Genomic DNA, 55,734 nt, shown 5'->3' with positions numbered 1-55,734 from the left:
CGGCGTGGACGAGGTGTGGCGCGTCGGCGGCGCGCAGGCGATCGCGGCTTTGGCCTATGGCACGGATCGGATCGCGCCGGTCGACGTGGTGGTCGGCCCCGGCAATGCCTGGGTCGCGGAGGCAAAGCGCCAGCTTTACGGCGTGGTCGGCATCGACATGGTCGCCGGCCCGTCGGAGATCGTGGTGGTCGCGGACGGCGCCAACGATCCCGAATGGATCGCCGCCGACCTGTTGAGCCAGGCGGAGCATGATCCCACCAGCCAGTCGATCCTGTTCACGGACGATGCCGCCTTCGCCGACGCGGTCGATGCGGCGGTCGAGCGGCAGCTAGGGCGTCTCGCGACACAGGCGACGGCCCGCACCGCATGGACGGACAATGGCGCAATCGTGGTGGTGCCGACGCTGGAAGCTGCTATGCCGCTGGTCGATCGCCTCGCGCCCGAACATCTGGAGCTGGCGGTCGATACACCCGAACCTCTGTTCGCCCGGGTCCGCCATGCCGGATCCGTCTTCTTGGGCCGCTACACGCCCGAAGCGGTGGGCGATTATGTGGCGGGGCCCAACCACGTTCTCCCCACCGGGCGCCGCGCGCGCTTCGCGTCGGGCCTATCGGTACTGGATTTCATGAAGCGTACCAGTTTCATCGCATGTGACGCGGACAGCCTCCGCCGGATCGGCCCGGCGGCCGTGGCGTTGGCCCAGGCGGAAGGGCTGCCCGCCCACGCCGCATCCGTGGCGGTGCGGCTGTGAGCCGGCGGGGCGGAACCCGCGCACGCTCGGCCGCGCGGCTCGCGGCGGTGCAGGCGCTGTACCAACAGGAAATGGAGGGCACCCCCCTGCCCCGCCTGCTGGACGAGTTCCACCAGCACCGGCTGGGCGCGACCATCGAGGACGTCGATTATGCCGATGCGGAGATCGACTTCTTCGACGATCTGGTGCGCGGCGTGGATGCCCGGCGCGAGGAGATCGACGCGCGGGTGACGGCGCGGCTCGGCAAGGGCTGGAACCTGCCAAGGCTGGACCGGCCGATGCGCGCAATCCTGCGGGCGGGCGCCTATGAGCTGCTGGCCCGGCCTGACGTGCCCACCGCGACCGTGATCAGCGAATATGTCGACGTGGCGGATGCCTTTTACGACCGGCGGGAGACCGGCTTCGTCAACGGCCTGCTGGACTCGGTCGCCAAGGACGTGCGCGGCTAGAACGGTTTTCGATCGATCTGACCCGTGCTCCTGCGAACGCAGGAGCCCAGTGTGCGCGCAATTCCCCCAGGATCCTGGGCTCCTGCCTTCGCAGGAGCACGGGGATAGTGATGCATCGAGCCGCAAACCGCTTCAGGGCGCCCCTCCGGAGCGGGAACTCTAAGCGGCCAAAGGCGCGCGCGGCTCCGTCCGCTCGGCGCTGACCACCGCATCCGCCGCGCGCAAAGCGGCCAGGATCCGCATGAGGTGGGCGACATCGTCCACTTCGATCACGACCTGAAAGGTGTGGAAGCTCGCGTCGCGCTCCGCCAGCGTCAGGTTGACGATATTGGCGCCCTGCGTGCCGAAGATGCCTGCCATCACGCCTAGCGAGCCGGGCTGGTTGCGCACGATCACGTTCAGCCGCGCGGTGCCGCCCTCGCTGCCGTCGCCCCAGGCCAGGTCCACCCAATCCTCCTCGGGCGCGGCCTGCAAGGCGGGGCATTCGATCACATGGACTTCGACCGGTGCGTCCGACCGCCGTACGCCGACGATCCGGTCGCCGGGCACGGGGGTGCAGCAGGGCGCAAGGGTGAAGGCGACACCTGGCGTCAGGCCCTTCACCGACACCGCCCGGCGGGCATCGGCCAACACCGCCGGTATCTCCGCCGACGATCCCGGCATCACCGCTTCCATAACGGCCTGGTCGCTCAACTCGCCACGCGCGATGGCCTCCATCATCGCCTCCACGCCCGGCAGTTTCAGTCGCTTGACGGCAAGGTCCAGCGCGTCGGGCGCAAGCAGGGTCGGCAAGCGCGCCACGATCGCGTCGTAGAAACGGCGGCCCAACGCCACCAATTCGCTCTGCTCCTTGTTGCGGACGAAGCGGCGGATCGCCGCGCGCGCCTTGCCGGTGGAGATGAAGTTGAGCCACGCCACCTGGGGTTCCTGCGCCTTGGAGCGCAGAATCTGCACCTGGTCGCCATTCTGGATCACGGTGCGCAGCGGCACCACCCGGCCGTTGATCTTGGCGCCGACCGTCTGGTCCCCCAGATCGGTATGCACCTGGTAGGCGAAGTCGACCGGGGTCGATCCCTTGGGCAGCTGGATCAGCTCGCCCGCGGGGGTGAAGGCGAAAATGCGATCCTGGTACATCGCCATCCGCGTATGCTCCAGCAGCTCCTCCGGGCTGGCGGCATGTTCCAGGATCTCGACCAGTTCGCGGATCCAGCGTGATTTCGCATCGGGCTGGACCGACCCGCCGGTCTTGTAGGCCCAGTGCGCGGCGACGCCGAACTCGGCCTCGGCGTGCATCTTCTCCGTGCGGATCTGCACCTCGATGCGCACCCGCTCGCTGTGCATCACGCCCGTATGGAGCGAGCGGTAGCCGTTGCGCTTGGGCGTGGAGATATAGTCCTTGAAGCGGCCGGGGATCATCGGCCAGCGTTGGTGCAGCAGGCCAAGCGCGCGGTAGCATTGCTCCACATCGTCGACGATCACGCGGAACGCCATGACGTCCGACAATTGTTCGAAGCTGATGTGGCGCTCGCTCATCTTGCGCCAGATCGAGTAGGGATGCTTCTCGCGGCCCTCCACCTCGGCCTTGATCCCTTTCTGCGCCAGCATCAGGCGGATGCCGGACGCGATCCGGGCGACCTGGTCGCCGCCGCCCTTGCGCAGCTGCTCCAGCCTTTTGTTGATGGACTCGTTCGCCTCCGGCTCCAGTTCCTGAAAGGCGAGCGTCTGCATCTCCTTCATGAACTCGTACATGCCGATGCGCTCGGCGAGCGGCGCGTAGATATCCATCGTCTCGCGCGCGATGCGGCGGCGCTTCTCCGGATTGGGGATGAAGTGCAGCGTCCGCATGTTGTGGAGCCGGTCGGCCAGCTTCACCAGCAGCACGCGGATGTCGTCGGACATGGCGAGCAGGAACTTGCGGAGGTTCTCCGCCGCGCGCTCGTTGGCGCTCTTCGCCTCGATCTTGCTGAGCTTGGTGACGCCGTCCACCAGCCGCGCCACCGCCGGGCCGAAACTCTTCTCGATCTGCTCCGGCGTGGCAAGCGTGTCTTCCACCGTGTCGTGCAGGATCGCGGTGGCGATCGTCTCGTCGTCCAGGTGCAGATCGGTCAGGATCCCCGCCACCTCGATCGGGTGGCTGAAATAGGGATCGCCATTGGCCCGCTTCTGTGAGCCATGGGCGGCCATGGAGAAGACATAGGCGCGATTGAGCAGCGCCTCATCCGCCTCCGGGTCGTAGCCGAGGACGCGATCAACAAGCTCATACTGGCGCAACATGGAAATCAACATGGCGGGGGGGTGTGGATAAATGCAAGCCTTCCCGAACCTTGCACGACATTGAATGGCGTTTTCTCCTGCGAGACACTCGCAACAAGGTTGACGGTGCGAACGACTCTCATTAGCAGTGCCCAAAAGAACGATCATAACGTTCAAAGAACAAAGGGCACATACCATGATCGAACGGAAGACACCGGGCTTCCTGGCGCTGTCGTGCGTCGGTTTCATCGCGAGCAGCCTGGCCTCCCCTGCAATCGCGCGGGACAAGCCGACCGAGCTGGAAGGCGCCAGCGTGGTCGACAGCGCAATGGCCGAGGACGTCAAAGTCGAACGGCTGGAATCACCCAAGTATAACCAGCCGCTGCTCGACATTCCGCAGACGATCACGGTGATAAGCAGCCTGACCCTGCAGCAGCAGAATCTGATCAGCTTGCGTGACGCGCTGACGACCATTCCCGGCATCACCTTCGGCGCGGGCGAGGGCGGCGGCGGCGTTGGTGACTCCTTCAACCTGCGCGGGTTCAGCGCGCTGACCGATGTTACCATCGACGGCGTGCGCGACAGTGCGCAATATAACCGGTCCGACACGTTCAACCTGGAACAGGTCGAGGTGATCAACGGCGCCAATTCGGTGTTCGGCGGATCGGGATCGATCGGCGGGACGATCAACCTGGTGACCAAGCGTCCCAAGGCGACCGACCAGGTCATCGTCCAGGGCGGCATCGGCACCGACGATTATTGGCGCGGGACAGCGGACGCCAATGTCCGCACCGGCAACGTCGCCTTGCGCCTGAACGTGATGGGCCACAAGAACGACATTCCGGGGCGCGATTTCGAGCATAACAAGCGTTGGGGCGTGGCGCCGTCCGTCACCTTCGGGATCGAAGGCCCGACCCGCCTGACCGCCCTGTATCTGCACCAGAAGGACCGCAACATCCCGGTCTATGGCGTGCCTTATTATGCCAGCCTGGGCGGTCTGCTGCCGGGCGCGGATTATGGCGGCTATTACGGCTATGAGAATATCGATCGCCAACGCCAGACGGTGAACCAGGCGACGGTGATCCTGGAGCATGATTTCAGCGACCGCCTGTCGCTGCGCAATCTCACCCGGTTCCAGCGCGTGGACTACGACACCTATGTCGACCCGCCGCAGGGCGCCTTCTGCCTCGCCACCGGCCTGCTGACGAACGGAGACCGATGCGCGGCCGGGCAGACGCCGGGCACCTTCTACCCCTCGGGTCCGCGCGGCACGGCACGGCTGACCGACACGTCGATCTGGTACAATCAGCTGGACCTGCGCGCCAATTTCCAGATCGCCGGCATGGAGAACACGCTGACGGTCGGCGGCTCGATCAGCCAGGAAGATTACCATATCCGCAACGGCAACGTGCTGCGCAACCCGAACGGCGCCACGCCCAATCCGGTGCTCGACCCGATCAGCATTTCCGATCCGCACCCGATCTACACGGGGCCGGTCAACTTCATCCAAAGCAATGTCGCGGATGGCGATACGTTCAACAAAGCGGTCTACCTGTTCGACACGCTGAACATCACGCCGCAGATCGAGCTGAACGGAGCGGTGCGGTATGAAGGCCAGCGCACCGTGTATCGCACCGACACGCTCGGCACGACGCCCGCCACCATCGGCCAATATACGCGCGGCCCCGATCAGGTGTCGGACGACAGCCTGTTCTCCTACCGGGTGGGCCTAGTCTACAAGCCGGTGCCGAATGCCAGCCTGTATGCCGCCTACGGCAATTCCCGTACCCCGGTATCAAGCGGTGTGCGCAGCGGTTGCGGCACGCCGGGTACGCAGACGATCAACACCGACCCCTGCTCGGCCCAGCCGCAAGAGGCGGTCAATTACGAGGTCGGCGGCAAGCTGGACCTGTTCGACGCCAGGCTTCAGCTGACGGCGGCCCTGTTCCGCAACGATCGGACCAATTACCCGGTGGCGGCGAACGACCCGTCGATCGGCACGGTCCAGATCAATGACGGGCGGAGCCGGGTAGACGGCATCGCGCTGGGGGCGACCGGACGGATCACGCCGGCCTGGACGATCTTCGCCAACTACACCTACCTCGACAGCAAGGTGAAGCAGAGCATCTCCAACTACTGCCTTGCCAATCCGGGTGGCAGCTTCACGCCGGTCGGCGGCACGCCGGTTTCCTGCCCCGCAAGCGATACGCAGAGGGGCAATCCGCTCACCCAGGTGCCGAAACATGCCGGCAGCCTGTTCACCACCTATACCCTGCCGTTCGGGCTGCAACTGGGCTACGGCGTGACCTATACCGGCAGCTTCCTGCTCAATAATACCGCGCAGCCGCATTATAAGTCGGATGACTGGCTGATCCACCGCGCCATGCTGTCTTACCCGTTCACCGATCAGCTGTCGGGCCAGATCAACGTCCAGAACATCACCGACAAGAAATATTATACGGGCATCCGCAACAATGGCTGGGCGACCCCGGGCGAAGGCCGCTCTGCCGTCTTCTCGCTGATCTACGCCTTCTGATCGGGGGGCTACCGCCATTAATATGCGATTGCGTCGCATTATTGATAGCGGTAGGAACGACACGGGGTGGTTCCGGGCGATGTACATGTCCTCCTTTGCCGATGGTCGCGTGTTTGTGTCTGCTCCGGTCCGTGAGGTGGCCGCGGCGGTGATCGAGCCATGTACGTTCCATGACGGACGCCCCTGCAATTGGGCGGCGATCGCCGGCATCGCGGCGGCGCATGTCGCACTTCTGGCAGGGTTGGTCCTGTTCGATGTGCTGCCGATCCCGACCCACGCCAAGCCGCTCAGGATCGAGCTTGTGCCGGTGGAGATCGCCCCTCCTCCGCCGCCTCCCGCCTCCTCGCCCCAACCGCAACGCGTGGCGGCGACGCCCATCGTGGCGCCACCCGCCATCGTGCAGGTGCCCACGCCGCCATCGCCGGTGGAGGTGTCCCCTGCCCCGCTGCCGGTAGCGCCGACGGTGGTACATGCGGCAGCGCCCGGTCCCGAAACTGCGCCATCGCCGACCCCGCCACCGATGGAGATCGGCACGCTGTCGGCGATGCCCGGCAATCCCCCGCTGAAATATCCGGCGGCGGCACGGATGCGGCGGCAGGAAGGCGTCGTGCGCCTGCGCCTCCTGGTCGGCACGGACGGCCGTGTCGCGGACATCTCGCTGGCGCAGTCGAGCGGGTCCGACCTGCTCGACAAGGCCGCGATGGAGGTGGTGCGCCGCTGGCGCTTCCATCCCCCGACGCGCGACGGCGCGGCGGTGGAAGGCGTCGGCATCTTTCCCGCGACATTCAAGCTTTCGGCCTGACGGAGGGCCGCCCATGATGATGCAGATTCCCGGCGTGCTGACGCCGGATGAGACCGCCGCGATACGGGATGCCATGCTGGCGGCGGACTGGGTCGACGGCAATGTCACGTCGGGCCGTCAATCCGCCCTTGCGAAGCGCAACCGCCAGTTGCCGGAGGATTCGGCCGTCGTCCGCGACATGGGTGGGCATATTCTCGACGCGCTGGGGCGGACGCCGCTGTTCGTGGCGGCGGCGCTGCCGGTGAAGGTCTTTCCTCCGCTGTTCAACCGCTATGGCGTGGGCGAAGGCTTTGGCGACCATATCGACAATGCGATCCGCTTTCGCGCCGGCAGCGATTTCCGGCTGCGCAGCGACCTGTCCGCGACCTTGTTCCTGAACGATCCGGACGATTATGACGGCGGCGAGCTGGTCGCCGAGGGTATGCCGCCGGTCAAGCTGCCGGCCGGGCACCTGGTCCTCTATCCCGCCACCACCGTCCACCGCGTCACGCCGGTGACCCGGGGCGAGCGCATCGCCAGCTTCTTCTGGATCCAGAGCATGGTGCGCGATGGCGCGGCGCGCGCACTGCTGCTCGACCTCGACCGTTCGATCCAGGATCTGGGCGCGCGCACTGGGCAGGACGATCCCGCGATCGTGCGCCTGACCGGGGTCTACCACAATCTGCTGCGCCGCTGGGCGGAACTGTAGATGCGGTTGACCCTGTCGCACGAGGAGGCGCCGGCGCTGGGAAGCATGGAGGCTGCTCGCCCGACCGCGCCGCAGCGGCGCAAGCCCAAGTCGAAGCTGCGGGCCGTCTACCTCAAGCAATTGCACAGCTGGCACTGGATCAGCGCCGCAATCTCCCTGATCGGGATGCTGCTATTCGCGATCACCGGGTTCACCCTCAATCACGCCGCCACGATCGGTGCCACGCCGCATGTCAGCAGCCGGAATGCCGCCCTGTCCGCCGCGCTGCTGCCTTTGCTGAAGGCAACTCCCGACCACAGCGATGCGCCCCTGCCGCGCGCCGTAGCCGACCGCGTCCGGCAGGCCGTGGCCCTGGATGCCCATGGTCGCCCGGCGGAATGGTCGGACGGAGAAATCTATGTGTCGCTGCCGCGTCCGGGCGGCGACGCCTGGGTCAGCATCGATCGCGCCACGGGTGCCATCCGCGCGGAGGTGACCGATCGCGGCTGGATCTCCTACCTCAACGATCTGCACAAGGGCCGCAATGCCGGCGCGGTCTGGTTCTGGTTCATCGACGTCTTTGCCGCCGCCTGCGTGATCTTCACCCTCACCGGCCTGCTGCTGCTGCAGCTCCATGCGCGGCATCGCCGCTCCACCTGGCCGCTGGTCGGCCTGGGCCTGGCCGCGCCGGTCCTAACCGCACTCCTGTTCATCCATTGAGGTCGTCTGAATGCACAAAGCCCCCCTGCTGATCGCCGGCCTGATCGCCGCACCGGCCAGCGCCGCCGGAACGCTGACCGTCACCATCCCCCGCCTCGCGGTGGCCGAATATCATCGCCCCTATGTGGCGGGATGGATCGAGCCGGCCGGCGGTGGTGCGGCGCAGACATTGTTCGTCTGGTACGATGTCAAGAAGACCGGCGGCGAGCCCGGCACCAAGTGGTTGGCCGATCTCCGCACCTGGTGGCGCAAAGGCGGGCGCGGCATGCACCTGCCGGCGGACGGCGTCAGCGGCGCGACCCGCCCGGCCGGCGTGCACAAGCTGACCCTGCCCGACGGGATCAAGCCCGGCCAGTACACCCTCTATGTCGAGGCCGCGCGTGAGACCGGCGGGCGGGAGATCGTCTCGACCCCGCTGTCCGTGCCGCTCAAGCCCGCCTCGGCAGCCGGCAAGGCCGAACTCGGCGCCATCACCCTCTCCCCTCGCTGACCTCCCTTCGCTTACAAGGAACCACCATGACCAAGGCGTTGACCCCCTGGCTGTACGGCCTCGCGCTCACCATGGCGGTGACCCCGGCCGCGGCGCATCGCCAGTGGCTGCTGCCATCGGCGACCATCTTTTCCGGCACGAACGATACGGTGACGGTGGATGCCGCCGCGTCGAACGACCTGTTCTTTCCCGACCATCGTCCGGCCAATCTGGCGAGCATCAAGGTGTGGGCGCCGGACGGCAGCAGCGGACAGATCGAGAATGGCGCAACGGGGCGCGTCCGCTCCACGTTCGACGTACGTCTCGACAAACCGGGTACCTGGAAGATCGGCACCGAAATGGCGGCCGTGATGGGCAGCTACCGGCTGAACGGGGAAGAGGTGCGCGTGGGTGGTCGCCCCGGTGGCCCGCCTCCGGCCACGGCACCGGGCAGTGCCACGCCGGCGCGCCTGCGTGTGACCTCCGCCAGCGACATTCCCGCTGGCGCCAGCGACGTGAAGCTGACCCAGATCTCGTCGCATAACGAGATCTTCGTCACGGCGGGGGTGCCCACCGCAACCGTGTTCCAGCCCACCAACAAGGGGCTGGAGATGGTGCCGATCACCCACCCGGCCGAACTGGTCGCCGGTGAGCCCGCGCGGTTCCGTTTCCTGGTGGACGGCAAGCGGGCGGCCGGGCTGAAGCTGTCGGTCCTGCCCGGTGGCAAAAGGTATCGCGACGGCGATGGCCTGATGTCGATAACCACCGCCCAGGACGGCATTGCCACCGTGATCTGGCCGGCGGCCGGCATGTACTGGCTGAACGCCAGCCTGGCCGACGATGCCGGCGACCCCGTCCGGCGGATCAGCGGCCGACGGATGAGCTACAGCACCACGCTGGAGGTGATGGCGCCCTGACCGTCCGGATCGCCATCCCGCCCCTGCACCCGGCCATACTCGCGCGGCACGATCCGACCGCGCGGGTCCTGGTCCTGTCCGGCCTGACGATGGGAACCAGCTGGCAGGTGCGGGTAGCGACCGATGGTGCGTGCGATGCAAAGGCGCTAGGTGCGGCAATCCAGACCAAGCTCGACTTCCTTACCCAGGAAATGAGCCACTGGGATCCGAACTCGCTGCTGGGCCGGTTCAATCGATCGCCGGCTGGATCGTGGCACGCCTTGCCGCCCGATTTCACGGCCGTGATCGATCTTGCGCTGACCGTTGCGACACGATCGGTGGGCGCGTTCGATCCGACTTTGGGCGCGCTGGTGGACCTGTGGGGCCATGGTCCATCCGGTCCCCAGCCTCAACCAAGCGCCCACGCCATCGCGCACCTGCTCCCTTGGTCCGGGTGGCAGAGGCTGACATGGGACCGCGCCGCGCGCCGCCTGCGTCAACCGGGCCATGCCAGCCTCGATCTGTCCGGCATCGCCAAGGGACATGCGGTGGACGCCGTGGCCACATTGCTGGCGGAACGCGGCTTTGCGCATATGCTGGTGGAGATTGGCGGGGAGCTGGCCGGTCGGGGCATGCGGCCCGATGGCGAACCCTGGTGGGTGGATCTGGAGGCCGTGACCCCTGCCCTGCCCGCGTTTCGGATCGCGTTGCATGACATGGCGGTGGCCACCTCCGGCACCTATGTCCGGGGTGGGCACACGATCGATCCGGCATCCGGCCGTCCATGCAACAATGACGTGATCGCCGTCAGCATCCTCCACCCATCGGCGGCACTGGCTGATGCGTGGGCAAGTGCCCTGTTCGTACTGGGTTCCGAACGGGCGCTGGCTGTGGCCGAGGATCAGGGCCTGGCGATGCGCATGGTGACCCAAATGCTCACCGGCTACCGCGAAACGATCAGCCCCGCTCTGGCGGCAATGCTGGCCTAGATCCGCTCACCGCTCAGCCGCTGGCAGACCATGTCGAGCTGGTCGAGCGAGGCATAGCTGATCGTCACCGCGCCGCCCGTTGGGGAATGATCGATCTTGACCTTCAAACCCAATTGATCCGCCAATTGCCGTTCGAGCATCTCGATATCGGCATTGCTGCCCTTATACTCGATCTTGCCGGTGCGTTTGCGCGGTGCCTTTTCGCCTCGGGCGAGCGTTTCCGTGTCGCGGACCGACAGCCCGCGCCGGATCACCTCGTCCGCCAATGTCGCCGCGTCCGGCGCCGCGACCAGCGCGCGGGCATGGCCCATGCTGAGCCGGCCATCCGCCACCGCATCGCGCACCGACCCTGGAAGATCGAGCAGGCGCAGCAGATTGGCGACATGGCTGCGCGACTTGCCGACGATCTTCGCCAGCGCCTCCTGCGTATGACCGAATTCGGCGCCGAGCCTGTGATAAGCTGCAGCCTCTTCGATCGCGTTCAGATCCTGGCGCTGGACATTCTCGATGATCGCCAATTCCATGGTCTCGGCCTCGCCGAGTTCGCGGACGATCGCCGGCACCTCATGCAAGCGTGCGCGCTGGGCGGCTCGCCAGCGGCGTTCACCCGCCACGATCTCAAAGGAACCGCCACGCGGCCGAACCACGATCGGCTGGATCAAACCCTTTTCGGCCAGCGAGGCGGCCAGCTCGCTTAATGCCGCTTCGTCGAAATGGCGTCGGGGCTGGTTGGGATTGGGCGCGATCGATGCGACCGAGATCATCTGCACGCCGGACAGCCGCGCCGCGTCGCGGGCCATCGGCTGCTCGATCTGAACCTCGCCCAGTAACGCCGAAAGGCCGCGACCGAGACCCCGTTTCACCTCGCTCATGCCGCCACGGCCGGTGCCGGCAGGCGCGCGATCAGTTCGCGGGCAAGTGCGATATAGGCCTCGGAGCCGGGGCAGCGATGGTCGTAGATCAAGGCCGGCATGCCATGGCTCGGCGCCTCGGAAAGACGCACGTTGCGAGGGATGGCGGTGTCGAACACCAAATTGCCAACGACGTCGCGCACGTCCGCCGCCACCTGTTCGGACAGGCGATTGCGGCGATCATACATGGTGAGCGCGATACCGAGGATGGACAAGGACGGGTTGAACCGCTGGCGCACGAGTTCGACAGTATTGAGCAGCTGGCTCATACCCTCCAAAGCGAAGAACTCGCACTGCAGCGGCACGATCAGGTAGCGCGCCGCCACCAGTGCGTTGAGGGTCAACAGCCCCAGGGATGGTGGGCAATCGATCAGGCAAATGTCCCATCGTCCTTCCGCGCTGTCCAACGCCTGCGACAGACGGCGCGAGCGATCGGCTTCCGCCGCCAACTCGACCTCGGCAGCGGAAAGATCCTGGGTAGCGGTGACTATATCCAGCTTGGGAACGTTGGTGGCGATCGCCGCGTCCGCCAGCGCCACGTCGCCGCTCAGCACCTGATAGATGGACCGTCCGCGCGCTCCACGTGCAACACCCAGCCCGGTCGAGGCGTTGCCCTGCGGATCGAAGTCGATCAGCAGCACGCGAAAGCCCGTCGCGGCAAGCGCCGTTGCCAGGTTGATGGCGGTGGTGGTCTTGCCCACTCCACCCTTCTGGTTCGCGATGGCAATGCGGATCATGGGCGCGTTCTCCGGCTGACCTCGCGCGCGATGACGATCGACGAACTGACGTCAGTCACGCTGGGCACGAGCGTGAACCTACCTTGCCACGCCTTCTCCGCCTCCACCAGTTCCGATGCGGCATTTCGGCCCTTCGGCAGCAGCCAGCATGTGCTTTCGTCGGCAAACCGACTGCCAATTTGCAACAGGCGGGGCAGCGGAGCGAAAGCGCGCGCGGAGATCACGCCGTGTCGCTGCGCGGTAACCCGCTCGGCATCACCACCCACGACCGTGACGCGATTCTCCGCGCCAATCACCTGGGCCGCATCTCGGAGGAACTGAATTCGCTTGGTCCGGCTTTCCACTAGGGTCACGGGACGACGCGTCAGAGCGGCGATCACAAGACCAGGAAAGCCAGCGCCCGAGCCGAGGTCCAGCCACGGGCTGTCGTCGGCCGAAACGTGATCCAGCAACTGAGCGGAGTCGACGACGTGCCGCGTCCACAAATGGGCATGGGTCGAGGCGGAAATAAGATTCTGGCTCTCTCCCGCCTTCAGCAGGAAGGCAAGGAATTGCTCCAGCAAATCCAATGTTTCACGTGGAACATTGCGGCCTAGGAGCCAGGCGCGAGCTTCCTCTTCGGTCATGCCGCCTTCCGCTTGGCCACGACCAAGATCGCGGTGAGCGCCGCAGGAGTAATGCCACGTACCCGACCTGCTTCCGACAATGTGGCAGGACGGGCAGCGTTCAACTTCTCGATCATCTCGTTCGACAGCCCCGCAACGGTCGCATAATCGTGGATGGCCGAAAGCGGGACCAAGTTATCGGCAGAGAGCCGTCCGATCTCTGCCCTCTGCCGCTCGATGTAAGGCGCATAACGGAGATCGTCGATCAACTCGGCCAAGGCGGCATCCGCTATGTCCAGCCCCAACTCCAGCATGGTTGCAAGCTCGGCAGTGCCGAGCCCCCGCTGCAAAGCAATGTGCGCCACCGATGCGGCTCCGCCTTCACGTCGCTCTGCCGGAAGAGGCTCCGCCGCCGCCTTGTGAAGGTGATCGTAGCAGTCGAGATGCAACCGGAGTTCGTGCGCATGGACGGACGACACCGCCCCACTCGCCAGGGCGTCTTCCCCCAAGCGGGTCGCCGCATTGTCTGCCCGGAGCGACAGACGGAACTCGGCCCGGCCCGTCAGCATCCGGTAAGGCTCGCTCACGCCCTGCAAGGTAAGGTCATCGATCATCACACCGATATAGGATGTCGCGCGGGAGAAGGGGACCGCGTCGTCGTTCAAAGCGTGGCTAACTGCCGCCAGCCCGGCGACCAACCCCTGTGCGGCGGCCTCTTCATACCCGGTGGTGCCGTTGATCTGCCCGGCACAATAGAGGCCGTCGATAGCTCGCACGCCCAAGCCGTGATCAAGGCTGCGTGGATCAATATAGTCATATTCGACGGCATAGCCCGGCTGCATGATCCGCGCCTGTTCCAGCCCGCTGATGCTGCGAACGAACGCCTCCTGCACATCGACCGGCAGCGAGGTGGAAATGCCATTCGGGTAGACCAGCGTAGTGGAAAGACCTTCCGGTTCCAGAAAGATCTGGTGGCCATCGCGGTCGCCGAAGCGAACGACTTTGTCCTCGATCGACGGGCAATATCGCGGACCTGCTCCTTCGATTGCGCCGGAATAAAGCGGCGATCGGTCGAGCCCGTCGCGGATTACCGCATGGGTTCGGGCACTCGTCCGCGTCACCCCGCAGGCGATCTGTGGCAGATGGCGTCGGCTATTGCGCGCCATCGTCCAGCCGTCCGCATCAGACGCTTGTCGCTCAAGCATCGCCCAATCGATCGTGCGACCATCCAGGCGCGGCGGCGTGCCGGTTTTGAGACGCGCCATCGGTAAGGCTAGGTCGCGCAACTGCTCGGCCAATGTAGTGGCGGCCGCCTCCCCCACCCTTCCACCGGTCTGTTGGTTGAGCCCACAGTGGAGAACACCGCCCAGGAAAGTTCCCGTTGCAAGGATCGTAGCGGGTGCGGTGAGGACATCACCATTTTCGAGGAGGATGCCACGAACTCGGCCGTTGCTGATGATCAAGCGTTCGGCATGGCCGCGAACAACGGCAATCCGCTGTTCCGCTGCAACCATGGCCTGGATAGCAGCGGCGAAATGGCGACGGTCCGCTTGGACGCGCGGTCCATGGACTGCCGATCCCTTGCTACGGTTGAGCATGCGATAGTGAATTGCAGCCCGGTCGGCTGCTTTCGCGATCAATCCGTCGAACACGTCCACCTCGCGAACGAGATGCCCCTTGCCTACTCCGCCGATTGCGGGATTGCAGGACATGGCGCCGATACGCGATGGATCATCGGTGACCAGCGCAACACGCGCGCCCTTCCGCGCGGCAGCAGCAGCCGCCTCGCATCCGGCATGTCCGCCACCGATAACGATAACGTCGAACTCGAACATGATGCGGCTATGCTGTCTTTGCCCGCGAAGTTCAATGTTCCACGTGGAACATCACTTGCCGATACAGAAGCGCCCGAACAAGCTGTCGAGCATATCCTCTACGCCGCTGCGGCCGACCACCGCATCCAGCGCCTGCGCCGCCTGCATCAGATGTTCCGCAACCAACACATGGTCCCTGACCTGTTGCGCCGCAGCAAGATGATCAGCAATCGTGGTTGCCATGGTCCGCTGACGCAGAGTTAAGGAGAGCCGATCCTCGCCCGGCACCAAGCTGCGACCGCGTTCGATGACCGTGCGGAGCAGAACGTCCAGCCCCTTCCCCGTTTTGGCCGAAACCGCTACATCCGCTCCGTCTGGAAGTTGATGTCGTCCGGCTTGGTCACAGCGCGAATGCACGACGATCAGGTTGTCGCGTGGTGGACGATCGGCGCTGTCACCCAACCAGATGATCAGGTCGGCTGACGCCATTGCCTCCTCGGCGCGATCGATCCCGATCCGCTCCACAGGATCGCTGGTCTCACGTAGGCCGGCCGTGTCGATCAGCAGGATCGGCAATCCCATTACCTGGATCGGCACCTCAATCATGTCGCGGGTGGTGCCAGCCTTGTCCGAGATGATCGCCGCGTTGCGTCGTGCCAGTGCGTTGAGGAGTGAGGATTTGCCGGCATTGACCGGACCGGCGATCAGCACCCGCACCCCGTCACGCAGCCGCTCCGCCGGCGGCTGCCGCACCGCATCAAGGATCTCACCGTGCAACTCCGCCAACGCGGTGGCGTGCCGCGTGTCCAGAGCGGGCACATCCTCTTCCTCTTCGCCGAACTGCAACGCCGCCTCGACATGCGCGCGCAATGCCAGCAACTGTTCGCGCCATTGCTCGGCCAGGCGGCCGAGACCCCCTTCCGCCCGGCGGATCGCATCGCGCCGCTGCATCTCGGTTTCGGAGGTCAGCAGATCGGCCAGACCTTCGACCTGAGCAAGGTCCAGCCGGCCGTTGTGAAAGGCACGCCGCGTAAACTCGCCCGCTTCGGCGAGGCGCAACCCCGGTAGTTGTTCAAGCGCCGCCAGCATCGCCGCAACCACCGCCCGGCCGCCATGCAGGTGCAGCTCGACCAGATCCTCGCCCGTGGCGGTGCGCGGACCCGGCAGCCACAGGACGAGGGCATGATCCAGCAGACTGCCGTCTACCGCCCGCAGCCTGGCCGTCACCGCCCGCCGAGGCTCCGGCAGGAAACCGGCCAAGGTCCACAAAGCGTCTCCGGCCCCGACACCACTCACCCGCACCACCGCGATCGCGGCCGGAACAGCGCCGCTCGACAAAGCGAAGATGGTGTCTTCGGCCGCCCGTGCGCTCACCCCTTGCTGGTGCCCGTCATCTGATCGATCAGCTGGTGCCACGCGGATATGCCCACCTCGCCCATCGGCGACCAGGTGCGGACCATCTGTTCGATCACCTCCGGGCTGAGGCCGTTGGTCATCGCGTCGCGGAACTTGGAAAGGTACAGGTCATGGATCGGGCCCATGTCGGGCAAGCCCATCAGCCGCCGAGCCTCTTCCGGGGAACATTCGATGTTCATGGTGATGTTCATCGAAGCGCCTCTTTCCGTTGAGCGATGATTTACGGCCGTTGGTAGAGCAAGCGCGACGAAGCGTCCATGCATCCCCACGAAGGGATGGCGCCCGTGCGCCGTTATCGGTCTATGATCCTGACGGATTGGCCTCGCTCAGCAGATTGTGGCGGAGGCGGCACAAGGAGCAGGACGGATATGGGTGAGATGATCCAGATCGACGCATTGGACGGAAGCGGCACGTTCCACGCCTATCTCGCACGGCCCAAGGGCGAGCCCAAGGCGGCGATCATCGTGATCCAGGAGATTTTCGGGGTCAATCCCGGCATCCGGCAGAAGGTGGATGACTGGGCGGCGCAAGGTTACTGGGCGGCCGCGCCCGACCTCTTCTGGCGGTTCGCGCCCGGCTACGACGTCGATCCCGACGTGCCGGAACAGTTGCAGGATGCGTTCGAGGTGCGCACCCGGTTCGATCCCGACAAGGGCATCGAGGACGTCGACGCTACCATCCGCACGCTCCGCGCCCAGTTGCCCGACAGCGGCAAGGTCGGCGCGGTCGGTTACTGCCTGGGTGGCCGCGTCGCCTATCTCACCGCGACCCGGACCGACATCGATGCCAGCGTGGGCTATTACGGTGCCGGGATCGATGCGAAGCTAAACGAGGCGAACGCCATCGCCAAGCCGCTGATGCTGCACTTTGCGGAGCGCGATCACTTCATCACCGCCGAGCATCGCGATCGGATCGGAGAGGCGCTGGCCGACAACCCGCTGGTGACGATCCACACCTATCCCGATGTGGATCACGGCTTTGCCACCACGGCGGGCCAGCGGCGCGACGATGCCGCCGCCGAGGTAGCGGATGGCCGCACCGAAACCTTCTTCGCCCAGCACCTCGCATGAGCAGCGACTATCGCCTGATCTTTCGCCAGCCGGGTGGACCCGAGGTGATCGAGCGGGAGCCGGTCGGCCCGCTCGACCCTGGCGCCGGTGAGGTCGTGATCCGCCAGACGGCGGTCGGCCTGAACTTCATCGACACCTATCAGCGTGGAGGCCTTTATCCCGTTTCCCTGCCGAGCGGATTGGGGAGCGAAGCCGCCGGCGTGGTGGAGGCAATCGGACCGGATGTGACCATCGTCGCTCCGGGCGACCGCGTCGCCTATGCCGGGGGCGCACCCGCCGCTTATGCCACCAAGCGGACGATCCCGGCGGCGCTGCTGACCAAGGTGCCCGACACGATCGACGATCGCACCGCCGCCGCCGTGATGCTGAAGGGTCTGACCGCCGACATGCTGGCCGGCGCCTGCGCCCGCGTCGAGGCGGGCCAGACCGTGCTGGTCCATGCCGCGGCGGGTGGCGTCGGCGCCCTGCTGGTGCCCTGGCTGAAGGCGATCGGCGCCACCGTGATCGCCCATGCCGGGTCGGCGGAGAAGGCCGACAAGGCCCAGGCCGCCGGTGCCGATCATGCCGTGTCCGTGCCGTTCGACGCATTGGCCGACACGGTACGGTCCCTGACCGATGGACGCGGCGTCGATGTCGTGCTGGACGGCGTCGGCAAGGCGAGTTGGGGTGCCTCGCTGGCGTGCCTACGCCGTCGCGGGCTGATGGTCAGCTACGGCAATGCCTCCGGCCCGGTCCCGGCGATCGAGCCCTTGGTGTTGAGTCGGGCCGGATCGCTGTTCCTGACCCGCCCTACCCTTTACGATTACCTGACGACAGCGGAGGAGCGTCAGGCTGCGGCCGACCGCCTGTTCGCGATGATCGCTTCCGGCAAGGTGCCGGTCGAGATCGGCCAGACCTTTCCGCTGGAACAGGCAGCGGAGGCCCATCGCGCCATCCAGGAACGTCGGACGACGGGGTCGACGGTGCTGATCCCCTGAGCGACAGGATCAGGTGAAAAGCGGCTTCCTGCGGAAGGAGGAGCACGAGAGCCGGAGCGGTGTCGCCTGGTGTCCCGGGCTCCCGCCTTCGCGGGAGCACAAGGGTGGTTGAACGCAGCAGGACGGGCGCAGGCAATCCAAGCCTGTGAGAGATCAGATCCGTCAGCCGAACAGGGTCAGCAATCCGGTTTCGTGGCCCACTAGGCCTTCGTAGATCATCTTGCCGGAAACCCACACGATCACCACCAGGCCGATATAGGCGATCCAGCGATAGCGTTCGATATAGCGGGCGATGAAGTTGGCGGCGACGCCCATCAGGAAAACCGAAAGCAGCAATCCGACCATCAGGACGCCCGGATGCTCGCGGGCGGCGCCGGCAACCGCCAGCACGTTGTCCAGGCTCATGCTGACGTCGGCGACCGCGACGGCCCAGGCGGCTGCGGCGAAGCTCTTGGCGGGTGCGACGCCCGATTGTCCCTCGCCCGCGCCGTCGAACGATCCCGCGGACTGATGACGCAGTTCGCGCCACATCTTCCACGCCACCCACAGCAGCAGCAGCCCACCCGCGAAGATCAGACCCACGATCTGGAGCAATTGCGTCACGATCAGCGCGAAGGCGATGCGGAGCAGCAGGGCCGCGCCGATGCCGATCAGGATTACCTTCTTGCGCTGGTCGGACGGCAGGCCCGCCGCCAAGGCGCCGACCACGATCGCATTGTCGCCGGCCAGCACCAGGTCGATCCAGATGATCTGGACGAATGCCCACAGGGTCGCGGGCGAACCGAGGTTCGAGAAATCCGCGACGATATGCTGCCAAAGCTCGCTCATGCCCGCCTGATATGAAGCGGGAGCCCCGATGTCGACCAAAACCGGACCGAGATACGGTCCGGTCCGGCCGCCTACTGGTTCATGGAGTCGAAGAAATCCTCGTTGGTCTTGGAGTCCTTCATCTTGTCCAGCAGGAACTCCATCGCATCGGTGGTGCCCATCTGCATCAGGATGCGGCGCAGCACCCACATCTTGGACAGCTTGCCCTTGTCGAGCAGCAATTCTTCCTTGCGAGTGCCGGACTTGCCGACGTCCATCGCCGGGAAGATGCGCTTGTCCGCAACCTTGCGGTCGAGCACGATTTCGGAATTGCCGGTGCCCTTGAACTCTTCAAAGATCACTTCGTCCATGCGGCTGCCGGTGTCGATCAGCGCGGTGGCGATGATGGAGAGCGAGCCGCCTTCCTCGATATTGCGTGCCGCGCCGAAGAAACGCTTGGGGCGCTGCAGCGCGTTGGCGTCGACACCGCCGGTCAGCACCTTGCCCGACGACGGCACCACCGTGTTGTAGGCGCGGCCGAGGCGGGTGATCGAATCGAGCAGGATCACCACGTCCTTCTTGTGCTCGACCAGGCGCTTAGCCTTTTCGATCACCATTTCGGCCACCTGCACGTGGCGGGTCGCGGGTTCGTCGAAGGTGGAGGAGACGACCTCGCCCTTCACCGACCGCTGCATGTCAGTCACTTCCTCCGGCCGCTCGTCGATCAGCAGCACGATCAGGAACACTTCGGGATGGTTGTCGGTGATCGCCTTGGCGATGTTCTGCAGCATCACCGTCTTGCCGACGCGCGGCGGGGCGACGATCAGGGTGCGCTGGCCCTTGCCCTGCGGCGCGACCAGGTCGATCACGCGGGCCGACTTGTCCTTCACCGTCGGATCCTGGGGATCCATGGTGAGCTTCTGTTCGGGATAGAGCGGGGTCAGATTGTCGAAATTGACGCGGTGGCGGACCACGGCGGGATCATCGAAATTGACCTGGGTCAGCTTGGTCAGCGCGAAATAGCGTTCGCCATCCTTGGGATCGCGGATCTCGCCCTCGACAGTATCGCCGGTGCGCAGTCCGAACTTCCGCACCTGATTGGGCGAGACATAGATGTCGTCCGGACCGGCCAGGTAATTGGCTTCGGGCGAGCGCAGGAAGCCGAAGCCGTCGGGCAGCACCTCGATCGTGCCGAGCCCCAGGATCTGCTCGCCTTCTTCAGCTTCCGCCTTGAGGATGCCGAACATCAGGTCCTGCTTGCGCATGGTCGATGCGCCTTCGACTCCCCGCTCCTCGGCCATGGCGACGAGCTCGGCGGGTGTCTTCTTCTTCAGGTCCTTGAGGTGCATATGTGCTGTCCGGGTCGTGCAGAGTGTGGAGAAGGAACGGCGCGGGTCGAAGCGTCTGTTCGATGCTGGTCAGGATAGCGGGCGCACGCAGAAAAGCGGGCCCGGGACAGGCGCGGCCTAGAAGCCGGCACCGCGCGCGTCAAGCAAGATGGTGCGCGGCCCGACCCGGATCAAGCACGGCGGATCAGAACGGCTTGACGATCACCAGCACCACGATGGCAGCCGTGGCGATGCCCGGCACCTCGTTCATGATCCTGAGCGCGCGCCCGCTGACCGGGCGTTCGCCGCGCGCCAGGCGCTTGCCATAGCCCACCATCCAGCCATGATAGGCGCTGAGGCCCAGCACCAGCAGCAACTTGGCATGCAGCCAGCCGGCGGTGAAGAAGCCGCCCTGCCAGGCGAGCGTCAGCCCGAACAGCCACACCAGCACCATCGCCGGCGTCAGGATGATCATGCGCAGCTTGCGCTCGCGATCAATCCAGCGCCGCTCCTCCTGGCTGCCGGGTGCCGCCTCCTGATGATAGATGTAGTAGCGCGGCAGCAGGAACAGCCCCGCGATCCAGAAGATCACGAAGATGACGTGCCCCGCCTTGATCCAGAGGTAGGTCACCGAAAGGATATACTCCAGGCTGGGGAGACTCATCCGCGCACCCTAGCCAGCATTCGCTCCACATGCACCACCGGAGTGTCGAGCAGGATGCCGTGGCCCAGGTTGAACACGTGGGGGCGTCGCGGAAACGCCGCGCGGACCCGGTCGACGGCGGCATCCAGCGCATCGCCGCCCGCCAGCAATGCCAGCGGATCGAGATTGCCCTGCACCGGCAATGCAGGCGGCAGCGTCTCGTTCGCCCAGACGGGGTCGATTGTTTCATCCAGGCCGAGTGCGTCCACGCCCGTCTCCCGCGCATAGACCGGCAGCTTCTCGCCAATGCCTTTGGGAAAGCCGATGATCGGCAGATGCGGCCGTTGCGCGCGGAGGCGCTCCACGATCGCCCGATTGGGGGCGACGACCCAGCGGCGAAACTCCTCGGGCGCGAGGCTGCCGGCCCAACTGTCGAAGATCTGCACCGCCTCCACGCCCGCATCGGCCTGGCCGACCAGATAGTCGACGGTGGTGTCCACGATCCGGTCGATCAGCCGTGCGAAGGCGACGGGGTCGCGATAGGCGAGCCGCCGGGCCGCCCCCTGATCCTTGCTGCCGGCACCCGCCACCATATAGGTCGCGACGGTCCAGGGCGATCCGGCGAAACCCAGCATGGTGGTCTGGTCCGGCAAGGCGGCCACCACCTTGCGCACCGTGTCCAGGATCGGGGCGAGGCGTTCGGGCCGAGGCTCCAGCCCGTCCAGCAGACCGTCCGTCAGCGCGGGGGCGAGCCGTGGGCCCTCCCCGGTTTCGAACCACAGATCCTGGCCCAGCGCATGGGGGATCACCAGAATGTCCGAAAACAAGATTGCCCCGTCGAAGCCGAAGCGGCGGATCGGCTGGAGCGTGATCTCCGCCGCGGCGTCGGAATCGTAGCACAAGGCCAGGAAACCACCCTTTTCGGCCCTCAGCGCGCGATATTCGGGCAGGTAGCGCCCGGCCTGGCGCATCATCCACACCGGCGGGCGTTCGCGCCGCTCGCCGCGGAGTACGGCAAGAAGCGGCCGGTCATGGGAATTCCGCGCGCGCGGACGGGTGTTTTCCAGAACGTCAGGGCTCACGCGATTCAACCTCATCTCTGATTCTAAGATTCTTAAGAAGGAGTCTGATGATTCAGTAGGCGGGCGCAACACGGGGTTTATTCCCATCGCCTGACTCTACCCACAGCTTGACTCCGGCGGGAGCGGCGGATCGCCGCGAGTCACGAGCACTTCCCCCATTATCCACAGGCATGGCCAAATTGGTGATCCCCTGTGGATAGAAGGTCGTGCGCTCCCCGAAAAGCGGGCACGCAATAGCATCCACGGCGCTCTCCGCGCGATTCGGTGGGTTTTTCCCTCATAGTTGTCCACAGGACGATTCGGACGCATTAGCGTTGCATCATGCGGCTGCACCTTCACCTCCTGTCGGATTCCACCGGCGAAACGCTGGACGCGATCGCCAAGGCGGGGATCGCCCAGTTCGATGGGGTGGAGGTAATCCGGCATTTCTGGCCGATGGTGCGATCGGAAGGGCATTTGTCGCGCGTGCTGGCGGAGATCACGCAGCGCCCGGGCCTGATCATCTACACCTTGGTCAATTCGGGCGTGCGCCAGAAGCTGGAGGCGCAATGCCGCCTGGCGGGACTGCCCCATGTCGCGGCCCTCGATCCGGTGTTCGAGGCGCTGGAACGGCTGCTGGGTCAGGAACAGAAGGCCCGCCCCGGCGGACAGCATGCGATGGATGCCGCCTATTTCGCGCGGGTGGATGCGATCCAGTTCACCATCGCCCATGACGATGGCGTCGCGGCGGAGGATTGGGAGCAGGCGGACATCGTGCTGGCGGGCGTGTCGCGCTCGTCCAAGACGCCGACCTCCATCTATCTCGCCAATCGCGGCTACAAGGTCGCCAACATCCCGCTGGTGGTGGAAAGCCCGCCCCCGCCGAGCCTGTTCACGCTCGTCCGGCCGCTGGTGGTGGGGCTTACCACCAGTCCCGACCGGCTGATCCAGATCCGGCGCAACCGTCTGCTGTCGCTCAACCAGGTGCCGGAAACCGCCTATGTCGACCAGGAGGCGGTCACGCGCGAGCTGGCCTTTGCCCGCCGCATCTTCGCGGATCAGGGCTGGCCGGTGATCGACGTCACCCGCCGCTCGATCGAGGAAACGGCGGCGGCCATCACCAACCTGATCAACGACCGCAAAGCCAAAGAGGCGAATTGATGCTGATCCTTGCGTCCCAATCGATCGCGCGGCGCGCCATGCTGGAGGCGGCGGGCGTGGCCTTCACCGCCGAAGGCGCCGGCGTGGACGAGGATGCCGCCAAGCAGGCGATGCTGGCCCAGGGCCTGTCGGGCCGCGACATCGCCGATGCGCTGGCCGAACTGAAAGCCGTCAAGGTGTCGCAGCGGCATCCGGGCGCTCTTGTGCTCGGCAGCGATTCGACCGTGGTCACGGCCGACAACATCGTTCTCGACAAGCCGGGCACGCGGGAAGAGGCGGAGCGGCAACTGCGCGGGCTGGCTGGTACCACCCATCATCTGCACAGCGGCGCGGTCGTGGCGCAGAATGGTATGCCGATCTGGCGCCATGTCGACACCGCGACCCTGACGATGCGGCCCTTTTCCGACGCATTCCTGCAATCCTATCTCGACCAGGAATGGCCGGAGATCAGCGGCTGCGTCGGCGGCTGCCGATTGGAAGGATTGGGCGTGCAGCTGTTCAGCAGGATCGATGGCAGCCACTTCACGATCCTCGGTCTGCCTTTGCTCGCCCTGCTCGACTGGCTGCGGGTGCGCGGCGAGTTGCTGGCATGACCTCAGAGGTCGTGCCTTATGCCGAGGTGATCGGCGACCCCATCGTCCAGTCCAAGTCGCCAGTCATGCACCGTGCCTGGCTGGAGGCACTGGACCTGGCGGGCGATTACCGGCGCACGTTGGTGACGGCCGGCGAACTGGACGGCTATCTGCGGGAACGGCGCGCCGACCCGAACTGGCGCGGCTGCAACGTCACCATTCCCCACAAGCAGGCGGTGATGCCCCTGCTCGACCGGGTCGATCCGGTCGCGGCGGAGATCGGGGCGGTCAACACGGTGGTGAACGAAGGTGGCGTCCTGATCGGCCACAATACGGATGCGCCTGGTTTTCTGGAACCGATGCGGCCGTGGCTGGCGCAACGGCATCTGCTCCGTACCGCCCGCATCTTCGGCACGGGCGGCGCGGCGCGGGCGGTCGCCCATGCGTTGTGGAACGAAGGCTTCACCCTGGTCATCGCCGGGCGCGACTTGGCCAAGGCGGAGGCGCTGGCCGCCGCTTTCGATCGGGCCGATGTCCATGTCTCCACACTCGACACATTCGCACGGCCGCTCGACTTCGATTGGGGCGAGCCGGGCGATCGGCTGGATGTGGTGGTCAACGCCACCTCGCTCGGCATGACCGGCAAGCCGCCGCTGGAGATCGATTTTTCCAACGTGCCGCCGGGCGCCATCGTCTATGATGCCGTCTATGCGCCGCTGGAAACGCCTTTGCTGCGGGAGGCACGGCGGCGCGGCCATCCGGCGATCGACGGGCTCAACATGCTGATCGGGCAGGGCCGCATCGCCTTCCGCCACTTCTTTGGCGCGGAACCGCCGACCGGACCGGATCAGGAGACGGTGCTGCGCGCGTTGCTGACCGCATGAGCCATGTGATCGGCCTGACCGGCTCGATCGGGATGGGCAAGTCGACCGTATCAGCCATGTTCCGGCGGTTGGGCGTGCCCGTATTCGACGCGGACGCGGCGGTGCACCGCCTGCAAGGGCCGGGCGGCGCGCTGCTGACCGCGATCGAGGCGCTGCTTCCGGGCACGACCGGCGCGGCTGGCGTCGATCGCGGGCGGCTGAGCCAGGCGGTGTTGGGCGACAAGGCGGCACTGGCACGGTTGGAGCGGCTGATCCATCCCGCCGTCGCCCGCGAACGCCGCGCCTTTCTGCGACGTCATCGCGCCTGTCCTCTGGTGGTGCTGGACATACCCCTGCTGCTGGAAAAAGGCGGCTGGCGGCAGGTGGATACGATCATGGTCGTTTCGGCGCCCGCATGGAAGCAGCGCCGGCGGGTGCTGGCACGGCCGGGCATGAACTGCGCCAGATTGCGCCGCATCCGTGCGCTGCAGATGCCCGATACCGAAAAGCGCCGCCGCGCCGACATGGTGGTGTCCACCGCCGGGTCGCTTGCCGCAACACGGGCCTCGGTCCGCCGGATCGCGGCTTGCCTCAGGGGCCGCGCGAAGAGATAAATGCGCCATGCGCGAAATCGTCTTCGACACGGAAACCACCGGCCTCAGCCCGCACGAGGGCCATCGCCTGGTCGAGATCGGGTGCGTGGAGATCGTCAACCGCTGCGAAACGGGACGCTCGTTCCACGCTTATATCAATCCCGAACGGTCCATGCCGAGCGAGGCGGAGCAGGTGCATGGCCTGTCCGCCATCTTCCTGTCGGACAAGCCCTGCTTCCATGCGGTGGTGGATGACCTGCTGGAGTTCGTCGCCGACAGCCCGATGGTGGCGCATAATGCCACGTTCGACTTCGCCTTCCTCAACTGGGAACTGGAAAATTGCGGGCGGCCGCCGCTGCTGATGACGCGCATGGTGGATACGCTGGCGATGGCGCGCACCCGCCATCCGGGATCCAAGCATTCGCTGGACGCGCTGTGCAGCCGCTATGGCGTCGATCGCAGCCAGCGGATCAAGCATGGCGCGCTGCTGGACGCCGAACTGCTGTCCCAGGTCTATGTCGAACTGTGCGGCGGGCGGCAGATCGGCCTCATGCTGTCGGACGATGCGGATCTTGCGATGACGCGTGTCGAAACGATCGTCCGCGCACCGGCGGCCCGGATTTCGCGCCCGCCGCGTGCCCATGCGGCGAATGCGGAGGAACTCGCGCGCCATGCCGCGTTTATCCAGAAGCTGACGGATCCGTTGTGGGCAAAGCTGCCCGCCGCGGTTTGAAGGTCAGGTACGTGACGCGGGGACGGCGATCGCCGGGTCCCGGCGTCGGGGAAGGAGAACATGATGGATATTCGGGTTTCAGGTCATCAGGTCGATACGGGCGATGCGCTGCGTACCCACGTCGATGAACGGATGCAGGCGCTGGCGGAGAAATATTTCTCGCGCAGCATCTCGGCGCACGTCACCTTTGGCCAGGCTCCCCATGGCAGCTTCTCCTGCGACATCGTCGCCCATGTGATGCAGGGCGTGATCCTGAAGGGCTCGGGCCAGGGCGGTGAGGCGCATCCCGCGTTCGACCAGGCGGCTGACCGCATCGAAACCCAGCTGCGCCGCTACATGCGCCGGCTGAAGAGCCGCCATGGTGGCCCCGCGGCTGCCGATGTCGAGGCCAGCGCCGGCTACACCGTCTTCCAATCCCCGCCGGAGGAGGAGGAGGCCGAGGGTGATCATCCGCCGGTGATCGCCGAGACCCGCGTGGACGTGCCGGAGGCGAGCGTGTCCGACGCGGTGATGATGCTCGACCTGCGCAACACCAATGCGCTGCTGTTCAAGAATAGCGGGACGGGCGCCTTCAACATGGTGTATCGTCGCGGCGACGGCACGATCGGCTGGGTGGAGCCGCAGCGCGCCGCCTGACGGGTGGGCACAGCCAAGGCCTTTTTGGATATCCGTGTAGATGGACGACCTTTCCGACCTGTTGGGGGCGGAGGCGGTGCTGACCGGCATCGTCGCGCCCAACAAGAAAACCCTGTTCCAGCAGCTGTCCGCCCACGCGGCCAGGCTGACCGGGGTTGACCAGAAGCTGATCCTGGAACGGCTGCTCGAACGCGAGCGGCTCGGCTCCACCGGTTTCGGCGGCGGGGTCGCCGTCCCCCATGGCAAGATCGAAGGATTGACCCGGGTCGTCGGCCTGTTCGCCCGTCTGGACGAACCGGTCGACTTCCAGGCGATCGACGCCATGCCGGTCGACCTGGTATTCCTGCTGCTCTCGCCGCCCGATGCAGGGGTCGAACATCTGAAGGCGCTGGCGCGGGTCAGCCGCCGGATGCGCGAGCGGACGTTCGTGGCGAAGCTGCGGGGGGCGGGTTCGACCGATGCCCTCTTCGCCTTGTTCGCCCATCCCGAGACACGCGACGCCGCCTGACATGGCGCCGCGGCTGGCCGCCGGGATACTGGTGGCGGCGCTGATCCGCCGTACGGAGGCGGCCGGCGGCCATGCCATGGTGCTGGGGCGCGGCGATGCGACTGCGGGCACGGTGCTGATCCAACTTGCCGAGCGCGGCGTGGCGGGCGCTCTGCTCGAACGCCGGCTGGATCGGGAGGGCCGGTATGTTTGGGCTCCGACCGGGCCAGACGATGCCGAGGAGCGCGGCGGCTATTTGCAACGTCGGCGGCGAAGCGACCCGGATCTGTGGGTGGTCGAACTGGATGTCGCCAACGCCCAAGTCTTGGTGGAGGAGGTCAGCGGCTGAGCTGCAGGTCCGTCACGGGCTTTCGGACGTTCCCGAATCGTTCTATCAACCCGAATCATGGCGAGCCTGCCCTCATGCTTCCAAGATGCGCCGCTGGTCGCCAGCGATGTGGCGCGCGGCGTCGCCCGGTTGTTGTGGCGGCAGGACCTGGTGGCGATGTGCGAGGTTCCGCTCGGCAATAATCGCCGCGCGGACCTGATGGCGATCGACCCCAAGGGGCTGATCACCATCATCGAGATCAAATGTTCGCGCGCCGACCTGCGGGGCGATGCCAAGTGGCCGGACTATCTGGATTATTGCGACCGCTTCTGCTGGGCCGTGCCGACCGGCTTCGCGCTGGAGCCGTTCGAGGAGGCGCATTTCCGTCCCGACATTTGCGGGCTGATCGTGGCGGACCGCTATGATGCGGAGGTGCTGCGTGCCCCCGCCCACCGGCCGCTGGCGCCCGCCCGCCGCAAGACGGAGACGCTGCGCTTCGCCCGGCGTGCTGCCCGGCGCCTGCTGGTCGGGCTCGATCCGGGCCTGTCCGGGCTCGACTGATCCAGCGGCGCGCGGGCTTCAGCGAACCGGACCGGCCACGGCCTTCTTCGGTGTGGCCTTTGCTTCGTCCATGATGCGCAGGGTTGCGGCACCGCCTCGCCGATCTTCGCTGGCATAATCGCGCGCACTCTTGCCTGCGATCGTGTCGGCAAGTTCGGGATTGGCGCCGGCCGACATCAACAGGCGCATGATCGGGTAGTTGCGCTGCTGGACGGCAGCGATCAGCGGCGTCTCACCGCGCGAATTGGCAATATTGGGCTTGGCGGCATTTTCCAGCAGCACCCGGACGGCATCGCCGTCACCCAGCTGCGTCGCGGCCATCAGCGGCGTGTTGCCGTCGCGATCGCGCGCATTCGGATCGGCGCCCTTGGACAGCATGAAGTTGAGCCAAGTCTGGTCGTGCCGCTTGGCGACGATGTGCAGCACGCCCTCACCTGTGCTGGGATCGCGCGCGTTGATGGCGGGATTGCCGGGCTTGTTGAGATATTCCATCGTCTTGGCACCGTCGCCATCACGCACGGCCTTGATGAAATTGTAGCCGTCGGAGAATTGCGCCACGGCCGGCATCACCGGCGCCAACGCGAGCGCCACGGCCAAAAGCTTGGAAATGCGGCCATTCACGCCCATATGCTGCTCCCTCGAAGGTGGACGCGGCCGAACGCGGCTGGTCGAACGCTCCCTTAGCAAGGCATCGTTAAGCGCACCATGAACAAAGCCATCGGCACCCTTGCCACCTTGCTGTGCCTGATCGCGGCGACAGCCGGATGCAGCGGGCGGACCGCGCCGCAGCCGCCTCTGGCCGGCGCAGCGATGGGCGGGCCGTTCGTGCTGACCGACCAGAACGGGCACAGGTTCGACAGCAGGCGGCTGTTGGGCCGCTATGCCCTGTTCTATTTCGGCTACACCTCCTGCCCGGATGCCTGCCCCGCCGACATGCAGGTGTTGGGCAAGGCGATGCGTTTGCTGGACAGGGATGATCCCGCGCTGGCGGCAAAGGTGCAGCCGATCTTCGTGTCCGTCGATCCGTCGCGCGACACGCCGGCGGTAGTGAAGACCTTTGTTGCGGCGTTCCACCCGCGCTTCATCGGCCTGACCGGCAGCGAGGCGGATATTGCCGATGTCGCCAAGCGCTACGCCATCGCCTATCGCAAGCATCCGCCGGCACCGGGCACGAGCGGCTATCTGGTCGACCATCCCCGCATCGCTATCCTGTTCGGCCCCGATGGGAAGCCGATCGCGCTGCTGCCGGTCGATGCGGATGCGGATCATGTGGTGGCGGAATTGCGGACGTGGATGCGATGAATCGATTTTGGGAAAACAAGCCGATCGATCAGCTGTCGCGCGACGAATGGGAGTCGCTGTGTGACGGCTGCGGCAAGTGCTGCCTCCACAAATTGGAGGATGAGGAGACCGGGGCGATCTACCCCACCAACGTCGCCTGCCGCCTGCTGGACCGCAAGAACGGGCTGTGCCGCGACTACAAGAACCGCAAACGCTTCGTCCCCGATTGTGTCCGCCTGACCCCGGCCAAGCTGGAGGAGCTGGAGTGGCTGCCGTCGACCTGCGCCTATCGGCTGGTGGCGGACGGCAAGCCCCTGCCCGACTGGCATTATCTGGTCAGCGGCAGTCGCGAGACGGTCCACCAGGCGGGCATGTCGACGCGCGGCTGGACCGTGTCCGAGGACGAGGCGGGCGAGCTTGAGTATCACATCGTTGACCGGGAGCTCTGACCGGTCGTTCACGGCCGGGGGCCGCACCCGGCCGCTGATCGTCCGCCGCTCCGCCACCGCGCGGCGGATGCGGCTGGCGGTGGACCCGCGCGATGGCCGGATCAGCCTGACCCTGCCGCGCCGCGCCGCGCTCCAGCCGGCGCTCGACTGGGCCGAAAGCCAGCGCCCGTGGATCGAGGCAGCCTTGGCCAAGACAGCGGCACCCCGGCCGCTGGGCGATGGCACGACCCTGCCGTTTCGCGGCGAAATGCTGACCATCCGGGTTGCGGGGGGAGCGCGGGCGGTGCGCGTCAGCGGCGATCAACTGCTGGTCGGCGGCCCCGCCGAGATGGTCGGTGCCCGCGTGCTGCGCTGGCTGCGCGAGCAGGCGCGGATCGTACTGGAGGCGGAAACGCGCCGCTTTGCCGGCAAGGCCGGGGTGACCGTGGGGCGGGTGCGCATCGGCGATCCGCGCAGCCGCTGGGGCAGCTGTTCCAGCGGAGGCGACATCGCCTATAGCTGGCGGCTGATCCTGGCGCCGCCGGCGGTACTGGAGGCGACCGTCGCGCACGAGGTGGGGCATCGCCTCCACATGGACCACAGCCCGGCCTTTCACGCCGCGGTGGAGGCCCTGCTCGGCCGCGATCCGCGGGCGGAACGCACCTGGTTACGCACCCGGGGCGCCGGGCTTCATGCGATCGGCCGAACGGACTGAACGATCCCGGCGGCAGGCATGACGCGCGTGCCGCCGATCAGCGCGGCGGGCGCTGCTGCTGGTCCCGCAAGACCCCTTCCAGCCACCTTTGGTCGATCTGCGGCGGCCGTTGCTGGTCACCGGACGGGACGCGATCGGGCGCGGGTGCGCGGCGGGCGGGCGGAGGCGGCGGCGGAGTTCCGGCCGTATCGTCCTCATAGGGCAATGTTACCGTGTCATCCCCATCGCCAGGCGCGGGCTGGCCCTCGGGCGGTGGCGTCACGCCCTCCTCGTCGGAGCCGAATTGCTGGTCGGGATCGCCGTAATAGGCCTCCTCGTCCGGCTCCAACTGCCACTCCGGCAGGGTCACTTCCGTGTCGAACTGCTGCGCCGGCCGGGTGCGGAGCGCGGTCTGCATGAAGGATGCGAATGCCTGGGCGGGATTGCGCCCGCCCTGCAAGCCCGGAATCGCCTTGGCATCGTCGCGGCCCATCCACACCCCGGTGGTCAGGCCGGAGGAGAAGCCCAGGAACCAGCCATCCTTGTTGGACGACGTGGTGCCGGTCTTGCCCGCCACCGGCCGACCGATCTGCGCCGCGCGCGCGGTGCCGGTATTGACGGCGGTCTGCAACAGGTCGGTCATGCCCGCCGCCACAAAGGGCGCGACCAGCACCCGCGGCGACTGCGCCTCATGCTGGTACAGGATGGTGCCGTCGGTCGTGCTGACGCGCAGGATGCCGTAGGGCGTCACCGCATTGCCGCCGTTGGAGATGACCGCAAAGGCGCGCGTCATGTCGATCAGCCGCACGTCGGAGGTGCCGAGCACCATGGAAGGATGGGTGTTGAGCCGGGTCGAGATGCCCAGCCGGTGCGCCATGTCGGCAACCGTGTCGAAGCCGACCTTCTGCCCCATCTGCGCCGCGACCGTATTGATGGACAGGGCAAAGGCGTTGCGGATGTCGATCTGGCCCAGGAAACGGCGCGAGCTGTTGCGCGGGCTCCAGCCGTCGATGGTGATCGGCTCGTCCACCACCGGATCGCCGGGCTTCACCCCGGCCTCCAGCGCGGCGAGATAGACGAACAGCTTGAATGCGGATCCCGGCTGCCGCTGCGCCTGCGTCGCGCGATTGTAGATGGAGGTGACGTAATCGGTCCCGCCCACCATCGCGCGCACCGCGCCGTCATTCTCCAGCGACACTAACGCACCTTGGAGGTTGGCGGGCGTATTCTGGCGGATTGCCTGGTCCGCCGCGCGCTGCATCCGCAGGTCGAGCGTGGTCCAGATGTCGAGCGGCGCGGACTGTTCGTCCACCAGCGAGTCGAGCTGTCCCAGCGCCCAGTCGGTGAAATAACGGACGCTGTTCTGCTTCGGCTCCGGCACGAAGCGGACCCGGTCGAGCCGGGCGGCGCGCGCCTCCGCCGGGGTGATCGCATCCGCATCCTGCATCACCTCCAGCACGACCTTGGCGCGGTCCACCGCCGCCTCGGGATCGGCCGACGGCGAGTAATGCGATGGCGCCTTGACCAGGCCGGCGATGATCGCCGCCTCCGCCAGGTTGAGCCGGGTGCCGGAATGGCCGAAGAATTTGCGGCTGGCCGCGTCCACGCCATAGGCACCGCCGCCGAAATAGACGCGGTTGAGGTACAGCTCCAGGATCTGGTCCTTGGAGAATTTGCGCTCCATCGCCAGTGCCAGCACGGATTCGCGGACCTTGCGGCCGAAGCTGTAGGCGTTGGTCAGGAAGATGTTGCGGACGATCTGCTGCGTGATCGTCGACGCACCCTGCCAACGCCGGCCTTGCCCCTGCCGCTCGTAGATCAGGTAGGCGGAGCGGGCGACACCGATCGGATCGACCCCGAAATGGCTGTAATAGCGCCGATCCTCGACCGCGACGATTGCATCGCGCATCACTGCCGGAAGGCGATCGTGCGGGATCCATTCACCGTAGCTCGGCCCCAGGGACACCAGCAACGTCCCGTCGGCGGCGTGGACGCGCACCGTCTGGCCATTGGGTTTCTGCGTCAGTTCGGAATAGGATGGCAGCGACGCCATCGTGACCAGCACGGCGATCACCAGAGCGGCGATGCCGGCGATCAGGCCGAACAGGGCCGTCTTCACGATCACGCGGCCGATATGACGGGCGCGGCCGGAAGGCGGCGGGGCGGATTTGGGGGATTTGGGGCGGGCGGGCATGGATGCCGTGTCCGATTACTGCCCCCGGCGCTGTCTCACAAGCCCAAGACACCGGCGGTTCGTCTCACTTCTCCCCGGATTCGATCGGTTCGACGCGGGAATGTGACGAACGTGACGCGGCTGCACCACGCCAGGACCGTGCCTGGCATGTTCAGATATTGTCGGCTCCGATGTCGATCTCCATGGTGAAGCGGCCGGCGGACCCCGCCGCGACCTCGACCACGCCGGGCTTGTCGCGGAACTGCCCCGCATAGCCGGCGGGATCGGCGATACCCTGCCACGGCTCGATGCAGAGGTAGCCCGCGCCCGGCTTGGTCCAGATGCCGAGCAGCGGCATGTCCGGGAACCGCACCTCCAGCTGTCGTCCTCCGGCCACGCCGTAGCGAACCTTCCGCGACGTGATCCGGTCGAAGATCAGCGCATCATCCGCGAACAATGCGTCGCGGAGGGGGAGGTCGGTCCCCGTCACCGGCGTCTGCTCCGACTCGGCCCGAAGAAGCCCGTCGGCATCGACCCGGCGGACCGACGCGGGCTCCGCATGATCGAAACGGAGGCGGTGATCGGCGCGGTCGCCACCCCACGGCAGGGGCCAGAGAAAGGCCGGATGGTAGCCGAAACTCGCCGGCAGCGGCGCATCGCCGGGATTGTGGAGGGTCGCTTCGCACAGCAGGGTCGTGCCGGCGATCGTGAATCGCATGTCCAGGCGGAAGTCGAACGGATAGACCATGCGTGTCGCCGCATCCGCCTCCAGCCGGAACAGCGCGGTATCCGTACCCTGCTCCGCCGGGGTAAAGTCCATGCGGCGGGCGAAGCCGTGACGCGGCAGGGGATAGTCCGCATCGCCGACCCGGATCGTACCGCCCGCAAGCCCGCCCACGATCGGGAAGAGGAGCGGCGCCCGCCCGTTCCAGATCGCGGGATTGCCGTCCCACATCAGGTCGCGCCCCTGCTCGTCCTGCAACCGGACGAGTTCGGCCCCTAACGGATTGATCTCGGCGGCCAGATGGTCGCCGGCAATGCGGATGGATGCGCTCATGGCTGCGGTCTAGGGCACGACGGCAGGGACGTTAAGCCGCTAAACGCCGCGAACGCGCCCGGCCGTTTCAGCGGCGCTGCTCGCGCCTGGGTGTCTTGTCCATCACGCCGGTCGCCAGGGCCAATATCAATCGCAGCATGCCAGAACCCCCGTTCAACACGTTCCCTTTCATAGGGGGGAAGCATTGCGAAACGGTGACGGGGTCAGCCGCCGATCGCTTCGAACATCCAGTCGTGGAACAGCTTCACCGCGCGGTTGCTGAGGCCAGCGCGACGACAGGCGAACCAGTAGGAGTAAGAGGAATCCGCCACCTCGTCGAAGATGCGGACCAGCCGGGGATCGTGTCCGCCGGTGACATGTTCGTCGAGCATGAAGGCAACGCCGAGTCCCTGCGCCGCCGCTTCCAGGATGAGCTGACCTGCGTCAAAATGGTCGATGGCGGCGGGCTCCAGATCGGGCAGGCCGATCGCCTCCCGCCAGATCGGGAACAGTTCCGCCATGTCGCGGTGGACGAAGATGGTGGCGCGCGCCAGATCCTCCGGCTTGCGGAGCGCGTTCGGGCCCTGCTTCAAACTGGGCGCGCCGATGGCGGCGATGCGGCTGCGCGCGATCTTGCGCGAATAGAGCGCCGGATCGATGTCGCGTGCGATGATGATCGCCGCGTCGAGTCCCTCGCCCAGGCGGACCAGGGGATGGGGTTGGGTATCGATGTCGATGTGCAGGCTGGGATGCCGCTCGCGCAGTTCCGGCAGGCGGCCGATCAGTCGCTGCGATGCGAAAAGCGGCGGAACATTCAGGCGCAACCGCATCAGATCCGCTTCGCCCTTGCTTGCATCCACTGCAATGGCGAGTTGATCCAACGCAGGCGCCACCCGCGCCAGCAAGGCCTGGCCGTCATTGTTGAGGACCAGCGCCTGGTGCCGCCGTTCGAACAAGGGCTTGGAGATGAACCGCTCCAGCGCCTGGATTCGCCGGCTGAGGGCAGGCGAGGATAAAGCCAGCTCCTCCGCCGCGGCCTTCACCGAACCGAGGCGCGCGACCTGAACGAATGCTTCAACAGCCGTAAGTGGTGGAAGGCGCCGCATCGGTCTCTCCCTGCAGGGTGCCGGTTCAGCCCTGCCCTGTGAATGCCTATTCCGCCACTCTTATGAATGCGGATTGCGCAATTCGCAATCGCGGCACTTGCCTTCGCAATTGCACAAAGACCGGCCCGGGATCAGAAGGAACGGGCCTTTCAGGCATCCTCTCCTAAACTTTCATGGGCTGGTCCTTCGGGACCGGCCCTTTTTTTTGGCTGAATGCCCTTTTCCCAGGCGTAGCTCCGCTCGATGGAGGTGACGATCACCTCATGCGATTCGTACCAGCGCGCCCGGCCCTTTTCCCGGATGGCGGCGTGGACGGGATGGTCCCGCCAGGCGAGCGCCGATGCCATGTTCCGCCAGTAGCTGACGGTGATGCCGAAGCCGTCCTCACCGCGAATGCTGTGGACACCGAGGTAGCCAGGCTGTTCGGCCGCCAGGCGATCCATTGCCGCAACCGCGGCGGCATACTCCTCCGCTTCCCCGACGGTTCGGCGGCCGAGGAAGATCACCGCTACCTGGCCACGCTTGGTCTCTGCCATGATACTGAAATAACGCGACGGAAATCGCGAAGGAACCGGAACGCTTGCCTTTGCCCTGCGCTTTTGCAAACGCTTCTGTGACAAGCCGATGTGCGGCCAAGGAGTTGGAATGAGTTCACCTGTGGGCGAGCAGGCGCTGAATCGTGTCGACGAACGCCGCGGCAGCGGAGCGGCCGGCCCGGGCCCGCTGGCGATGTTCTTCCGCGGATTTCTGCGCAATCCGGTGATGGTCGGATCGATCATCCCCTCCTCGCGCAAGCTGATCCGCCACATGCTGTCGCGCAGCGACTGGGCCAATTGCCGGCTGTTCGTGGAATATGGGCCGGGCGTCGGCACCTTCTGCCAGGACGTGCTGGACCGCCTGGGCCCCGACGCGACCTATATCGCGATCGACACCAATCCGGATTTCATCGCCTATCTGCGCCGCACCATCAGCGATCCGCGCTTCGTGCCGGTGCTGGGCTCGGCCGCGGACGTGCGCCAGATCATGGCGGACAATGGCCACAGCCATGCCGATTACATCCTGTCCGGCCTGCCTTTCTCCACCCTGCCGGCCGGTTTGGGCCCCAAGATCGCGGCCGAGACCAATGCCGCGCTCCGCACCGGCGGCGCGTTCCTGGTTTACCAATTCTCGCCCAAGGTGCGCGACTTCCTGGCGACCGCGTTCGAGCGGATCGACCACGCTTTCGAGCCGGTCAACATCCCGCCGGCGCAGCTTTACTGGGCGTGGAAGGACTGAGTCGTCAGCGGCCGTCCAGGCCGAAGTTGAGGCGGCGGGTGACATTTCCGTCCACCACGGCCACCAGATAATAGGCCATGGCCCAGCGAAGCCGGGTCACCCACCCGGCTTTCTCATGGCTCGCGGCGGTGATCTGCCGTGAGTCGGCGATCTCGCCCGCGACATAGGCACGCATATGGTCGGCGAAGCCCTTGTCCTCGATCCGCAGCATGATCTCCAAATTGAGGAACAGGCTGCGCACGTCGAAATTTGCCGAGCCGATGTGGACCACATCGTCGATCACGAACAATTTGGTGTGCAGCCGCCGGGGCTGATATTCGAAGATGCGGACGCCGCGCTTGAGCAGGCGGTGATAGGTGTGACGTGCGGCCGCAATCGTGGCGGTGTTGTCGGACTTGGCGGCGGTCACCACCCGTGCCGTACCGCCATGGCGCGCGACGCGCTCGATCCCGCGCAGCATGGCCGGAGTCGGTGCGAAGTAGGCGGCGATCATGTCAAGTCGCGTCGCCGCCAGAAGGTCGCGCCGCAGCCGCTTGGCCCAGGGTGACAGCCGCCGGGTCGGGCCGCCGAGCAGCCAGGATATCTGCCCCTCCGGGTTGCTCCAGTGCGACAGGGTGCCGCGCAGCCGCCGCATTCTTGGCGGGTCCTGGTGTGTCCAGCGGATCAGCGCGTCGAAATAGCCGGCGAGCCGCCCCGCCGCCTCCCCCTCGATCCGGATACCTAGGTCGCGCCAGCCGCCCTTGTCGTCGAAATAGCCGTCCTCGATGTTGAACCCGCCGATGATGGCGGCGCCCTCGTCCGCCAGGATCAGCTTCTGGTGATTGCGCAACAGGTAATGCCGGCCGAAACGCGGCAGGAACCGGCAGACATCGGCGCCCTTGTCGCGCAACGGCGCGAAGAAGGAGGACGGCGCGTTGCTGCCGAACCCGTCCACGATCATGGACACCGTCACGCCACGGTCCAGCGCCCGTTCCAGCGCCTCGCACACCTGATGCCCCACCCGATCGTCGCTGTAGATATAATAAAGCAGGCGCAGGCTGTGCCGTGCCCCGTCGATCAGAGCGATCAATGCCGCCAACCGCGCGCTGCCGCCGGTCAGGGGCGTCAGCCGGTTGCCCGCCACCATGAAGTGCGGAGGCGTTCCGGGCGCTTTGATTGACTTTGCCACGGCTTCGTCCTATCCCGCTGCCTCTCCAAATCCACCTTCATTTTTGCCCAGCGGAGCGTTACATGGCGCGCGTCACTGTCGAGGATTGCGTCGACAAGATTTCCAACCGGTTCGACCTGGTTCTGGTTGCCGCCCAGCGTGCGCGCCAGATTTCGGGTGGTGCCGAACTCACGCTAGATCGCGATCGTGACAAGAATGCGGTCGTCGCCCTCCGCGAAATCGCCGAAGAGACGGTCGCGCCGGAGGATCTGCGCGAAGCCGTTGTGCAGAGCATGCAGCGCGTGCAGGTCGACGAAGAGGATGCGCCGGACGCGATCGGTTCGCTGTCCGCATCGGCGGAAGCGTTGCGCCTCACCGCCGCAGCACCGCCGCGCACCCAGAATCTCGGCCCCGATTACGAATAAGCCTCTGGCCGCAGCAGAGCCGCTGCGGCCTACACCCGTCCCGGTGAGGGCTTTCTCCAAGGCTGTGGAACTTGCTCCGGTGCGAGGCTGCTGATCGCACGTCCGCAGGCGGCATGACGCATGCGGTGGTTGCGTATCATGCTCTGCCGGGCTGGTGAGGTTCGGAAGACCCGCGCGCTTCGGTTGGCGCAGCTCGCCCCTGGCACCACTGCCTCGGTAGCGTCGCTGCGCTCTCCGCAGCCTTGGCTACGCAAGCGCCTTGCCCGTGGCGGACACATCCGTCAGCGCCGCGGTGCCGACCCGGGATCACCGCCGACCGGTTCGCCAGCTGCACCGGAGCTTTGCGCCGAAGCTTCGTCGCCTTTCTCCATCAGGCGGCTGGCCGTCTCCCTAGCGGCGGCGGGTGTCAGCGACACTGCGACATTGTCCGGCCCGTCGACCAGGACCTCGCCATGCTCAGCGGAGACGTCGCTCGCGCTATCCTGCGGTTGATTGGTTACCATGTCTCACCTCCGGCTCGCACAAACGCAGCCGGCCGGGATCGGTGCCGTCGCACCGGAGGACGGCTACGCCGATCTGGACGGCGGTGCTATTATCCACCGACCTTGCCGGCACGGTCGCCTGCGTTGCAACCCGCCCGGCTAGGCGACTAGAAGATGGCACGGCCCGCCCGACCTAGCGGGCCGATGTTTGAGGACTTTATGGCCGAAAAAGCCGCTCCCGATCCGCTGTTCGAAACGCTGCTGCGCTACATTCAGGAGAGCCGCGGGCTCGATTTCCGGGGCTACAAGCGGACCAGTCTCCGACGGCGCATCATGCTGCGGATGGAAGCGGTCGGTGCGGCCGATTTCGGTGCCTACCAGTCCCATCTCGAGGTGCATCCGGGTGAGTTCGAGGACCTGCTCAACACCGTCCTGATCAACGTCACCTCCTTTTTCCGCGACGCCGACGCCTGGGAGGTGCTGCGCAACGAGGTGATCCCGCAGATCGTCGCGGCGTCGGAGGGCGAGCGGCCGATCCGGATCTGGAGCGTCGGCTGCGCGAGCGGTGAGGAGCCGTATTCGATCGCGATGCTGTTCGCCGAAGCGCTTGGCGCGCAGGATTTTTGCGACCGGGTGAAGATCTACGCCACCGACCTGGACGAGGAAGCGTTGCGCGCCGCCCGCCAGGCGGCCTACCTGCCGCGTGACGTTGAAGGTGTGCCGCCCGAACTGCTCGACAAATATTTCGAGCGGACCAATCACCATTATGTGTTCAACCGCGACCTGCGCAAATGCGTGATCTTCGGCTGCCACAATGTGGTCAAGGATGCGCCGATCAGCCGCATCAACCTGCTCGTCTGCCGCAACCTGCTGATCTACCTGGAGGCCGAGACGCAGGACGTGGTGCTGCCCCGGCTCCACTATGCGCTGGCCTCCGAAGGATACCTGTTTCTGGGCAAGGCCGAGACCCAGCTTGCGCGGTCGGCGTTGTTCAAACCGATCGAGATGAAGCACCGCATCTTCGTCAAGGTGCCGCAGGAATGGCGCCGGACGGTGGGCGGCGGCGTCGCGCTGGCGCGGGACACACGTCCGGACGTGCCGGTTTCCCACATGCGCCTGCTGGAAGCGGTGCTCAACGAGGCCCCGGTCGCCTATCTGGTGGTCGACGAAGGCGGTGTCGTCAGCCTCGCCAACGCCGCCGCGCGCCACCTGCTGAGCGTGGGCGAGGCGGATATCGGCCGGCCGTTTCAGGACCTGCCGGTATCCTACCGCCCGCTGGAACTGCGCGGACCGATCGAGGAGGCCTTGCGCGAGCGCCGCACGGTCCGGGTCGAGCATCAGGAATATCACCTTTCCTCGAACGAGATCATCCGGCTGACGATTGAGATCAGGCCCCTGTTCCGCCAGGACGGCAGCACCTACGCCGCGCTCCTCTCCTTCACCAACACTACCGCCATCTTCGAGATGCAGCGGGAGTTGGGGACCATGCAGGAAAACCTGGAACAGTCGATCGAGGAACTTCAGTCCGCCAACGAGGAACTGGAAACCACCAACGAGGAACTCCAGTCGACCAACGAGGAGCTGGAAACCACCAACGAGGAACTCCAGTCGACCAACGAGGAACTGGAAACCATCAACGAGGAATCCCGCTCGTCCAGCGAGGAGATGGAATCCGCGAATGAGGAGCTGCGCATCCAGGCGCAGCAGGCGATGAGCTACAAGGCCTACCTCGAATCGGTGCTGCGCTCGATGAACATCGGCGTGGTCGTGATTGACGACAACCACATCGTCCAGAGCTGGAACCGTTGGAGCGAGAATGCCTGGGGGTTGCGGGCGGAGGAGGTGGTCGGCACCAGCTTCGACGCGTTGGACATCGGGTTGCCGGTCCACCTGCTGCGCGCCAACCTCCTGGCTGTGCGGAGCGGACGCGAGGCGGTCACGGAACAGGTGCTGGAAGGGCTCGACCGGCGCGGCCGGCTGATCCTCTGCCGCGTCCGGTTGGCGTTGCTGACCGACGACAAGGAAGCGACCGGCATGGTGATCGCGTTCGAGGACGTGACGGAGGAACGCCGGCGCGAAGAATATACACGCTATCTCGGCCGGATCATGGGCCGTGCGCTCAACGAGATCTATTTCCTGGATCCGGAAACGCTGCGCTTCACATTGGCCAATCATGGGGCCGAGGTGAAGCTGGGGTGCAATTCGCAGCAGCTGGCGCAGATGACGCTGGCAGATATCATGCCCGACCTCGACCTTGCCGGGCTGAAGGCCTTGTTTGAGCCGCTGGTGGACGGGAAAAAGACCGAAATCGTGTTTGAAACGACCATTCGCTCCGTCACGGGCCGGTCCTACCCAGCAGAAATCTGCATGCAATATTTCCGCGATGAGGTGCCGCACATCCTGGTGGCGATCGTCCATGACACCAGCGAGCGCCAGCAACTTGCCGCGGAGTGACCGCCGAGCATCATGCAGGCGCGCCGCCTGATCGCCCGACCCCAGGCGATCAGGCCCTCCTCAACCTTCGCCGTCGATCCGCGGCTTGCGGAGCGAGCTTGTCGCCTGCTCCAGCACCTCGATCATCTGCTCGGACTCGGCGGATGCCTCCTCCCAGCGCGAAACCGCATGAGGGAGGCTCCGCGTCCGTGCATTGTCGGCCATCTGGCTGAACAGGCGAACGCGGTCGCGATGCGTTCGGACCGCAATGCCCAATGCGCGCTCCAATTCTTCATTCTGCGCGTCCGCTAGGCCAATCGGCGTAAAAGCATGCCCCACTTGGCATCGGAACCGCAGCTCGGACCCTGTCTCGATCTGGTTAAGCACACCACCGCAATCAGGGCAGGAGAAGGGGCTGGCGTGGCCGGGCGTCTCGATCTCGGTTCCCATGACGGCGAACTCCTGAGCGGCGATTCGGTCCTCTGTGATATATTCCTGGGGCAGGGGCACGCTGGGCCCGGCATCCTCCCGCGCAAGCTCGGCCAGCAGTGATGCGAGCCCGGCGAGCGGGACGACATGGTCGACATGATCGCGCTTGACCGCATTGCGCGGCATGGACGGCCACTCGGCCTCGGCCGGATCCTGCACGACGGACGTGCCGCCTGCTGCCTTGATAGCGATCAGTCCGTCCGTGCCGTCGTCCAGCAAGCCGGTCAGCACCACCCCCGTCACCCGTGCGCCATAGGCCAGCGCCGCCGAGCGAAACAGCGCGTTGATCGCCGGCCGTGTGCGATTTTCATGGGGGCCGCGGCGGATCAGCACCCGGCCGGGCCGCACCAACAGGTGATGGTCGGGCCCCGCCACATAGATGTGCCCGCGTTCGAATTCCTGCCCATCGACCGGCGACAGCGCCGGCAGTGGGCCGGCACGGTCGAGCAATTGCGGCAGCACGCTCTTGGCCGATGGGGACAAATGCTGCGTGATGAAGATCGTCGCCGGCAGGTCAGCGGGCAAGGCCGCGCATAAGCGGCCCAGCGCCTCTACCCCGCCCGCGGACGATCCGATCACGATGATGTCCTTGGTTGCCATATGCTGCTCCTGCCGAGGGAGTAACGATTTTGCCGCATGCCGGGTGCACAGGCTGGACGATTTATCGCTTGCCGCGTTACATGTTGCGGGCAGGGACTCCACATGACCGATGCTGGCAAGGTAATGGACGACAAGCGCGAGCTAGACCGGCTGCTCGACGAGGTGGAGCAGCTGCGCACCGCCTTGGAGGCGTCGGCGGACGAGGTCGACCGGCTTGTTGACGAGCGCGACCGGCTGCTGCGTCGAGTAACCGGGCAGGCGCGCGAGCTTCAGGCCGCCAACACCGCTTACTCCAAGGCTTCGGCCGTGCACGAGCTGAACACGCAGGCGGGCCTCGTCGCCCAGCTCCAGTCAGACCAGGACCAGGAGGAGTTGCGCGTTGCGTTCGAGGAGATGCAGGTCCTCACCGAAGAACTGGAGACCGCCAACAACAGCCTGCTGGAAACCAACAAGACGCTGGACCGGCGGGTGGAGGAACGCACCCGCGAGCTGGAAGGCAAGAACCGCGAGCTTGGCGAAAGCGAAGTGCGGTTTCGTACGCTGGTGGAAGGGATCCCGCAGCTTGTGTGGCGCGCCGGCGAGGGCGGTAACTGGACCTGGGCGAGCCCGCAGTGGGTCGCCTATACCGGCCTCAACGTCGAGGACAGCGCCGGCGCCGGTTGGCTGCGGGCGCTGCATCCCGACGACCGCGAGGCGGCCCGCTCGGCCTGGTCGCGCGCCAATGCGGCGGAGGCAATGACCATGGAGGGGCGCATCTTTCACCAGGCGGAGCAAAGATACCGCCACTTCCGCACGCGCGCGATGGCGGCGCTGGGACCGGACGGTGAGGTGATCGAATGGCTCGGCACCTCGACCGATGTGGACGACCTGCTCGCGTTGCAGGAACGCCAGCAGGTGCTGGTGGCCGAGTTGCAGCATCGCACCCGCAACCTGCTGGGCGTGGTGCGCTCCGTGGCGGAGCGGACCGGGGAGGCGAGCGGCGATTACGCCGATTTCCGCACTCGCTTTCGCGACCGGCTGGAGGCGCTGGCGCGCGTCCAGGGCCTCTTGTCGCGGCTGGGCGAAAGCGATCGGGTAGCATTCGACGAACTGCTCGGCACCGAACTTGCGGCAATGGACGGGGCAGCCGACCGGGTCGCGCTGGACGGGCCGCCCGGCATCCGCCTCCGCTCCAGCATGGTGCAGACGCTCGCCATGGCGCTGCACGAACTGGCGACCAACGCAATGAAATATGGGGCGCTCGCCCAACCACAGGGGCACCTTGCGATCCGCTGGCAACTGGGGGCACCCGACACCAGCGGACGGCCGCGGCTGGAGATCGACTGGCGGGAAAGCGGCGTCCGGATGCCGGCGGCGGCGCTGGCACCGCAGGGCAGCGGCCAGGGCCGTGAACTGATCGAGCGGGCGCTGCCTTACCAGCTTGGCGCCGACACCCATTTCGAACTGGGGCCGGATGGCGTTCACTGCACCATCGCCATTTCGGTATCGGACAGCAATCTCGTGGGCGGACGGCGGCCATGACCGGTGCCGCACTGGTGAGCCATGCCGTTTTGGTAGTGGAAGACGAATATTACGTGGCCGACGACCTCCGGCGCGAACTGGTCAAGGCCGGGGCAACCGTGATCGGTCCCGCGCCGTCGGTCGAGCGGGCAATGGCGCTGATCGGGTCGGCCGACCGCATCGATGTGGCCATCCTCGACATCAACCTGAACGGGGACATGATCTTTCCGGTGGCGGATCTGCTGCGGACGCGCGGCGTACCGATCGTGTTCGCCACCGGTTACGACCACAAGGTGATCCCGCCCCGCTTCGTCGATGTGGTGCGATGCGAAAAGCCGGTTAGCCCGGATACGGTCTGGCAGGCAGCGGCAATGCTGTTGCGCGACACCCGGCCCTAGCACCGGCACCGGCTTGTCGGCGGCGCGGGTGCCATCGCGCCGGTTGCGGTCGTGGCGAGGGCGGGGGATCGCGCCCATATGCGGTGACATGGCCCTTCCGCGCACGCTCGTCGACCCCAAGCTGATCTATCTGGAGCCGGGCGTCCGCGACTTTGCGCGAGGGCGGGAGATCCTTGCCCGCTTCCCGCAGGCCGAACTGGTGGAGGTCGCCAGCCATTGGCAGATTCCGCAGCTGTCCGATCCCGCGCTGGCCGACGATTGGCTGAAGGTGAAACGCGAGATCCTGGTGCTGGGCGTCAAGAAGGGGATGCAGATGCGGCCCAACGGGCGATCGGCCGACTTCATCGCCCCGTCCTCCTCCAACGGCTGCGCCATGGCGTGCAGCTATTGCTATGTCGGCCGGCGCAAGGGGTACGCCAATCCGATCTCTGTCTTCGTCAACATTGACGACATCACCCGGGCCCTCGCCCGCCACGCCGCCCGGCTCGGGCCCAAGCCGGAGCCGAACAGCATCGATCCGGCCGACTGGGTCTATGATCTCGGCGAGAATGGCGACCTGTCGCTCGACGCGTCGCTGTCCAACAATGTGCGCGACCTCGTGGCCGCATTCCGCGCCATGCCGGGGGCGAAGGGGTCGTTCGCCACCAAATATGTCAACCGCGACCTGCTCGGCTACGATCCGCAGGGACGCACCCGCATCCGCTTCTCGCTGATGCCGGAGACGATCGCCAGGATCGTGGATGTGCGGACGTCACCCATGTCCGAACGCATCGCCGCCATCAACGACTTCGTGGAGGCAGGCTACGAGGTTCACGTCAACTTCTCGCCGGTGATCGTGCACGAACAATGGGGGGGGGAGTGGAAGGCGTTGTTCGCGCAACTGGACGACGCCTTGTCGCCAAGGGCCAAGGCGCAGCTCAAGTGCGAAGTGATCTTCCTCACCCACAATGAAAGCCTGCATCAGCTCAACCTGCGCTGGCATCCTGGCGCGGAAGAGTGGCTGTGGCGGCCCGACATCCAGGAACGCAAGTGGAGCCAGTCGGGCATGCAGAACCTCCGCTACAAGGCCGCATGGAAGCGGCAATGGCTCGATCGCTTTCTCGGCTGGCTGGGGCAGGCCTTGCCTTATTGCGAGGTGCGCTACGCCTTCTGATCGCCGGGCGCGTCCCGGTACCCCTCGATCAGGCCGCGCACGTCCACCCGGGCCTTGAGGCGCGCACACAGCAGCGCCGTGCCGCTGACCTTGCGCTGGACGAACAATGTGTCGACCGGCGGCACGTGCCAGGTCGCCTTGTCCTCGGCCATCACCATCGCCTCCTCGCGCAGGACCGACACGAAGCGACGGTCGCCGAAGTCGAACGGGCCGGACTGGCGCAGCTCGGCCAGGATCACGTCGAGCATGCGGTCGACGACCTCGCCGTGCCGTTCGACTGCGGCCGACCCGAGAAAGCCGGCGGACACGGCGGCGGCACGCACGCGATCGCGGTCGCCGTCGAGCGCAGCCATCAACAGCCGGTGATAGCCGCGGCGGGTTTCCGCCGGAACCGGCCGCGCGGCGCCGAAATCGAGCAGGACCAGCCGGCCCGTTCCCGCCTGCCAGCGGTAATTGGCGAAGTTCGGATCGGTCTGCATCACGCTCCATCCGAACAGTTCGCGCAGGACGAGGCGGACCAGGGCGTCGGCGGCCTGGTCCCGCACGGCCTGCGGCTGGGTTTCCAGCGTTTCGATCGGAACGCCGTCGACGAACTCCATCGCCAGCACGTTGTCGGTGCTGAGGTCCGGGACGGAGGCGGGGACGCGATAGGCGGGATCGTCGCCGATCAGCGCACGATACCGCTCCAGCATGTCGCGTTCGCGCCGGTAATCGGCCTCCTCGCGCAGCTGCCGCTTGGCCTCCGCCAGCAGGGGCGCGATATCGAGCTCGCGCGGCAGCAGGCCCGAGACGCGGAGCAGGGTCGCGACATTGTCCACGTCGGCATCGATGCTGGCGGCCACGCCCGGATACTGGACCTTGATCGCCAGCACGCGTCCGTCGGGCAGCTCGGCACGGTGGACCTGGCCGATGGAGGCGGCGGCGATCGGATGCGCTTGGAAGTGCCTGAACCGTCCCCGCCAGTCGCGGCCCCATGCCTGTGCCAGCACGCGGTCCAGCTGTGGGGGCGGCATGTGGTGGGCATTGTCGCGCAGGCGGGCGAGGATCTGGGTCAGCTCCGCCGGCAGCAGGTCGCCGGCATCCATGGAGATCATCTGGCCGAGTTTCATCGCGGCCCCGCGCAGGTGGGCAAGCTGGTCCGCCACCCGCGCCGCATTGGCCGGCGTCATGAGCAGGTCGCCCATGCGCGGCCGTTCGCCGGAGGCGAGCCGGCGCGCGCCCTCCGCCAGCATGCCGCCGGCCACGCCGCCCGCGAGCCTGCCGAAGCGGCCGAGACGCGAGATGCGGCCGCTCGGCACCGCGCGTCCGCGTCGATCATCCGCCACGGGAAGCTCCTTTTGGTCTGGTGGTCAGCTGGTCGAGCGTGACCGGGGTAAAGGCATGGACATCCACGCCGACGTCGAACTGGCGGGGCAGAGCCTTCAACCGGCCATGGCTGTGGCCATGGAGGTTGAGTGCGCCGCGATGCTGCCCGTTCCATGCGCGAAAGGCATAATGGCACAGCACCAGCGCCCGCCCGTCCACGGTGAGTTCCACATAATCGTGCACGCTGGCCCACCCCGACGCGGCGAGTGTCGCCGCCGGATCGTTGTTGCCGCGCACCAGGTGCTTGGTCCCGTTCAGCCGCGACAAGAGGGCTGGAACGTCGTCGGGGCGGCGGGCGAAGTCGCCGAGGTGCCACACCTCATCCTCTTGTGCGACGGCCGCATTCCAGCGCTCGATCATCAGCGCGTCCATCTCCGCCGCGTCGGCGAACGGACGCTTCCAGATGTTTAGGGTGCGATGATCCCCGAAATGCGTGTCGGACGTGAACAGGATCGTCATGTCCAATACAGGATCCGGGCGGCCGGCAGCCGCTCCGCGATGCGCCCCTCGAAGAAGGTCCGCAGGCGGCGCATCGTGTCGGCGTCGTAGACCTGTTTCTCGCTACCGAACTTGGTCCGCTTGGTGGTGCGATTGAGGTCGGTCATGTCGAGATCGGAGCCAGGATACCAGCTTTCCAGCACCATTTTGGAGCCGGGGTTGAAGCGGTGGGTGATGAGTTCGACGGTGAGGTCGGGATCGTCCGCCCCCGCCAGCGCCGTGGCGGCCTGCTCGATCAGTTCGCCATAGGCGGTCTCCCAGCCCTCGGCCGCGATGATCGGCGCAATCGTCAGCCCGATGGGATAGCCGGCATCCGCCATCCGCCGCAGCGCGGCCAGGCGCGCTGCCACTGGAGACGTGCCGCCTTCAAAGCGGGCAAAGCCACGGGGGTTGATCGATGCCCGCATCCGCGTCCGCCCGCCATGGTCGAGCGGGAGCAACGGCGCCACGTCCGCGAACTTGGTGGTGAAGCGCAGCTGGGCATCGGCCTGCCACTGGCCGAACCAGGCAATCAGGGCGGAGAGCGATCCCGTCAGCGGCTCCAAGGCGAGTGGGTCGGTGTAGCAGGATGCCTCAAACGTCGTGCCTTCGTGTTGCCGCGTCCGGCTGCGCGAGGTGATCGTGCCCTGGCCGAGATAAGCGGGCAGGCCGGCGATGATTTCCTCAAGATTGGCATAGACCCGCGTGATCGGCGGCCCCTTGAGCGATCCGGCGAGATAGCAATAGCCGCAATGCGCCGGGCAGCCCTCCGCCAGGTCGACACGCCAGTCGGCGCTGGGCGCGATCGGCTGCAGCTTGCGCTTGGAGGGCGGCGCCACCACTACCGCCAGCGTCGCCTTGGCCTCGGCATAGGCCCGTTTGGGATCGTCGCCCAGATCAAGCGCAAGCCTGTCGCCCGGCAGCTCCCGCACCTCCACGCCCCGCGCGGCGGCCCGCTCCGCAATGCCGCGCCCGTGCGCCCACTCCCGCGCCGAACGCGTCAGCAGCAGCCGGCGCGGCAGCCAGATACGGGGCGAGGCGGGGTCGGGGGCGGCGACGCTCATCGCCCGACAACGGTTGTGCGCCCTTCCCGTTTCGACGCCGGACGGCGGGAAACGGAAAGGGCGCAGTCACCATCCGGCGGCCGGATCGTTCAGTCGACGTCGCCGTGGCCATGGCCGGTGGTCAGCCGCACGCCGGTGCTGCCGCCGCCGGTAGCGCCTTCCCACCAATAAGCCTGCCGCTTGCGCGTGCCGGTCGCCACCTCGTTCAGCGTGGCCGCATCGAACAGCCGCCCGCCGAGCATCACCTGCGCCACCTTGTCGCTGTTGCGGATGTCGGCGGTGGGATCGGCATTCAGCACGACCAGATCGGCGAGCTTGCCCGGTTCGAGCGAACCCACGTCCTTGGCATAGCCGAGCGAGGTGGCGGCCGCGATCGTGCCGGCGCGCAACGCCTCCATCGGCGTGAAGCCGCCACGCACGAAGCTCCACAATTCCCAATGCGCGCCGAGGCCCGGCTGCTGCCCGTGCGCGCCGATCGCGACGGGAATGCCCTTGTCGGCCAGCTTCTTCGCCTCGCGCGCGGTCACGGCATCGGCATAATCCTCCTCCGGCGCGATCTCCCGCCGGGCATTCTGCGCGGCGAGCAGGGCCGGCGGCGCATGGCGGGTGAGTAGGGGATGGCGCCACACGTCGGTATGCGCGCGCCAGTAGGGATCGCCCGCCGGCCCGCCATAGGCGACCACCAGGGTCGGCGTGTAGCCCACGGTGGTCTGCGACCACAGGTTCACCACATCGGCGTAGAAATGCTCCAGCGGCACATTGTGCTCGACCGTGGAATTGCCGTCCTGCACCAGCGACATGTCGAGCGTGAAGAGCGATCCGCCCTCCGGCACCACCTCCATATTCTCGGCCTGGGCGGCGGCGACCACCATCTGGCGCTGTTCGCGGCGCGGCTGGTTGTAATTCTTGACGCTGCGCGCGCCCTGCGCCTTCAGCCGGCGGACTACCGCCAGCGCATCGTCATAGCTGTCGATCCGCGCATAGACGTCCGGCGCCCTGGCCCCGTAGATAACCTCGCCGGTGGAGAAGGTGCGCGGCGCCAGCACCAGCCCGGCGCGCTGCATCTCGGCGGCCGGAAAGATCTCAGCCGAGCGGGCCGAGGGGTCGTGGATGGTGGTGGTGCCGAAGGCGAGGTTGACCATCGCCGACCAGTTCTGTTGCGGCACCAGTTCATCCTCGCCCTGCGGCCCATGGGCGTGGGCATCGACCAGGCCGGGAATGATCGTCTTGCCGGTGACGTCCACCCGCGTGGCGCCGGCCGGTATGGTGACGGCGGCGCGCGGGCCGACTGCGACGATGCGGTCGCCCCGGATCAGGATGGTGGCATCGTCCACTACCCCGCCATCAGCCTTTGCCATGGTGACGACCCGCCCGCCGGTCAGCGCGACGGTGCCGGTCGGCTTGGCGGCCGCCACGTCCATCGACAGCGACACGCCCGTGCGCGGCGCCGGGAAGGTGGGGGCGTCAGCACCCGCCGGCGCGGTGCGGAACAGGGACGCCGTCTCGGCGGTGTAGAGCACCGGGCCGGCGCTCCAGTGGATCCGCCGTCCGTCATTGGACCAGTTGATGAAGTCCGCGCCGTCGCCACTGACGCGGGTAACGGGCAGCGGCCCCGCCTTGCTGTCCGTTTCCACTGCCTGCTTGCCGGGCATCAGCGGCATCACATAGGCTTCGTAGCTCTGGCGGAAGGCGACATAATCGCCGGCGGGCGACACCTGGAAATCGTTGACCAGCTCGCCGGCGGCGTGGACGCGCCGCTCCTGCCCGTTCAGGTCGGTGCTGACCAGCTGGCGCTTGCCCTTGTCGTTGGTCATCAGGAACACGCGGTCGCCGGCCGCGCCGAACTGGGGCGCGGCCGCGTCGGTGCTGATCCGCACCGGTGCGCCGCCGCTCGCCGCGACGCGATACACGCCTGCGCCGGGATTGCCGCGCGCGGCGGTCAGTTCGCCACCCTGGCTCTGTTCAAACGCGATGATCTTCCCGTCGGGCGAGAAGCGCGGGCGGCTGTAATGGCCGGCGACCGTGGTGACGGTGCGCGGTGCGCCGCCACTTGCCGCGACCGTGCGGATCTGGCCCAGCCCGGCGTCGGTCCAGCCGACGAACACGATCTGGCGCCCGTCGCGCGACCAGCTGGGGAACAGTTCAAGCTCCTCGCCACCGCGTGTCAGGCGGCGGGGTGCGCCGCCCGCGACCGGTTTGGTCCACAATTTGCCGAGCGTCTCGAACACCACCGTGCGTCCGTCGGGCGAGACGCTTGCCCAGCGCGGCATGCGCGTGGCGAAGCGAGCGGGCGCCACCTCCACCTGCGGATGCACGGCATCGACGATCACGCGGGTGTCGTCGACCCGGAACGGGATCACCGCCGCGGCCCCGCCATCGGCGGACACACGGCGCAGCTTGCCGCCCGCCCAGAAGACGATGGCCGCATCGTCGGGCGTCCAGGCCATGTTGGGATAGACCCCCGTCACCGCCCATGTTTCCTGCACATCGCGGTCGAGCGGGCCATAGACCATCCGCTCGACGCCGGTGGCAAGATCTTTGACCCACAATTTGGTGATATTGTTCTCGCGTCGGACAAAGGCGATGCGCTTGCCGTCGCGGGACGGGGTCGGCCGCACCGATCCGCCGACGCCGGAGACGGCGGTGGTCACCTCGCCGCTGTCGATGTCGTAGCGTTCGATGTCGAACAGGTCGGTGCGCGAATTCTGCGCATATTCAAAGATCGGACCCGGCGAGATGTTGCGCGTGTAGAAGATGCTCTTGCCGTCGGGCGCGTAGATCGGCTCGCCCAGTTCCTTCTGCAGCTCCTCGCTGGCGCGCTTGACCAGCTGCACGCCGCCGCCGCCCGAGACATGGTACAGCCACACCTCGCCCGTGCCGAGCGAGCGGCCGGTGGTGAAATGCTTCTTGGCGGCGATGAAGCGCCCGTCGGGGCTCCAGCTCGGCTGGTTGAGGAGGCGGAAATCCTCCTTGGTCACCTGGCTTTTGCTGCTGCCGTCGAGGTTCATCACCCAGATATTGTCGCCGCCACCCCGGTCGGAGGTGAAGGCGATACGACGGCCATCGGGCGAGAAGCGCGGCTGATGCTCAAAGGCCAGCCCCTCGGCGATGCGGGTCGGGGTGCCGCCCGCGATCGGCATCGTATAGATGTCGCCCAGCAGGTCGAACGCGATCAGGCGCCCGTCCGGCGACACGTCCACGTTCATCCAGCTGCCTTCATCCACCCGGATCGGCACCTCGCGCGTGCGGAGCCCCTGCGGCCGGTTGACGTCCCACGCGGCGGGCTTCGCGGCCGGGGAAGGGGCGGCGCTGGCGGCCGTGGCCGGCGCGGGTGGCGGCAACGGGCCGGTCGGGTCGGGGATCGGCGCGGTGACCTTGTCCTCCGGCGCCTGGCTTGCTTGAACCGGCTGCGGACCGGGCGGTGTGCCTTGCGCCAGGAGCTGTTGCGCGCACAGGCAGAGGGCGATCGCGGTAAGCGTAGGACGGTTCAAGATGCTGGTTCCCCTTTTTCGCCCGCGAACCTAGCCGATCCGAAGCGACCGTCACGCGCGAAAATGATCGGCGGCATCGTGCGGCGTTGTCATGGCGGGCGCTGTGTCGGAGGATAAGGTCGAACGGTGACGGTCGACCGGCGGGCGATCATCGGGCGTTGTCATGGCGGCGTCAGTTGGTACGACACGGCTCCACATGGAGGAGACCGGGTTTGAAGCAGATCGTGGCGTGCATCGCGCTGGCCCTCGCCGCAACAGCCGCAACCGCGCAGCCCGCGCCCAAGCAGGTGCTGACCCACGAGACGCTGTGGATGATGAAGCGGGTCGGGGCACCCTTTGCCAGCCCGGACGGCAAGTGGGTCGCCTATGCCCTGACCGAACCCTCCTACGAAGCGGACAAGGCGGTCAGCGACCTGTGGCTGGTTTCCGCCGACGGCTCCACCGCGCCGCGCCGGTTGACCAGCACGCGCGGCGGCGAGAACGATCCGGTCTGGTCGCCGGACAGCCGCCGCATCGCCTTTGCCGCCAAGCGCGAAGGCGACGATCAGGCGCAGATCTACATCCTCGACGTGGCGGGCGGGGGCGAGGCGCGTCGCGTGACCAACGTCTCCACCGGCGCGGCGCGCCCGCAATGGCGGCCGGACGGGCAGGCGATCCTGTTTGAAACCGCCGTCTATCCCGGCGCGCTGGACGATGCCGCCAACCGCAAGGCGGAAGCCGCGCGCAAGGCCCGCACGTTCAACCTGCGCGTCTACCAGCATTTCCCCATCCGCTATTGGAACCAGTGGCTGGACGAGAAGCGACCCGCCATCATGGTGCAGCCGCTGACGGAAGGTGCCACGGCGCGCGACATCCTGTCACCTACCATGCTCGCCCACAGCCCCGGCTTCGGCGGCGGCAATGTCGGCGAGGGCGGCATGTCGCTCTCCCCGATCTGGAGCCCGGACGGCAGGGAGGTGGTGTTCGTCGCCACCGTCGACCGCTGGAACGCGGCCTTCGCCAATGTCGGCTTCAACCTCTACCGGATGCCGGCGGACGGCGGCGAGCCGCGGCTGGTGACGCCGACGTCGGGCGAGTTCAACGATCCTGTCTTCACCGCCGACGGCAAGAGCCTGCTGTTCGCCTATACGCCGCAAAGCGATGCCGTTTATGATCTGGCGCGGCTGACGCGGGTTGCCTGGCCGCAGGGCGGCGCGGCGCGGGCCGTCACCCCCGGCTTCGACGGATTGCTGACCGGCTTCGCGCCCACGCCCGACAGCCGGGCCGCCTATCTGCTGGTGCCGGAGGAAGGGCGCGGCAACCTGTATCGCGTCGCGCTTTCGGGCGGCAGGCCGGTGCGCGTCGCAGCACAACCGGTCGGCGGCTATACCAGCCTGTCCATCCCGGCGAAGACCAAGGCGCTGGAACTGGTCGCGGAATATGGCAGCGCGGTGAACCCGGCCGAGGTTGTGCGGATCGATCCGACGAATGGTCACCATCGCAATCTGACGCAGGTCAACGTCGCGACCGCCGCCGCGATCGACTGGGCGCCGCTCCAGCATTTCTGGTTCAAGAGCACGGCCGGACGCAACATCCACAACATGATCGTGACGCCGCCCAACTTCGATCCGGCAAAGAAATACCCCCTGTTCGTGTTTATCCATGGCGGTGCCGCCAGCTACAATTCGGACCAGATCGGGCTGCGCTGGAATTACCACCTGCTGGCGGCGGCAGGATATGTGCTGCTGATGACCGACTACACCGGCTCGACCACCTTTGGTGAGGCGTTCGCGCGCGAGATCAAGCATGATCCGCTGAAGACCCCCGCCGACGAGATCGAGCAGGCGGTGGACGAGGCGCTGAAACGCTATTCGTTCATCGACGGCAGCCGGATGTGCGCGGGCGGGGCCAGCTATGGCGGGCACCTCACCAACTGGCTGGAAGGGACGACCACGCGCTATCGCTGCATGGTCAGTCATGCGGGCGAGGTCGACCTGACGACGCAATGGGGCGAAAGCGACTTCAACTATGGGCGCGAGGTCACCAATGGCGGGCCGCCCTGGGACCGTTCCAACCCGATCTGGCGCGACCAGAGCCCGATCGCCCATGCCGACAAGTGGAAGACGCCGATCCTGTTTTCGATCGGGGAGCGCGACTATCGCGTGCCGCTCGGCAACACGCTGGAAGCCTGGTCCATCGCCCAGCGCCAGAAAGTGCCCAGCCGGCTGCTGGTGTGGCCGGATGCCTGGCACTGGATCACCAAGCCGGAGGACAGCCGCCAATTCTACAAGGAGGTCGGCGCCTGGCTGGCCCATTACCTGAAGGATGCGCCGCAAGCGGGCGAGGCGGCGGTCGGCACGGACGGTTGAGGGCGGGGCCGGCGACCTCCCGCGTTCGTTCCCGCCATGATACCTGCCCTGGGTGCTGCCGGGTCATGCCCGCTGCGGCGTTACCAGAAACGCTTGGCCTTCTTCAGCGCCTGGTGAGCCTTGGCGGCGTCGCGTAGCAGCGCATTGCGCTGCCCGGCGGCGGCGGCGGCCTGCTCGTCCAGCCCGTAGCGGGCAAGCAACGCCGGCGCGGTCGCCAAGTCGTTCAGAATGCCGAGATGATCCTGCAAGGTTTCCAGCGCCTTCAAGAAGGCCTTGTGGCGCTGACGCTCCTTCTTGCCCCGAAACAGCATCTCGAAGAAGCCGGTGGCGTAGCGCAGCTTCTTGGCCTCGATCCGTACGCGGTGACGCTCTTCGTCGTCCAACCGGGCAAGGTCGCGGCCGCGCCGCTTGATGCGCCGGCGCAGGCGTCGCAGCACATGAGCGGCGAAGCGATCCGCCCGCTGCCCCGGCAGGTCGGGATCGGCCGGCTGCCTCCGCCAGTCGCCCAGCGCGGTCCATTCGACCAGGTCGATCATCAGGTCGCGGGCGCGTTGCGAATCCAACGCTGCCAGCGCTGTCGCATAGGCATCCTCGCGCGCTGCAACCAACGGCTCGGTCGCGCCGCCATCCACCCGGTCGATCAGCACGTCTAGGTCGCGCGCCGCGCCCAGCGTTCCCGCCAGCCAGCGCAGTTCGCCCGCCAGATGGGCAAAGCGGCCATCGCCGACGATCGGCTTTAAGATGGACAAAGCCGAGCGCAGTCGCCGCAGCGCCACGCGCGCCTGGTGGATCGCGCCGGTCGTAGGCTCCCGCCGCAGCGCATCCTCGTTCAGCCGGAACTGGCGAAGGCAGGTGCCGACGATCGCGGCAAATGCCTCCGCCACCGTCGCATCCTGGTTCAGGTCCAGCCGCTCGGCCTTGATGGCGGGGGCGTCGGCGGCGTCGATCAGCCGGTAACCGCGTTCCGCCTTGGTCAATACACCCAGACGTAACCGCGCATCCCGGCCGAGCGCGCGGGCAAGGGCGAAGATCGCGGCGGGCGGCCCGCTCTTCAACTCCAGCTCGATCTCCGACACCGGCGTGCTGCGGTCGCCCACGCTTACCGTGCCCGTGTCGACCACCAGCTCCAGCGTCGCGCCGTCATGCTCCACCAGCCATTGCCGCCGTGTGACGGCGACGGTGAAGGCGGGGGCGATCCGTTCCAGCACGGCATCCTCCACCAGCGTGCGGATCGGGGAGGCGGTCTCAAGCTCCGGTTGCGGACCCGCCACGTCGCGTTCCCATTCCGGGCGGGCGAACAGGCCGGCCGCGACCGTGCCGCCCGCCTTGATGGTCTGCACATGCGCGGCACCGACACGCCGCACCCGCAGCGACACGCCCGCCGCCCGCAGATCCTGATCCGGCGTGTCGTAATAGGTGGCGGATTGCGCGCGGTCTTCAAAGGCAAGGCCCGCCAGCGCCGGGGTGTCGGCCAAGCGCGCGGCAGCGTTGCAATCCAGTTCGAGTTTCAGCTCGACCTCGATCTCATCACCCGCCATGTCGCGCACGTTCGCATCGATCCTGCCCATGCGGGGACAATCGCCAACCGGGGCGAACGATCCCGGCAACATGCCTCGGCTACCCGCTGGCTGTGTCCGCATAGGTCTCGGCAAGGGTCAGCATCGACCGTGCGTGGCGGCGCGCGACCGCCATGCGATCCTGCCCATATCCGCCGCCCAGCGCGCTGGCGAGCGGCAGGCCGCGTTGCCGTGCCTGCTGCGCCACGAACCGGTCGCGCGCCCGCAGCCCCGCGTCGCTGAGCGCCAGCCGTCCCAGCCGATCGTCCCGATGCGGATCGACCCCCGCCTGGTAAAGGATCAGGTCGGGCGCAAAGCCGGCCAGGACCGGCGGCAGCACCTCCTCCAGCAAGGCCAGATAGGCGCCATCCTCCATCCCGTCCGGCAGCGGCACGTCGCGGGTCGAACGGGCCTTGCGTGCGGGGAAGTTGCGCTCGGCATGGAAGGACAGGGTGAAGATGTCGTCCCGCCCGGCGGTTAGCGCCGCCGTGCCATCGCCCTGATGCACGTCCAGATCGAGGATCAGGATGCGCCCGGCATGACCCTCCGCGATCAGGCGATGGGCGGCGATGGCGAGGTCGTTGAACACGCAATAACCCGCGCCCGTATCGGCCAGCGCATGATGGCTGCCGCCCGCGGCATTGGCGGCATAGCCGTGACGCAGCGCCAGCAAGGCCGCCGCCCAGGTGCCGCCCGGCGCCAGCTGCGCCCTCGACGCCGTCTGTTCGGTAATGGAGAAGCCGATCCGACGCTGCTTGTCGGGCGGAACGGCGACCGACAGCACTTCCTCGACGTAGAGGGGGTCATGCACCGCCTCGATCCAGCGGCGGGGCATGGGCTCGGGCTGATGCTGGATGAACGGCGCGCCGCTTTCCCGCAGCGCCTCCATCACCAAACCATATTTGTCGAACTGGAAGCTGCTGCCCGGCGCAGCAGGGGAGACGTAACCGGGATGGTGGACGACGTGCAGCATAAGCC

55 protein-coding genes (1 of these 55 only partly in view) are annotated in these 55,734 nt (G+C 66.7%); 30 read left to right on the top strand and 25 right to left on the bottom strand.

What is annotated here, in order from left to right; translation table 11 throughout:
- Positions 1-751, top strand: the 3' portion of a protein-coding gene (gene hisD / locus Q0D93_RS11185) for a histidinol dehydrogenase (RefSeq protein ID WP_294394125.1). The gene continues 530 nt to the left of window position 1, outside the view; 751 of the gene's 1,281 nt are visible here — the last part of the coding sequence; its start codon lies beyond the left edge, outside the window; its stop codon occupies positions 749-751.
- On the top strand, positions 748-1,200 hold the full coding sequence (nusB, locus tag Q0D93_RS11180) for a transcription antitermination factor NusB (RefSeq protein ID WP_294394121.1): 453 nt from the start codon (positions 748-750) through the stop codon (positions 1,198-1,200). Before hisD ends, nusB begins: the two co-directional genes overlap by 4 nt.
- Before the next feature lie 159 nt (positions 1,201-1,359).
- On the opposite strand, the gene Q0D93_RS11175 is transcribed toward nusB, so the two are convergent.
- Positions 1,360-3,474 carry a bifunctional (p)ppGpp synthetase/guanosine-3',5'-bis(diphosphate) 3'-pyrophosphohydrolase gene (locus Q0D93_RS11175; RefSeq protein ID WP_294394118.1) on the bottom strand — a complete coding sequence of 705 codons (2,115 nt, stop codon included), beginning with the start codon at positions 3,472-3,474 and terminating at the stop codon, positions 1,360-1,362.
- A 175-nt stretch (positions 3,475-3,649) separates the two neighbouring features.
- On the opposite strand from Q0D93_RS11175, the gene Q0D93_RS11170 reads away from it, so the two are divergent.
- The 7 genes from Q0D93_RS11170 to Q0D93_RS11140 all read left to right on the top strand — a co-directional run bounded on the left by Q0D93_RS11170 (position 3,650) and on the right by Q0D93_RS11140 (position 10,532).
- Positions 3,650-5,989 carry a TonB-dependent receptor gene (locus tag Q0D93_RS11170; RefSeq protein ID WP_294394115.1) on the top strand — a complete coding sequence of 780 codons (2,340 nt, stop codon included), beginning with the start codon at positions 3,650-3,652 and terminating at the stop codon, positions 5,987-5,989.
- A gap of 85 nt (positions 5,990-6,074) precedes the next feature.
- Complete coding sequence (locus Q0D93_RS11165; RefSeq protein ID WP_294394112.1) at positions 6,075-6,791, top strand: energy transducer TonB; 717 nt, start codon at positions 6,075-6,077, stop codon at positions 6,789-6,791.
- 13 nt (positions 6,792-6,804) lie between these two features.
- Positions 6,805-7,479: a Fe2+-dependent dioxygenase gene (locus Q0D93_RS11160; protein ID WP_294394110.1), complete on the top strand. Its 675-nt coding sequence runs from the start codon at positions 6,805-6,807 to the stop codon at positions 7,477-7,479.
- A 45-nt stretch (positions 7,480-7,524) separates the two neighbouring features.
- Positions 7,525-8,178 (top strand): PepSY-associated TM helix domain-containing protein, encoded by a 654-nt coding sequence (locus Q0D93_RS11155; protein WP_294394186.1) that lies wholly within the window; start codon positions 7,525-7,527, stop codon positions 8,176-8,178.
- Between the two features lie 10 nt (positions 8,179-8,188).
- The gene (locus tag Q0D93_RS11150; protein WP_294394106.1) at positions 8,189-8,668 is read left to right on the top strand and encodes a DUF2271 domain-containing protein; all 480 of its coding nucleotides are present in this window, start codon (positions 8,189-8,191) and stop codon (positions 8,666-8,668) included.
- Positions 8,669-8,694: 26 nt separating this feature from the next.
- Positions 8,695-9,564 (top strand): DUF4198 domain-containing protein, encoded by an 870-nt coding sequence (locus tag Q0D93_RS11145; protein WP_294394104.1) that lies wholly within the window; start codon positions 8,695-8,697, stop codon positions 9,562-9,564.
- Between the two features lie 89 nt (positions 9,565-9,653).
- Positions 9,654-10,532, top strand: a complete 879-nt coding sequence (locus Q0D93_RS11140; protein WP_294394099.1) for an FAD:protein FMN transferase — start codon at positions 9,654-9,656, stop codon at positions 10,530-10,532.
- Here the strand turns inward: Q0D93_RS11140 and Q0D93_RS11135 are convergent.
- Genes Q0D93_RS11135 through Q0D93_RS11110 form a run of 6 tightly spaced genes read right to left on the bottom strand, consistent with a single transcriptional unit; the run spans position 10,529 to position 16,206 of the window.
- Positions 10,529-11,404 carry a ParB/RepB/Spo0J family partition protein gene (locus Q0D93_RS11135; RefSeq protein WP_294394096.1) on the bottom strand — a complete coding sequence of 292 codons (876 nt, stop codon included), beginning with the start codon at positions 11,402-11,404 and terminating at the stop codon, positions 10,529-10,531. The two genes, Q0D93_RS11140 and Q0D93_RS11135, sit on opposite strands and share 4 nt — an antisense overlap.
- Positions 11,401-12,180, bottom strand: a complete 780-nt coding sequence (locus Q0D93_RS11130; protein WP_294394093.1) for a ParA family protein — start codon at positions 12,178-12,180, stop codon at positions 11,401-11,403. Before Q0D93_RS11130 ends, Q0D93_RS11135 begins: the two co-directional genes overlap by 4 nt.
- The gene (gene rsmG, locus Q0D93_RS11125; RefSeq protein ID WP_294394091.1) at positions 12,177-12,806 is read right to left on the bottom strand and encodes a 16S rRNA (guanine(527)-N(7))-methyltransferase RsmG; all 630 of its coding nucleotides are present in this window, start codon (positions 12,804-12,806) and stop codon (positions 12,177-12,179) included. Before rsmG ends, Q0D93_RS11130 begins: the two co-directional genes overlap by 4 nt.
- Positions 12,803-14,623: a tRNA uridine-5-carboxymethylaminomethyl(34) synthesis enzyme MnmG gene (gene mnmG, locus Q0D93_RS11120; protein WP_294394181.1), complete on the bottom strand. Its 1,821-nt coding sequence runs from the start codon at positions 14,621-14,623 to the stop codon at positions 12,803-12,805. The genes rsmG and mnmG overlap by 4 nt, the downstream gene beginning before the upstream one ends.
- Before the next feature lie 48 nt (positions 14,624-14,671).
- Entirely contained in the window at positions 14,672-15,973 is a 1,302-nt protein-coding gene (gene mnmE, locus Q0D93_RS11115) for a tRNA uridine-5-carboxymethylaminomethyl(34) synthesis GTPase MnmE (RefSeq protein ID WP_294394088.1), read from the bottom strand.
- On the bottom strand, positions 15,970-16,206 hold the full coding sequence (locus Q0D93_RS11110; RefSeq protein ID WP_294394082.1) for a DUF6489 family protein: 237 nt from the start codon (positions 16,204-16,206) through the stop codon (positions 15,970-15,972). Before Q0D93_RS11110 ends, mnmE begins: the two co-directional genes overlap by 4 nt.
- 177 nt (positions 16,207-16,383) lie before the next feature.
- On the opposite strand from Q0D93_RS11110, the gene Q0D93_RS11105 reads away from it, so the two are divergent.
- Positions 16,384-17,085 (top strand): dienelactone hydrolase family protein, encoded by a 702-nt coding sequence (locus Q0D93_RS11105; protein ID WP_294394079.1) that lies wholly within the window; start codon positions 16,384-16,386, stop codon positions 17,083-17,085.
- Positions 17,082-18,062, top strand: a complete 981-nt coding sequence (locus tag Q0D93_RS11100) for a quinone oxidoreductase (RefSeq protein WP_294394077.1) — start codon at positions 17,082-17,084, stop codon at positions 18,060-18,062. The genes Q0D93_RS11105 and Q0D93_RS11100 overlap by 4 nt, the downstream gene beginning before the upstream one ends.
- A 162-nt stretch (positions 18,063-18,224) precedes the next feature.
- Here the strand turns inward: Q0D93_RS11100 and Q0D93_RS11095 are convergent, their stop codons facing one another.
- From Q0D93_RS11095 to hemE, 4 genes are all read right to left on the bottom strand, one after another.
- Entirely contained in the window at positions 18,225-18,890 is a 666-nt protein-coding gene (locus Q0D93_RS11095; protein ID WP_294394076.1) for a TerC family protein, read from the bottom strand.
- 71 nt (positions 18,891-18,961) lie between these two features.
- The gene (gene rho / locus Q0D93_RS11090) at positions 18,962-20,218 is read right to left on the bottom strand and encodes a transcription termination factor Rho (protein WP_294394074.1); all 1,257 of its coding nucleotides are present in this window, start codon (positions 20,216-20,218) and stop codon (positions 18,962-18,964) included.
- Positions 20,219-20,402: 184 nt separating this feature from the next.
- Positions 20,403-20,861, bottom strand: coding sequence for a CopD family protein (locus tag Q0D93_RS11085; protein ID WP_294394071.1), 459 nt, complete (start codon positions 20,859-20,861; stop codon positions 20,403-20,405).
- Positions 20,858-21,907, bottom strand: coding sequence for a uroporphyrinogen decarboxylase (gene hemE / locus Q0D93_RS11080; RefSeq protein WP_294394178.1), 1,050 nt, complete (start codon positions 21,905-21,907; stop codon positions 20,858-20,860). Before hemE ends, Q0D93_RS11085 begins: the two co-directional genes overlap by 4 nt.
- Before the next feature lie 333 nt (positions 21,908-22,240).
- On the opposite strand from hemE, the gene Q0D93_RS11075 reads away from it, so the two are divergent.
- From Q0D93_RS11075 to Q0D93_RS11035, 9 genes are all read left to right on the top strand, one after another.
- The gene (locus Q0D93_RS11075; protein ID WP_294394170.1) at positions 22,241-23,062 is read left to right on the top strand and encodes a pyruvate, water dikinase regulatory protein; all 822 of its coding nucleotides are present in this window, start codon (positions 22,241-22,243) and stop codon (positions 23,060-23,062) included.
- Complete coding sequence (locus Q0D93_RS11070) at positions 23,062-23,655, top strand: nucleoside triphosphate pyrophosphatase (protein ID WP_294394068.1); 594 nt, start codon at positions 23,062-23,064, stop codon at positions 23,653-23,655. Before Q0D93_RS11075 ends, Q0D93_RS11070 begins: the two co-directional genes overlap by 1 nt.
- Positions 23,652-24,518 (top strand): shikimate dehydrogenase, encoded by an 867-nt coding sequence (gene aroE, locus Q0D93_RS11065; protein WP_294394065.1) that lies wholly within the window; start codon positions 23,652-23,654, stop codon positions 24,516-24,518. The genes Q0D93_RS11070 and aroE overlap by 4 nt, the downstream gene beginning before the upstream one ends.
- On the top strand, positions 24,515-25,111 hold the full coding sequence (coaE, locus tag Q0D93_RS11060) for a dephospho-CoA kinase (RefSeq protein WP_294394062.1): 597 nt from the start codon (positions 24,515-24,517) through the stop codon (positions 25,109-25,111). The genes aroE and coaE overlap by 4 nt, the downstream gene beginning before the upstream one ends.
- 7 nt (positions 25,112-25,118) lie before the next feature.
- The gene (gene dnaQ, locus Q0D93_RS11055) at positions 25,119-25,823 is read left to right on the top strand and encodes a DNA polymerase III subunit epsilon (protein ID WP_294394058.1); all 705 of its coding nucleotides are present in this window, start codon (positions 25,119-25,121) and stop codon (positions 25,821-25,823) included.
- Between the two features lie 63 nt (positions 25,824-25,886).
- A complete protein-coding gene (raiA, locus tag Q0D93_RS11050) occupies positions 25,887-26,459 on the top strand; it encodes a ribosome-associated translation inhibitor RaiA (RefSeq protein ID WP_294394168.1) in 573 nt (190 codons plus the stop codon).
- Positions 26,460-26,499: 40 nt separating this feature from the next.
- On the top strand, positions 26,500-26,967 hold the full coding sequence (locus Q0D93_RS11045) for a PTS sugar transporter subunit IIA (protein ID WP_294394054.1): 468 nt from the start codon (positions 26,500-26,502) through the stop codon (positions 26,965-26,967).
- 1 nt (position 26,968) lies between these two features.
- The gene (locus Q0D93_RS11040; RefSeq protein WP_294394050.1) at positions 26,969-27,295 is read left to right on the top strand and encodes a DUF1491 family protein; all 327 of its coding nucleotides are present in this window, start codon (positions 26,969-26,971) and stop codon (positions 27,293-27,295) included.
- A gap of 57 nt (positions 27,296-27,352) precedes the next feature.
- Positions 27,353-27,835, top strand: a complete 483-nt coding sequence (locus Q0D93_RS11035; protein WP_294394047.1) for an MmcB family DNA repair protein — start codon at positions 27,353-27,355, stop codon at positions 27,833-27,835.
- Positions 27,836-27,853: 18 nt separating this feature from the next.
- On the opposite strand, the gene Q0D93_RS11030 is transcribed toward Q0D93_RS11035, so the two are convergent.
- Positions 27,854-28,462, bottom strand: coding sequence for an ankyrin repeat domain-containing protein (locus Q0D93_RS11030; RefSeq protein ID WP_294394044.1), 609 nt, complete (start codon positions 28,460-28,462; stop codon positions 27,854-27,856).
- A gap of 78 nt (positions 28,463-28,540) precedes the next feature.
- On the opposite strand from Q0D93_RS11030, the gene Q0D93_RS11025 reads away from it, so the two are divergent.
- The 3 genes from Q0D93_RS11025 (at position 28,541) to Q0D93_RS11015 (ending at position 30,259) form a co-directional block, all read left to right on the top strand.
- Positions 28,541-29,137: an SCO family protein gene (locus Q0D93_RS11025; RefSeq protein WP_294394042.1), complete on the top strand. Its 597-nt coding sequence runs from the start codon at positions 28,541-28,543 to the stop codon at positions 29,135-29,137.
- Positions 29,134-29,565 (top strand): YcgN family cysteine cluster protein, encoded by a 432-nt coding sequence (locus Q0D93_RS11020; RefSeq protein WP_294394041.1) that lies wholly within the window; start codon positions 29,134-29,136, stop codon positions 29,563-29,565. Before Q0D93_RS11025 ends, Q0D93_RS11020 begins: the two co-directional genes overlap by 4 nt.
- 67 nt (positions 29,566-29,632) lie before the next feature.
- A complete protein-coding gene (locus Q0D93_RS11015; RefSeq protein WP_294394166.1) occupies positions 29,633-30,259 on the top strand; it encodes a SprT family zinc-dependent metalloprotease in 627 nt (208 codons plus the stop codon).
- 37 nt (positions 30,260-30,296) lie between these two features.
- On the opposite strand, the gene Q0D93_RS11010 is transcribed toward Q0D93_RS11015, so the two are convergent.
- From Q0D93_RS11010 to Q0D93_RS10995, 4 genes are all read right to left on the bottom strand, one after another.
- Positions 30,297-32,432 carry a PBP1A family penicillin-binding protein gene (locus tag Q0D93_RS11010; protein WP_294394039.1) on the bottom strand — a complete coding sequence of 712 codons (2,136 nt, stop codon included), beginning with the start codon at positions 32,430-32,432 and terminating at the stop codon, positions 30,297-30,299.
- A gap of 151 nt (positions 32,433-32,583) precedes the next feature.
- Positions 32,584-33,468, bottom strand: coding sequence for an aldose 1-epimerase family protein (locus Q0D93_RS11005; RefSeq protein WP_294394036.1), 885 nt, complete (start codon positions 33,466-33,468; stop codon positions 32,584-32,586).
- Between the two features lie 203 nt (positions 33,469-33,671).
- Complete coding sequence (locus Q0D93_RS11000) at positions 33,672-34,553, bottom strand: LysR substrate-binding domain-containing protein (protein WP_294394031.1); 882 nt, start codon at positions 34,551-34,553, stop codon at positions 33,672-33,674.
- A gap of 149 nt (positions 34,554-34,702) precedes the next feature.
- Positions 34,703-35,089, bottom strand: coding sequence for an antibiotic biosynthesis monooxygenase (locus tag Q0D93_RS10995; RefSeq protein WP_294394027.1), 387 nt, complete (start codon positions 35,087-35,089; stop codon positions 34,703-34,705).
- Between the two features lie 109 nt (positions 35,090-35,198).
- Here Q0D93_RS10995 and Q0D93_RS10990 point away from each other — a divergent pair, with 109 nt between their 5' ends.
- Positions 35,199-35,828: a methyltransferase gene (locus Q0D93_RS10990; protein ID WP_294394025.1), complete on the top strand. Its 630-nt coding sequence runs from the start codon at positions 35,199-35,201 to the stop codon at positions 35,826-35,828.
- A 4-nt stretch (positions 35,829-35,832) separates the two neighbouring features.
- On the opposite strand, the gene Q0D93_RS10985 is transcribed toward Q0D93_RS10990, so the two are convergent.
- The gene (locus Q0D93_RS10985) at positions 35,833-36,996 is read right to left on the bottom strand and encodes a phosphatidylserine/phosphatidylglycerophosphate/cardiolipin synthase family protein (RefSeq protein ID WP_366510277.1); all 1,164 of its coding nucleotides are present in this window, start codon (positions 36,994-36,996) and stop codon (positions 35,833-35,835) included.
- 62 nt (positions 36,997-37,058) lie between these two features.
- On the opposite strand from Q0D93_RS10985, the gene rpoZ reads away from it, so the two are divergent.
- The gene (gene rpoZ / locus Q0D93_RS10980) at positions 37,059-37,400 is read left to right on the top strand and encodes a DNA-directed RNA polymerase subunit omega (protein WP_294394022.1); all 342 of its coding nucleotides are present in this window, start codon (positions 37,059-37,061) and stop codon (positions 37,398-37,400) included.
- Between the two features lie 281 nt (positions 37,401-37,681).
- On the opposite strand, the gene Q0D93_RS10975 is transcribed toward rpoZ, so the two are convergent.
- Positions 37,682-37,903 carry a hypothetical protein gene (locus Q0D93_RS10975; RefSeq protein WP_294394019.1) on the bottom strand — a complete coding sequence of 74 codons (222 nt, stop codon included), beginning with the start codon at positions 37,901-37,903 and terminating at the stop codon, positions 37,682-37,684.
- Between the two features lie 198 nt (positions 37,904-38,101).
- On the opposite strand from Q0D93_RS10975, the gene Q0D93_RS10970 reads away from it, so the two are divergent.
- On the top strand, positions 38,102-40,336 hold the full coding sequence (locus Q0D93_RS10970; RefSeq protein ID WP_294394017.1) for a CheR family methyltransferase: 2,235 nt from the start codon (positions 38,102-38,104) through the stop codon (positions 40,334-40,336).
- Between the two features lie 60 nt (positions 40,337-40,396).
- Here Q0D93_RS10970 and Q0D93_RS10965 read toward each other — a convergent pair whose 3' ends face one another.
- On the bottom strand, positions 40,397-41,404 hold the full coding sequence (locus tag Q0D93_RS10965) for a chemotaxis protein CheB (RefSeq protein WP_294394014.1): 1,008 nt from the start codon (positions 41,402-41,404) through the stop codon (positions 40,397-40,399).
- A gap of 102 nt (positions 41,405-41,506) precedes the next feature.
- On the opposite strand from Q0D93_RS10965, the gene Q0D93_RS10960 reads away from it, so the two are divergent.
- The 3 genes from Q0D93_RS10960 to Q0D93_RS10950 all read left to right on the top strand — a co-directional run bounded on the left by Q0D93_RS10960 (position 41,507) and on the right by Q0D93_RS10950 (position 44,455).
- Positions 41,507-42,925, top strand: a complete 1,419-nt coding sequence (locus tag Q0D93_RS10960) for an HWE histidine kinase domain-containing protein (RefSeq protein ID WP_294394009.1) — start codon at positions 41,507-41,509, stop codon at positions 42,923-42,925.
- Positions 42,922-43,302: a response regulator gene (locus Q0D93_RS10955; RefSeq protein ID WP_294394006.1), complete on the top strand. Its 381-nt coding sequence runs from the start codon at positions 42,922-42,924 to the stop codon at positions 43,300-43,302. The genes Q0D93_RS10960 and Q0D93_RS10955 overlap by 4 nt, the downstream gene beginning before the upstream one ends.
- Before the next feature lie 88 nt (positions 43,303-43,390).
- Positions 43,391-44,455 (top strand): spore photoproduct lyase family protein, encoded by a 1,065-nt coding sequence (locus tag Q0D93_RS10950; RefSeq protein ID WP_294394003.1) that lies wholly within the window; start codon positions 43,391-43,393, stop codon positions 44,453-44,455.
- Here Q0D93_RS10950 and Q0D93_RS10945 read toward each other — a convergent pair.
- The 4 genes from Q0D93_RS10945 to Q0D93_RS10930 form a co-directional block, all read right to left on the bottom strand.
- Positions 44,443-45,780 carry an AarF/ABC1/UbiB kinase family protein gene (locus Q0D93_RS10945; protein ID WP_294394000.1) on the bottom strand — a complete coding sequence of 446 codons (1,338 nt, stop codon included), beginning with the start codon at positions 45,778-45,780 and terminating at the stop codon, positions 44,443-44,445. The two genes, Q0D93_RS10950 and Q0D93_RS10945, sit on opposite strands and share 13 nt — an antisense overlap.
- Positions 45,770-46,279 carry a metallophosphoesterase family protein gene (locus Q0D93_RS10940; RefSeq protein WP_294393997.1) on the bottom strand — a complete coding sequence of 170 codons (510 nt, stop codon included), beginning with the start codon at positions 46,277-46,279 and terminating at the stop codon, positions 45,770-45,772. Before Q0D93_RS10940 ends, Q0D93_RS10945 begins: the two co-directional genes overlap by 11 nt.
- A complete protein-coding gene (locus Q0D93_RS10935) occupies positions 46,276-47,361 on the bottom strand; it encodes a spore photoproduct lyase family protein (RefSeq protein WP_294393994.1) in 1,086 nt (361 codons plus the stop codon). The genes Q0D93_RS10940 and Q0D93_RS10935 overlap by 4 nt, the downstream gene beginning before the upstream one ends.
- Positions 47,362-47,450: 89 nt before the next feature.
- A complete protein-coding gene (locus Q0D93_RS10930; RefSeq protein ID WP_294393992.1) occupies positions 47,451-50,852 on the bottom strand; it encodes an amidohydrolase family protein in 3,402 nt (1,133 codons plus the stop codon).
- Positions 50,853-51,064: 212 nt separating this feature from the next.
- On the opposite strand from Q0D93_RS10930, the gene Q0D93_RS10925 reads away from it, so the two are divergent.
- Positions 51,065-53,200: a S9 family peptidase gene (locus Q0D93_RS10925; RefSeq protein WP_294393989.1), complete on the top strand. Its 2,136-nt coding sequence runs from the start codon at positions 51,065-51,067 to the stop codon at positions 53,198-53,200.
- An 80-nt stretch (positions 53,201-53,280) separates the two neighbouring features.
- Here the strand turns inward: Q0D93_RS10925 and Q0D93_RS10920 are convergent, their stop codons facing one another.
- Positions 53,281-54,768, bottom strand: coding sequence for a CHAD domain-containing protein (locus tag Q0D93_RS10920; RefSeq protein ID WP_294393986.1), 1,488 nt, complete (start codon positions 54,766-54,768; stop codon positions 53,281-53,283).
- Between the two features lie 49 nt (positions 54,769-54,817).
- Positions 54,818-55,729 (bottom strand): histone deacetylase, encoded by a 912-nt coding sequence (locus tag Q0D93_RS10915; protein WP_294394159.1) that lies wholly within the window; start codon positions 55,727-55,729, stop codon positions 54,818-54,820.
- Positions 55,730-55,734 lie beyond the last annotated feature (5 nt).

Source organism: uncultured Sphingomonas sp. (genome assembly GCF_934560975.1).
Taxonomy (GTDB): Bacteria; Pseudomonadota; Alphaproteobacteria; order Sphingomonadales; family Sphingomonadaceae; genus Sphingomonas_I.
This window is presented reverse-complemented; position numbering and strand designations above follow the sequence as displayed.

Excerpts from the sequence above, each read along its gene's own strand:
- Q0D93_RS11175 (WP_294394118.1), bottom strand. The coding sequence starts at position 3,474 with ATGTTGCGCCAGTATGAGCTTGTTGATCGCGTCCTCGGCTACGACCCG.
- Q0D93_RS11170 (WP_294394115.1), top strand. The coding sequence starts at position 3,650 with ATGATCGAACGGAAGACACCGGGCTTCCTGGCGCTGTCGTGCGTCGGT.
- Q0D93_RS11165 (WP_294394112.1), top strand. The coding sequence starts at position 6,075 with ATGTCCTCCTTTGCCGATGGTCGCGTGTTTGTGTCTGCTCCGGTCCGT.
- Q0D93_RS11160 (WP_294394110.1), top strand. The coding sequence starts at position 6,805 with ATGATGATGCAGATTCCCGGCGTGCTGACGCCGGATGAGACCGCCGCG.
- Q0D93_RS11155 (WP_294394186.1), top strand. The coding sequence starts at position 7,525 with ATGGAGGCTGCTCGCCCGACCGCGCCGCAGCGGCGCAAGCCCAAGTCG.
- Q0D93_RS11150 (WP_294394106.1), top strand. The coding sequence starts at position 8,189 with ATGCACAAAGCCCCCCTGCTGATCGCCGGCCTGATCGCCGCACCGGCC.
- Q0D93_RS11145 (WP_294394104.1), top strand. The coding sequence starts at position 8,695 with ATGACCAAGGCGTTGACCCCCTGGCTGTACGGCCTCGCGCTCACCATG.
- Q0D93_RS11140 (WP_294394099.1), top strand. The coding sequence starts at position 9,654 with ATGGGAACCAGCTGGCAGGTGCGGGTAGCGACCGATGGTGCGTGCGAT.
- Q0D93_RS11135 (WP_294394096.1), bottom strand. The coding sequence starts at position 11,404 with ATGAGCGAGGTGAAACGGGGTCTCGGTCGCGGCCTTTCGGCGTTACTG.
- Q0D93_RS11130 (WP_294394093.1), bottom strand. The coding sequence starts at position 12,180 with ATGATCCGCATTGCCATCGCGAACCAGAAGGGTGGAGTGGGCAAGACC.
- rsmG (WP_294394091.1), bottom strand. The coding sequence starts at position 12,806 with ATGACCGAAGAGGAAGCTCGCGCCTGGCTCCTAGGCCGCAATGTTCCA.
- Q0D93_RS11110 (WP_294394082.1), bottom strand. The coding sequence starts at position 16,206 with ATGAACATCACCATGAACATCGAATGTTCCCCGGAAGAGGCTCGGCGG.
- Q0D93_RS11105 (WP_294394079.1), top strand. The coding sequence starts at position 16,384 with ATGGGTGAGATGATCCAGATCGACGCATTGGACGGAAGCGGCACGTTC.
- Q0D93_RS11100 (WP_294394077.1), top strand. The coding sequence starts at position 17,082 with ATGAGCAGCGACTATCGCCTGATCTTTCGCCAGCCGGGTGGACCCGAG.
- Q0D93_RS11095 (WP_294394076.1), bottom strand. The coding sequence starts at position 18,890 with ATGAGCGAGCTTTGGCAGCATATCGTCGCGGATTTCTCGAACCTCGGT.
- rho (WP_294394074.1), bottom strand. The coding sequence starts at position 20,218 with ATGCACCTCAAGGACCTGAAGAAGAAGACACCCGCCGAGCTCGTCGCC.
- Q0D93_RS11085 (WP_294394071.1), bottom strand. The coding sequence starts at position 20,861 with ATGAGTCTCCCCAGCCTGGAGTATATCCTTTCGGTGACCTACCTCTGG.
- Q0D93_RS11070 (WP_294394068.1), top strand. The coding sequence starts at position 23,062 with ATGCTGATCCTTGCGTCCCAATCGATCGCGCGGCGCGCCATGCTGGAG.
- aroE (WP_294394065.1), top strand. The coding sequence starts at position 23,652 with ATGACCTCAGAGGTCGTGCCTTATGCCGAGGTGATCGGCGACCCCATC.
- coaE (WP_294394062.1), top strand. The coding sequence starts at position 24,515 with ATGAGCCATGTGATCGGCCTGACCGGCTCGATCGGGATGGGCAAGTCG.
- dnaQ (WP_294394058.1), top strand. The coding sequence starts at position 25,119 with ATGCGCGAAATCGTCTTCGACACGGAAACCACCGGCCTCAGCCCGCAC.
- raiA (WP_294394168.1), top strand. The coding sequence starts at position 25,887 with ATGGATATTCGGGTTTCAGGTCATCAGGTCGATACGGGCGATGCGCTG.
- Q0D93_RS11045 (WP_294394054.1), top strand. The coding sequence starts at position 26,500 with ATGGACGACCTTTCCGACCTGTTGGGGGCGGAGGCGGTGCTGACCGGC.
- Q0D93_RS11040 (WP_294394050.1), top strand. The coding sequence starts at position 26,969 with ATGGCGCCGCGGCTGGCCGCCGGGATACTGGTGGCGGCGCTGATCCGC.
- Q0D93_RS11035 (WP_294394047.1), top strand. The coding sequence starts at position 27,353 with ATGGCGAGCCTGCCCTCATGCTTCCAAGATGCGCCGCTGGTCGCCAGC.
- Q0D93_RS11030 (WP_294394044.1), bottom strand. The coding sequence starts at position 28,462 with ATGGGCGTGAATGGCCGCATTTCCAAGCTTTTGGCCGTGGCGCTCGCG.
- Q0D93_RS11025 (WP_294394042.1), top strand. The coding sequence starts at position 28,541 with ATGAACAAAGCCATCGGCACCCTTGCCACCTTGCTGTGCCTGATCGCG.
- Q0D93_RS11020 (WP_294394041.1), top strand. The coding sequence starts at position 29,134 with ATGAATCGATTTTGGGAAAACAAGCCGATCGATCAGCTGTCGCGCGAC.
- Q0D93_RS11015 (WP_294394166.1), top strand. The coding sequence starts at position 29,633 with ATGCGGCTGGCGGTGGACCCGCGCGATGGCCGGATCAGCCTGACCCTG.
- Q0D93_RS11010 (WP_294394039.1), bottom strand. The coding sequence starts at position 32,432 with ATGCCCGCCCGCCCCAAATCCCCCAAATCCGCCCCGCCGCCTTCCGGC.
- Q0D93_RS11005 (WP_294394036.1), bottom strand. The coding sequence starts at position 33,468 with ATGAGCGCATCCATCCGCATTGCCGGCGACCATCTGGCCGCCGAGATC.
- Q0D93_RS11000 (WP_294394031.1), bottom strand. The coding sequence starts at position 34,553 with ATGCGGCGCCTTCCACCACTTACGGCTGTTGAAGCATTCGTTCAGGTC.
- Q0D93_RS10995 (WP_294394027.1), bottom strand. The coding sequence starts at position 35,089 with ATGGCAGAGACCAAGCGTGGCCAGGTAGCGGTGATCTTCCTCGGCCGC.
- Q0D93_RS10990 (WP_294394025.1), top strand. The coding sequence starts at position 35,199 with ATGAGTTCACCTGTGGGCGAGCAGGCGCTGAATCGTGTCGACGAACGC.
- rpoZ (WP_294394022.1), top strand. The coding sequence starts at position 37,059 with ATGGCGCGCGTCACTGTCGAGGATTGCGTCGACAAGATTTCCAACCGG.
- Q0D93_RS10975 (WP_294394019.1), bottom strand. The coding sequence starts at position 37,903 with ATGGTAACCAATCAACCGCAGGATAGCGCGAGCGACGTCTCCGCTGAG.
- Q0D93_RS10970 (WP_294394017.1), top strand. The coding sequence starts at position 38,102 with ATGGCCGAAAAAGCCGCTCCCGATCCGCTGTTCGAAACGCTGCTGCGC.
- Q0D93_RS10965 (WP_294394014.1), bottom strand. The coding sequence starts at position 41,404 with ATGGCAACCAAGGACATCATCGTGATCGGATCGTCCGCGGGCGGGGTA.
- Q0D93_RS10960 (WP_294394009.1), top strand. The coding sequence starts at position 41,507 with ATGACCGATGCTGGCAAGGTAATGGACGACAAGCGCGAGCTAGACCGG.
- Q0D93_RS10955 (WP_294394006.1), top strand. The coding sequence starts at position 42,922 with ATGACCGGTGCCGCACTGGTGAGCCATGCCGTTTTGGTAGTGGAAGAC.
- Q0D93_RS10950 (WP_294394003.1), top strand. The coding sequence starts at position 43,391 with ATGGCCCTTCCGCGCACGCTCGTCGACCCCAAGCTGATCTATCTGGAG.
- Q0D93_RS10940 (WP_294393997.1), bottom strand. The coding sequence starts at position 46,279 with ATGACGATCCTGTTCACGTCCGACACGCATTTCGGGGATCATCGCACC.
- Q0D93_RS10935 (WP_294393994.1), bottom strand. The coding sequence starts at position 47,361 with ATGAGCGTCGCCGCCCCCGACCCCGCCTCGCCCCGTATCTGGCTGCCG.
- Q0D93_RS10920 (WP_294393986.1), bottom strand. The coding sequence starts at position 54,768 with ATGGGCAGGATCGATGCGAACGTGCGCGACATGGCGGGTGATGAGATC.
- Q0D93_RS10915 (WP_294394159.1), bottom strand. The coding sequence starts at position 55,729 with ATGCTGCACGTCGTCCACCATCCCGGTTACGTCTCCCCTGCTGCGCCG.